Raw genomic sequence first — 57,671 nt, 5'->3', positions numbered from 1 at the left:
CACGCGCAAGCTGCACAAGTTGTCCGTCACGTGCGATGTTTGCGATTTTCAGGTCAAATGCCATACCCGACTGCTGCGTGCCTTCCAAATCGCCCGGCCCGCGGAGCTTCAAGTCTGCCTCGGCTATCTTGAAACCGTCGTTCGTCTCACACATTATGTCAAGCCTCATGCGTGTCTCCTTCGTAAGTTTGTTGCCGGAGACAAGGATGCAATACGACTGGTCGGCACCTCGTCCGACACGCCCGCGCAACTGATGAAGCTGCGACAGGCCGAAACGCTGGGCTTCCATGATGACCATCACGGAGGCATTGGGAACGTTTACGCCCACTTCTATGACGGTTGTCGCCACAAGTATCTGCGTCTCACCCTTGACAAAGCGTTGCATTTCCTCCTCTTTCTCGGCAGGTTTCAGCTTTCCATGAACCTTGCTTATACTCATATCGGGGAATATATGGCAAAGTTTCTCATAGCCTTGTTCAAGATCCTGCAAGTCCATCTTCTCACTTTCCTTAATCAGAGGATAAACGATGTACACCTGCCTGCCGAGCTGTATCTGTTGGCGGATGCTCTGATAGAGTGCCACAAGCTGGTTGTCGTACCTATGCACCGTATGCACAGGCTTGCGTCCAGGTGGCAGTTCGTCGATAACGGACACATCAAGGTCGCCATAAAGGGTCATTGCAAGCGTGCGAGGGATAGGCGTGGCGGTCATGACAAGTATGTGGGGGACAATTCCGACAGAAGCCTGCGCGCCTGCAGAAGCACCGGGAGCCTTCGCCCACAGCTTCGCACGCTGTGCCACACCGAAACGGTGCTGCTCGTCAATAACGGCAAGTCCCAGACGGCGGAACACCACAGTGTCCTCGATAACGGCATGTGTGCCCACGACAATGTCTACTTCTCCCGTGGCGATTCCTTCAAGCACCTCCTTGCGTCGCTTGCCTTTCACAATACCGGTAAGCAGTTCCACCCTGACGGACATGCCCGAAAGAAAGTGCCGTATGGTCTCCAGATGCTGCTCTGCAAGGATTTCCGTAGGTGCCATGATAACCGCCTGATAGCCGTTGCCGACAGCAATGAGCATCGTCAGCAATGCCACCAATGTCTTTCCGGAACCTACATCGCCCTGCAGAAGGCGGTTCATCTGCCGTCCGGAGCACATGTCGGCATGGATTTCCTTTACCACACGCTTCTGCGCACCTGTCAAATCGAATTTCAGGTTGTTGTCATAGAAATAGCGGAGCGGCTCGCCTGCCTTGGTGAAACGGCATCCGAGGTATCGCTTCCTGCGGTCACCGACATAGCGCATGATGTTGAGCTGCACATAGAACAGTTCCTCAAACTTCAGCCGTTCCTGAGCCTTGCGCATCTCGTTATTGTTATGGGGATAGTGAATCCACCGCAGCGCTTGGTCTCTCGAAATGAGATGATTGGGCTCAGTGATATATGTCGGGAGTGTCTCCCCTATCTCCGGCATTTTGGCAAGCAAGGCTTTCTGCAGGCGTTCCACACCACGCGAGGTAAGACCGGCATTCTTCATGCGCTCCGTTGTCACATAATGCGGCTGCAAACCCATTTCGCTAAGGACAAGAGTGTCAGCCTCATCGATGTCAGGATGAGAGAACTGGTATCGCCCTTGGTAGATTGTAGGTTTGCCGAAGACAATGTATTCCACGCCGAGACGGTAATTTTTGTGTGCATATTCGCCATTACGAAACCATACAAGGTCGACGAATCCCGTGCCGTCGGAGAAATGTGCGACATATCGTTTCTGTCGTCTGCCCGTGTCATAGACTTCCCAGGATCGTATAGTGCCCTTTATCTGCACGTAAGGCATCTCACCATCCATGTTCCTTATGGCATAGACATGGCTTCTGTCCACATATTTATATGGATAGTATTCAAGTAAGTCGCCGAAAGTCTCAATGCCGAGTTCCTTACTCAGTATGTCTTTCTTCTTCGGCCCTACTCCTGCAAGGTACTTTATGTCTTGTCCGAGAAAATCGATAGTCGCAATTGTTTTATGTGTGAAAAATGTCTGTTCAAATGTTTTCGCCAGATAATTTTGCAGCCACTTGCTGCAATTTTTCAACAAATTGAAGAACAGGCGGCTCTCAGTATGTTGCTCACTTGCCAAGCAAATTACGGAGATGCTTCACACGCACGCCGTAGTTGAAACTCTGTGTGCCATTCAGACCGGCATAATTGACTGCCACAAGCTCGCCCGCATGGTTGACAACAGGAGAACCACTGCTGCCGGGAAGAGCAGGAATGGAATACATAAGGCGGTCGCCTGTCCTTTGGCTTATCGTGCCGGTGTTGAACTGCGACCTCACCCCGTCCTTCGTTATGGCAAGCGCCGGGCCGAGATTGAAACTCGTCATGAACAGGCGGCTGTTCTTGTCATCACGGATTTCCTTTGCCGCCTTGTCCATAAGTGAATAAGTCAGAAGCGGGTCTTCCTCCGGCACTTCAAAGATATATTTGTCCTCGGGAGTGACCTTTGATTTCAGCTGGATGACCGCCAAATCATGCTCGGCGTCAGTCTTCCGGACAACACACGGCACAAAATCCTTCGGGCCTTTCACGTGAGTATTGTTGTAAGCAATGCTTATCCGGTTATGGTACTTTATCTCCGAATCGTTGGCGCGTATCCTGTCAATGGAATTGTAGTATTCCCCTACCTCGTCACGCTGCGCCTTTATGGCATCGCGGACAGCTTTCACACGGTAGAACTCCTCATAACTCACCGACCTGCTACGGTTGGCAAACAGATAATATTGCTCTGCCTGATTAAGTTTTCCGTCAAGCTCATAGTACTTGGCAGCCAACATCATCTTCAACGCTTTCAGCACTTTGTCAACCGACTTGTTGACATCCTTGTCCGCAACCATATTGGACACGACATGAGTGTTCGTCACAATCTCCCCTTCCTGAGAGACAAAGAAGCCTGTGCCGTAGGAGGTGGTCACATCCACAGAGTCCTTTTCGGTGGCAAGCCCTCTAAGCTCGCCGTTGTCATCAAAGCCGGAGAAATACAAGGACACGCCGTTTGACAGTTCCACTTCGTAGAAACTCTCATTCTGCACAAGCACAACGCCCGAAGCGGTCTCAGCCTCAATGTCGCCCTCCGCCTTGTTGACACAAGAGACGGACAGCAGCATTGTGCAGACGCATACTATCCACAGACATTTGTTTTTCATAACCCTTTTTATCCTCGTTTTTATGGTTACACGTTCAAAAAACCTCATTCTTGACCAGGCATCATGCCGCCATGGAAGCCAACAACGGCTGCAATGCTACGGACAAAGGTACAAATAAAATTCCGAAAACATGGCAATGTGCGGCATATATTTTCCTATCTTTATTGATATTTGTCCGTTTTTCAGAATTATTACGCAAGTATGTCAACATCCCCACCAGTCTTTTCTGCAGGCAACATTTTCTCCACAAAGCAGTTCTCACTATGGCATGGGCTTGTTAAAGGCTGTGAAAAATTTTGACAACGGAAACTCTTGAGTTTTCTAATCATTCCATCTCAAAAAGTGGGAAAACACGCTTTGGAATGTGAAATATATGTGTTTCCCACCCTGTTTCTTAGTGAAAATAATGCAAAAGATAAGGACAGACACCACAATTCAATAGCTTTGGCAATGCGATTCAATAGCTTTTGCACCGCAAACCGATACCTTTTATACTGTAAACTGATACTTGTTGCAGCAAAAAAGCATAACAGGCGAATCATCATGTCCATTATTCCACTGATTAACAACACATTACTAAAACCATAAAATTCAGACGATTTTTCTGTTTTCCTCTTGTAAATTTATTTTCATGCGAATATTTTCGTTAAAAACGATGTGGGTTTTCTAATTTTCTATGTTGGTCTGCCAAACATGTACAATACATTATAATTCATCTATTTCAGCTGTACCACGCCCATATCCTGCATGCAGCGAAACACTTCTTATGAAAATGTGATTTCACAACTATTTATGAAGCTTTACCGGATGACACCAACAATTTCCAAACGTCCCAAACTTGCCTTTATCATCACACTATTTGCGGCTGTCCTCCACACACGCCTGATAAAATCATTACGCAATTAACATCTTACAAGGAAACACACCTCACTAAGTTTTTTTTCCACCGCAAGCCTTGCAGACATGATGTTTTCAGGATAATTTTCAATATCTTTGCAATCGAATTTCAAAACGAGAAGAGCAATGAACGAAGAGAACGGAAGCAACTCACTGATAGACTTTGGATTGGCGGAGGACAAGTCCAAGAACATAATAAAGGTAATCGGTGTCGGCGGAGGCGGTTGCAACGCCGTCAACAACATGTACGACGAAGGAATCGTAGGTGTCACTTTTGCGGCATGCAACACGGACAGCAAGCAGCTTTCCCATGTCAGTGTGCCCGTGAAACTGCTTATGGGAGAGAGCGGACTGGGAGCCGGAGGCAACCCGGAGAAGGGAAAGGAGGAGGCGGAATACAGTCATGAAGCCATCCGCAAACTGCTCAGCGACGGGACGCAGATGGCGTTTGTCACCGCAGGCATGGGCGGTGGCACGGGCACGGGTGCCGCTCCGCTCGTGGCAAAGACAGCAAGGGACATGGGCATCCTTACGGTCGGCGTGGTGACTCTGCCGTTCTATTTCGAGAAAAAGCGGAAAATAAAGAAGGCGTTGCTCGGCGTCATGGAGATGAAAAGGAATGTCGATGCGCTGGATTCTCCACTGATGTACGGCAACGACATACATAAGGCGAAGAAGATTCTCTTCAACATCTATGCCAGTGACAAAGCACCTATCTTTGTCCGGGAGATGCAGGAGATTGACGAGTTCTTTGACCAACTTGACCCGAACATTGAGGTCATTTGGGGCATTGCGACCGACAACCCTCTCGAGGATGATGTGAAAGTGACGATTCTTGCCACGGGAATGGAGGACGCACTGAACGAACAAAGATACAATGGTGACAATGCCGGCAAGGGTGATGTCATAGACGATGAGTATCTGGAGTCGGTCATCTCATTGCTTTACAAGCCCATGAAGAAGGAAATCCCGAGCATTCCCGAAGACAACAAGAATGCTGCGGACGGTGAGGACGAAGAGCCTCAGTTGATCATAGAAGGGGGGCCTGACGAACCGGCTGTGGTTGAGGAAGAGGAGAAACAGCCTAAAGAGAATCCTTTGTTAAGGCGTATGAGGACATGGATTCTGAATTCACGGATTACAAAAACACTGTTAGCAGAAGAATAAGCGATGGACAACAACAATGAGCAACTTGACAAGATTGTCGGGGACATCCGTCGCATGGCGAGTTATCTGCATGGCATCGGGCGCAACGACTTGCTCCTGAACGCCATCGGTGTGCCTCTGCTCGAGGAATTGCGCATAGAGGCTGCCCGAGGCAACCTGAGCCGGCTGCACATCACTGCCGACTACCGTTTCCTGCTGACAGACTATGGCAACAGGGAGGTGGAGCTTTCGCCCATTCACAAGGCGGTTTACCTGCTTTTCCTCAATAATCCCGAGGGGATAGAGTTCAAGCGTCTGGCGGACTACCGTGACGAACTGACCGGCTACTACATGCGCACTGCCACCCGTCTGGACAAGGACAAGATTCTTGAGACAGTGGACCGCCTTGCAAATCCTGCCGACAACGCCATCAACGAGAAGTGTTCGCGCATAAAAAAATGTGTTCCTGGCATCGATGGATGAGTACAGCGCAAACTACTATATCCTAAACAGCCATACCAAACGCCACGTGGGTTGCTCCTCCGGAATATGGTATGAGCGGCTGAAAGTCATCACCCTGCCGCGCGAGCTGGTGGCTTTTGACAATGCGGAGCTGTACAGTCTCGCCACAGCCTGAAAGGAAAGCACAAAACTGTCTCCTATTAATAAAGGTCACGCAGATTCCGCAGATTTTCACAGAAGAGATAGTTGTTTCTGTGAAAATCTGCGGAATCTGCGTGACCTTTTGCTTTACCGTTTATGTGAAAATATTATCATTGTAGGCGATATACCCCCATTTGTACCCCTATAAAATTTGGAATCGCTTGCGAAATATTGTACCTTTGCAATCAGATAAGCTGCGCCTCGGCAATCAGAGCATGCTCTATTGCACTCGACTTGCATTATCTTTGCAAAAGAAAACGGATCTCAGCAATAAGGAGCGTCCATTTCTGCTGAAATCCGTGTTTCTTGTTCATTTTCCTTTTATAGGAATGCGTTCTTTGACATATTTACCATTATCTCGTCACTTTATTCAAAGCGCAGGATGACAGAACCGGTGTACTGTGACTGGTCTGCCCAGAACACTTGTGCGGAAGGACCGTTAAGGTCGGTGGTGTTGACCTTGTTGCGCACGGAAGGAATAACCTTCAGAAGGGCGATACCGGTCTCAGGGAGTGTGTAGAGGATGTGGTCGCGCCCATCGCGTGGAGTGTACACTCCGATGTAGTCAACAGCGCCAGGGCGTGCCTCGGTCTTTGCCTTTGCCGCAGGAGCGAAGCCTCCGAGAGGCTCGATAGTGACAGCGCCGTCGGCAGTGTGGAGGGTCATCCATGAGCAGTTTGCGAAGTATCCCTTGAACTCTGGGTACTCGAATGTCTCGCCCGGCACAGGGTCATTGTAGTCGTTCTGCCAATAACCGTACTGCGGACCGTGGAGGCGGTTCTGCCAAACACGGTAAGGACCGTCGCCAACCCATTCCTTTGACTTGACCTTGCTCTCAGGATATGCGAAGGAAATGCCCATTTCGTCCACTACTCCGCCAAAGGTATAGGCGTAGTCAAGCTTAACGGAACCGTCGGCAAGGAATGTCCATTCCGCAGACTCCAGTGAGCCGTGCTTGTAGGTAGCCTTTACAGTTGCCTTATCGGCATCAACGGTAAAGCCGGTGAAAGCACCCTGATCCATATAGGTAGTGTACTGTGTTTTCTTCTTTTCCGCCTCCTTGTCATCATGATTGTAGAAACCGTCCTGTGAGCGGTCGGAACGTTTCGCACAGATGAACGACGGGCCTGCAATAGTGAAGTTTGATGCTTTGACAAGGCTGCCGTCCTTCTTTGAGAAACGATACTCCTTGCCTGCCGCTGTAACGGTAAGACTGTAGTCATTCTCGCTTACGGAAATGGCAGCCGCTTTGAGTTCCTTGTGTGTGGCAGGAGTCTTGGCAGCATTGGATTTCATTGACCATGTGTAGAGTTCTTTGCCAAAGTTGTCTATCACAGTGACCTCCAGCACATCAACATTGTCACGGCGCGGGAGTGGCAGGATGCCTTGTGCGTGCGGTGCAACGTCAGGGCCTGTGAGAGTTCCGCTTGCCACTATGGTCGCTTTCTTTGTCTTGTCGCCCGGCTGTGGCATGTTCTTGTAAGCATACTTGAACTTACAATCCTTCAGGTTCAGGAAGTCATACTGGTTGTCAAGGTTAAGGACAGCATTGTCGAAAGCCGTCTCAAGGTTTGTTATCTGTACCGGACACCATATTTCCTTGATAGTGTAGTAAGAGCCTTCCTTCTCGAAATGAGGGCCCAGAATACCGTCCGCGCCATAGTTGCCGACATTGTCAATCATGCCGTCCATGTCAACACGCTTCACTCCTTGGTCAGCAAAGTCCCACAGATAGCCGCCGGCACAGCGCGGAGCTTTGCGCATCATCACCCAATAGTCATACAGTCCGGCACCGTGACCGCCGTCATAAAGTCCGTGGAGGAACTCTGTCGGCATGACAATCTCCGGCTCTCGGAGCAATGCCTGTGTCTCGCCCCATGAGCGATAGTGCTTGGTTTCAAGTCCGTGTTCGTTTGCCCAAGGATAGACAACGGTACGTTTCTGCAAGTCAAACTGATGAAAAACAGGGTCAAGTTCCATATTGAAACCGCCCTCATTGCCATTGCTCCAGAAGATTACCGAAGGGTGGTTGTGGTCACGCTTCACCATAGCCTCAACGAGTTTTGAGCCGTTGATGGTGTTGTGGTACCAGTGCCAGCCCGGCTGCTCGTCCATGACATAAAGTCCGAGGGAGTCGCAAGCCTCGTAGAACTCTGGATCGGCAGGAGCATGGGAGAGACGCACGGCGTTCATGTTCATGGACTTTATGAGCTCTGCATCCTCTATGTTCTTTGCCTTTGACAGGGTTCTGCCGCTCTCAGGGCGGAAGGAATTGCGGTTGACACCTTTCATCATGACTTTCTGACCGTTGATATATACGCCGTCATGTGCACGCACCTCCACAGTGCGGAAACCGAATTTCTGCTTTTCTGTGTGCAGAGGCTTGTTGTCACGTGAGAGTGTGAACACCGCCTCGTAACGGTTAGGAGTCTCGGCAGACCATGGCTTTATATCATTGACTTTGAAGTTGAATTCGGCAAAATCGGATGAGCGGGTAGTTTCAGTAGCGTTGGCGACAACCTTTTTTGTTGCCAAGTCGCGGATTTCCACGCTTACGAAAGTATTTTCAAGAGCATGGTTGAGATAAGCTTTGCAGATGAATTGTCCGTCATGTCGTGCGTCTATCGCCACGCGCTCGATGTTGTGCGCCGGCTTTGCTATAAGATAGACAGGGCGGATGATACCGCCGAAGTTCCAATAGTCGGCACGACGTTCAGCCATGTTGACAGCGTCCTCCTCCGATTCCTTATTGACAGTAACCTCGATGCGGTTCTTTTTCTTTCCGAAGAACACACGGTCGGAAACGTCATAGCGGAAAGGTGAGAAACCGCCCTTATGCTTTGAGCCTGCCTTTCTGCCGTTTATCTCGCAATAAGTGTCGGTCATGGATGCCTCGAAGCAGAGGAAAATCTGCTTTCCTTCCCAGCTTGCAGGCAGTTGAAACTCATACTTGTACTTGCCGGTCTCGCTTGCAATGCCTGCCGGACGTGGCTTTCCGTAGAATTTCATGCCATACTGGTATGTGCCGAAGCCTTGCAGTTCCCAGCAGGAAGGCACACCGATTTTTGTCCATTTCCCGCTGTTCCTGCCGTCAGTGCACATAAAGTCCCACTGCTTCATGTCGTCACAGCCGGTGCCTGAGATGTAGACACGCTGCGTCTCTATGTTCTGTGCGGAACATGGCGCGATACTGAAAGCGGAGAATAGGAATAACAATGATGTCAGTCGTCTCATATTTTCTTTTTAAGGTTGGTGATTGTTGGTTATGGGTTGTAGGTTTTGTCATGGCATGGTTGCCATGACAGCTCATGTTAAATCATGATGAATCATGGGGTATCATGATGCAACATGATATTATTTTTAAGCGATGTTATTTCTTCAGGTTTGTCATCATCATCTCCTTTGGCTCTATCGTAACTTTGGATTCATCCAGTTTTGAGCGATCGAGATTGAACACATCGATGAAGAATTCATAGTTTGCCTTGCGCTTGTTCGGGCCGTAATCGTGGCGTTCCTTTGGCAGATGGACATTACGGACGGCATCCTTCTTGCCATAGAATCCCCAGATGCGCTGCAGATAAGGATACTCCAATTCCGGTACAGAGGCAGTCCAATCGCCGTCATCGCTTACGACAAGCACCGGATTAGGTGCGAACATGGCAAGAAGTTCAGGGTTGCAAGTGCCGCCGGCAGACAGATGAATCGGCTTTCCACTCTCACATGGGCAGCCACCGTCGAAATGGGACGCGAGGTTAACCGTAGGTGCAGCCGCCGTGAAACGTGGGTCAAGGGCAGTCAAAAGCACAGTGTGAGTGCCACCACCCGAGCCTCCGTTGGCACCGATGCGTGTCATGTCAATCTGCTTTCCACGGTTTTCTATCATCCAATCAAGCAGGATAAGACCGTTCATTGCCTGGATTACATGGGCGCGGTCGGTCTGGTGGGTAGGATATTCCGCCTCGGATTCACCCCACGCATACAGGTCGAAGTCCACACAAATGGCACCCATACGCGCCAAAGTGCCCAAACGCTGCTGCTGGTCCTTGCGGTATCTGCCGTCGTAGAAATGACCGTTAGGGCAGATAATCAATGCGTGCTTGCCCTTTGATGTCGGTGTGTAGATGCTTCCGAAGATATGTTCTCCGGGCAAAGTCTCTATACAGATGTTCTGCACTGTATATCCGTCATACTTGCGTATCTTGGAGAGAATCGCCTTTTTGCCCTTCACGCAGGAGTCAAGGTACTCGTCTATCTGCAGACGCTGACGCATCTCACGGCGCAATGTGTCACGGCGTGCCTCCCATTCCTCCTTATTATTATATAAGGAAGACAACCATGTGAGCATCTTCTGACCGTCTTCTGTGTGACGGCGCATGTACTCATAAGGCTTGATTTTGTACGTATTGCCCGACTGCTTCCACCAGTTGAAGTCAAAATACTTACAGATGTTGTCCAGAGTTTCCTCAATGGAATAAGGGCGGATACGGAAATCGGCATGCGGAAGGCGCTTGCCCACTGTGTCGACATTGTACTTCAGGCGCACATTGAAACGCTTCTCGACATCCTTCATGACGTCACTCAACGCACGGTCTTGCTGCGCATAGCTTGCCGAACAAGAGAGGACTGCCAATGCTAAAGCGGATATTATTCTTTTATTCATCGGTTATATTGTTTCATTTTTAATTAGGGTCAACATACTTGCAGGTCATTCCTTCCGGCACGGAGTAGTTCGCAACAACCTTTCCGGAAGCATCACGATGCCACTCGATGGACACCTTTCCCCACGGAGTCTCCGTGCTTGCCTTCACCCACTGCATGTCCTTCACAGGCTGCGGACGGAAGACAACCTCCTTGCCATTGATGTTTATTCCTGCCAAGGATGTGAAATGGAAACCATCGATGTGTCCCATCATGAAGTGGTTCATGGAAGAACCGTGTGCAGGGTCCCACTGTTCAGCGAGGGTTGTCATACCCTGCTTCATCTGGAAACCGTAGCCCGGCACCTCAAAGTGGTTAAGCATCTTATAGAGAAGCTCCTGTTGGTTCTCCTCACAAAGCACCTCAAAGAGGTAACGGTTGCCTATATCGCCCGTTGTAAGGCGGTCATTGTGACGGTGGATGTCGGCAATGAGCGAGTCAAGGACTGCCGCTCTGTCCGCCTCAGGACAAAGATGCAGGTTGAGAGCTATAGCCAATGCCGTCTGCGACTTATGCAAAGGGTTCTTTCCATTCTCACCATTGTAGAACTCTTTCTGCCATGCAGCCTTAATCATCTCTGCACGTTTTGCGAGCATAGCCTCATCGGCTTTCTTGCCAAGCAATGCCGCAGTCTTGCGCATCATGTCAGTCCAACGGTAGTGATGAGCAGTAGAGACAAGCGGAACGGAGGTGTTGCGTGAGAAGCCCGAACGGAAATCGCCGTAGTCATACCAATCGCCGAGACCTTGTTTCAGTATGCCACAGGAGTCTATCGTGCTTAGATAGTTCACATAAGCGAGCATATCGTCATAGTATTCCCTGAGCAATGTGTCGTCATCGTAGTACTGCTTGTACATCCAAGGCATCATGATGAACGTACCACCCCACTCCGGAGACTCGGCGAAAGCATCCATTCCCGGACCACGGAAAAGGACATATTCCGGAGCGGTCGTAGGCACTGCACCGTTGGAGTGCTGCGCATCGGCAATGTTACGCATGGTCTGGCGCGCGAAACCGGTAAGGTCGTAGTTCATGAACAGTCCTATTCCGTTAAGCCAATCCTGCTCAAGCCATCCCAGTTTCTCACGGTGAGGGCAATCGGTGAAGACACTCTGCATGTTGGAGCGCACCGCACGGTCAATCAACTCATGTGTCTTGTTAACCAAAGGGTTACTGCACTCAAAGGTAGAGACCTTTCTTGCGGAGTTATAGACAAAGCATGAGTTGACAGACTTTATTACAGGAAGCCCCTGCGGGTTAGGCTCGCCGTCCATGACAGCACCTTCCACCTGAATGTACCTGAATCCGTAATAGGAGAAACGAGGACGGTAATGCTCCGCCTCCTTGTCACCTTTCAGCGTGTAGCTGTAATAATGCTGGCGTCCTGTCTGACGCTGGTTGCACGCACCTTCAGGGGTAAGCGTCTCGGAGACATAGAGTTTAAGTTCCTGACCGGCCTTTCCCTGCACGGAAATCTCAGGGGCTCCGGCAAGGTTCTGCCCCATATCAAGGACAAAAGTGCCTTTCGGAAGCTCATGCTTGGTGAGTTTCACGGCACTTGCACGTTCAGCGTCGGAAAGGTATTTCATGCTTTTCGGTGTGAAACGCTCCATGACTTTCACCGGCGGTGCCATCCTTTCACGCAGAACACCTTTAGGACCTTCCTGAATGACAACACTCTTCCACTGCTTTTTTATGCGTGCATCGTAGTCCTCACCGCCATAGATACTGTTGAAAACAATCTCCGAAGGCGACCACTGCCATGACTTGTCAGTAACGATATTCTCCTCCGTGCCGTCCGCATAGACAAGATGCAGACGGAGTTTCAATGTCGGAGGGCCGAAACTTATCCTCAGTTTGGTGTAGCGTCCGCCCTGCTCGTTGTAGAAACCGTTGCCGAGAAGCACCTCTATGCGTGTCTTTTTCTTGAAATCACGGTCGGAAAGGTCATACTTGTTGTAGAACACCGACTTGTCATAATCACTCCAAAGCGGTGTGAACTCATAATCGTCAATGCGCTCACCGTCGATACGCACCTCGCTGAATCCCAGTCCGCAAGCATACATTGTGGCTTTCTTCACCTTCTTTTTCACAGTGAATGTCTTCGCCACATATATGGAACGGCGCGACAATGGGTCAGCGGCATTCCAAAGAGGGAGGGCGTCCTTCAACGCCTTGCCCGTATAAATCCTGCCTTCAGGAGTATGAGCGTCAGCCTTTGTTATAGCCCCCACCCACTTTGCGCCTGAGAAAACATCCTGCGCACCGGCACACATCGGAGCAGCAAACAATGCCATAAAGACAAGCAACCGCACCACAGAAGGGAATAATGAGAGCACTTTTGAAAAACGATATGTCATAATAATCCTGTTCTTATTAATCCAACTTACAGGTTATCTTCTTTATTCCGTCAGCGGAAGCCTTCTTCTTACCGTCAACAAAGACCATGAGTCCCTTGCCCTGATGATAGCGGCTGCCGTCCTTGTCGTAAAGGATAGTGATGTCATGACCATGGTAACGCACATTGTCAAGACAGAAATATGTCCACTTTCCTTCAGGAACAAGAGGGTTGACAACGACAGTATTGTCCGCCTGTGGCTGGAGACCGCAGATGCCGGTGATAAGAAGGTCATTGAAAGTAGAGTGGTTGTAGTAGCGTGAACGCTCCTGATCGCCTTTCAGCCAATAACCTGTCACCTCGTCCTGATACTCGCCGATGTACGGTTTTCCGCGCATGTGCTGCGCCTGAACGTACTTCTCCATCTGCTCAAAGAACGCATCCTTCACACCTGCCAAAGGAGATGTCTGCTCTGTATTAAGGTAGTTAATCATACCTGTGAGTGTCTGTGCCGATGCAAAAGGCCAGATTGCACCGTCCCACTCACATTTTCCGACACCGTGAGTGCGGAATCCCGGGTGACGGCGCTCGGCTGTTGTCAGTCCGTAAGGTGCGTTGAAGCCCTGCTCATCCATAACCTGCTGCCATGCAACGCCGTACTTTCCATTGTCCAAAGGCATCTTTACGTACCACGGCATGTAGCCGATTGCCTCACGCACATTGGCGAGTGAATCGCCTGTATGTGTCTCAAAGAAACTGCTTTTCTCGTTCCAAAGGTTTGCAAGAATCAGCTTGCGGAGAGCCTCAGCACGGTTATTGTATTCGTCAGCGAGAGCCTTGTCGCCTGCAAGAGTGGCAACATTGGCAAGCGCGATGTCATTTCCGTACATGTAAGCATTGACAGAAGGGCGCATAAACTGCTGTGTGCGTGAGCCGGAGACTGTCTCCTCCATGGCGTCACGGACATCACTCTGCCAGAAAAGTCCGTCGATTCCCTTCTCGTTGCGCTTCCTTATCTTGCCGTAACCGGACTTCTTTGCAGGGAAAGGCATGTCCGGACGGAATTGGTTCCAATGATACCAATCGTCTATCTCCCACTTCATTGACGGAAGGACAGACACCGCCCAATCCTTTCTGCCGTCAACAAGATAGCGCTGCCAGATACTGTAAGGAATCCATGAGGAGTAAGCTGTGAGCTTCGCCATTGGCTTTCCCTCGTTGCCCTTGTACCAAGTGTTGATGATTTGGTCAAGATATTCCGGATTGCGGAGCCAACGTGACTCATGGATATGGTGACCCACGCCGGAGGAAATCAGCTTCCATTTGTCAGCATAGTTACGCTGTACAAGGAACTCAGTCATAGCCCAGCCGACCGGAGTCTTCTCGATATGCTTGCGGAGAGTCCACCAGCGATACCAGTAAATCTCCTCAAAATTCTTCTGTGAGCACTCAAACGCCGGGCAGTTGGCACGCATCCACTGCCATGCCTCACTGTTAGGAATGGCCTGAACGATGTTCTCGTCCTCCATGTTGTTGAAATAATCGACATAGCCCTTGTAGTTGTCGTAGTCCAGAACGGCAGGAGTGCCGTCAGTGGCAAGCTCTCCTCCGTCAACAATAGCCTCAGACTTGAAATTCGCAATGGCATAGACCGCGAGTTTGTCCTGCTCACCTGCGTCAGGAAGTATGCCGTCCCAGTCTGCCGGAGTGTCGACAGTAGGATAAGTGCGCTGCACACCTGTGCGGAACATCACACGTTCAATGCTCTCCACTGGAGCAAAGAGCATACGAGTTGCGGTCTTCTTTCCGTTGACAAAGACTGTATAATTGCGGTGCTCAACATTAAGTTCGACACGGATACGATACTCTTTTCCCGCCTCGTATGCCGCACATTTCGCATATCGTGCACCACCCTTGCTGCGGAGTTCCCCATCGTCTGTCAGTTCAAGGCGTCCGCAAGCGGTGCCCTGCTTGTCGAGGAACTCAACCTGAAGCCTGCCGTGATTGTTCTGCGAAGCCTTCAGGTCAAACTCCACGGCGAGTTTCTTTGATGCCGGAATCTTCCTCTCCACACGGCAGTAATCAAATTTGTCCTTGTCGGAAAGTGTCATCCATTTGCCGTCAAGACCCACGGGAGCCTCTATCGGAGAATAGATGTTCCACGCCGTAAGGTCGGCAAGCGACTTGCATTTCGTAAAGTCATCGTTGGCGTGAGCTGTCGCATCAATCTGCACGGGGACGGGGACGCGTGCCACCCACATGTCCTCCTTGTTCATGGAGTAGGTCAGCCACATGTCGCCGTCTGCCGGTTCGCCGTTGCCTTCCTGAATACCACGCACATACTGCGGGCCGAATGACTTGTAGTTTCCTCCGTAACGCATCGGCGGAATCTCACCTGTCACAAGGTTCAGGGTGGTGTACTCCAGACCGTCGGAAGACAGAGAGATAGCCAAAGGCCAACGGAACTCGGAAGGATTATAGACAGTCGCATAAGTGCCGTCGGACAGACGCTGTCCCCAAATCTTGGCATTGCTGTTCACAAAGCCTTTCGCACGCTCGATTGGCTGTGACCATGTGTTGCCGCCGTCGGAAGAGACACTTGTCAGGGCGTGCTTCCAAAGCGCCACAATCCTGCCGTCAGGCAACGTGTAGTCGTTATAAGCCTTGTAAGGTTTGTTCAGCGGAATGAGTTTCTCGTCTCTGTCCGCTTCCTCCACCCACTGCATGCGGATGCGCGGATTGGCATAGATTTCCGCCACCGCCTTGCGCAGATGCTTGTCGCCCTTGCGGTAGTTAGGGAAGTCGGTGTTCTTCTCGTTGAAGTCGTGGTTATAGTATATGAAATATATCTTGCCCATTGTGCCGTCCTCCTTTATCTCGCGGATGACACGTCCGATACCGTTTCCGTCGTTGTTATGGTCCTTCTTGGACATGCAGACGCCGTAAGAACCGATGGCGTAGAGGCGGTTTTCGGAAGAGACATACCAACCCATGCGCTGGTGCATCACCGCCTTCAGGTTCTTGGCAACGCCTTCCACGCCCTTCTTTGTGAATCCGTCAGGCACGTCGTACTCAGGGAAAAGCATCTCAGGCACCGACCATGAATAGCCGTCCTTGGAGCTTTGCACAAGGGTATGTGACGGAGGAACCTGCTCGTCCTTCGGGTCACAGAGGTAGTGGACATAGAATTTCCCTTTCCAATAAGCCATCATCGGCTGGTGGTTGTATGTCCATCCGAAACCGTTTTCTGCGGAAGGATGCTCACGGTTGGCACGCATAATCTGGATGTTATGCACGCCAACGACCGGTGACAACTGGCCGTCGTGGTGGTTAGGGTTGCTCAGTTGAGTGCCCGTATAGTAGACTTGTGCGGAAGCTCCCTGCACACAGAATACGGAACACATACACAACGCCGCCTTCATCAGGGAGGCGGTAATCGGTGATTTGATGTTGGTCATTTTATAATCTGTTAGTTTGATTCTTTATGCACATAAGGTTATGATGTTGGCAAAGTTACTAATTATTTTCCAAGTTTGCATACGTAAGAATGTAAAAGTATGTTAAGACTTGAAGATAAGACAATGTTTTGCACATTTCCGCCGTCATTCCACCATTCATTCCGAATCACTTGACAAAACGAAAGGTTAGCTTTTGCATTACAAAGCGTTACCTTTCGCTTGGCAAAAGATAACGTTTCACAAGCCAAAAGGTTAGCTTTCGAAAAACCACCTCTTATTTAACATACGTTTTGTTTTTGGTTTACAAAAACGCACAAACAGCCATACATTCATCAAGCCATAACGCAGTTTTGCTTACAAAACGAAAGTCCGAAAAATATTTCTTCACACCATCCAACTTCATTCTGCACATATTTAATCGCGCGAATGTCAAAATCTTTATAAAAATAGCAGGCAATCAAAAAAAAATTAGTAACTTTGTACTCGTCAAACCTGCAGCGCACGGACATGGTTTCCATATGACACAAGCCATTGTCCGCCGCTTTGGGGATTGCATCGACTATCAAACTATCGAAAACAAAACAAGTGAAGATTACTCTCATCACCTGCACATACAACGCGGAGAGCGTCTTGCAGAGGACTCTTGACAGTGTCCTCCGGCAGCCGTATGCCGACATCGAACACATCATAATCGACGGTGCGAGTTCCGATTCAACCGTCTCAATTGCCGAAAAATACAAGACACAGAGCGACACAATGCATAACGGGCACACCGTAACGATACAGAGCGAACCGGACAAAGGGCTGTATGACGCCATGAACAAGGGCATCGGCAGGGCTACGGGAGCCTATCTTTGTTTCCTTAACGCCGGGGATATGCTGACGGACGATGCCATTCGGGAGTTTCCTTCGGGGCACAGCGTTGTGTATGGAGAGACGGACATCGTGGACGACAACGGCAATTTCCTGCGCCACCGCAGGCTTCAGGCTCCGGAAAAGCTCACTTGGCGTTCGTTCCGCAATGGCATGCTGGTGTGTCATCAGGCGTTTTACGCCAACACGGAATTGGCGAAACAGACACCATACAACCTGAGATACAGGATTTCGGGTGATGTCGATTGGTGCATACGCATCATGAAAGAGGGTGAGAAGCGTGGCATGACGACATGGAACACGCACCGTGTCCTCTGCCGTTATCTTGCCGGAGGCATGAGCGTGAAGAACCACCGCGCATCACTTCTTGAGCGTTTCCACACGATGAGGGAGCACTATGGCATTGTCACTACCGTGGCGATGCACGCTTGGTTTGTAATCAGAGGCTTCATAAAGAAATGATTCCGGAGGAAAGAAAGATACAGAAGTTGTTCCGAAAGGGCTGCGCCGAGTATGGGTTGCTGGAGGATGGGGACAGGATTCTCATAGCCCTATCCGGCGGAAAGGACTCCCTCGAACTTGTCAGGCTGCTCGCCGGGCAGCAGAGAATCTACAAACCGCGCATCAGTGTGGAGGTGGCGCATGTGCTTATGGACAACATTCCATACGAGACTGACCGCAGTTATCTCAGCCGGTTCTGTGAGAACCTTGGCGTGAAACTGCACATTCTCCATGCGTCCTTTGAGGAACGGGAGGGCAGCAAGAAGCCTCGGTGCTTCCTTTGCTCATGGGCGAGGCGAAAAACTCTCTTCTCTTTTGCCAAGGAAAACGACTTCAACAAGATCGCTTTGGGACATCATCAGGACGACATCCTTGTCACTCTGCTGATGAACATGACCTTTGAAGGGTCAATACAGACCATGCTGCCACGGCTGACCATGGAACATTATCCTGTCACTGTCATCCGTCCGCTATGCCTTGTGCCGGAAAATCTCATCACCACCGTGGCTGAGACTGAGGGGTTTGAGAAGCTGAAAACCGCCTGTCCTTACGAACAGGTCACGAGAAGGCAGAGCATGACAGAGATGTTCCATAGGCTGGAGGAGATGAATCCGGAGGCGCGCTACAGTCTTTGGAACTCCATGCGCAACATACACAAGGACTTGCTGCCATGATTTTCCTGCCTTGCGGCACACGATACTAACAGAGAAAACAAACTAACAAACATTATGAAATACGACTTCGATGAGATTGTCCCGCGCGAAGGGACAGACAGCATGAAACTGAAATACGTCAAGGACATCTGCGGAAGGGACGATGTGCTGCCTATGTGGGTGGCAGACATGAACTTCCGCACGCCTCCTTTTGTCGTGAAAGCCATAGAGAAGCGCGCCAATCAGGGTGTTCTTGGCTACACATGCACACACGACAGGTACTATGACTCTATATGCCGCTGGTCAAAAGAGCATTACGGCATGGAGATAACCAATGAGAATGTCAACTACATCCCGGGCGTTGTCGCCGGCATTCTGCTTGCAGTGCAGGTGTTTACGGAGAAGAATGACAAGATTCTCATACAGCAGCCGGTGTATCATCCTTTCCGCATTGTCCCCGAAGCGACAGGCAGAAAGGTGGTGATGTCACCGCTCCGCAGGGTGGGAAGCAGCTTTGAGATGGACTTTGAGCAGCTCCGCAAGGACATAGAGGGCTGCAAAATGATGATTCTCTGCAACCCTCACAACCCTGCCGGAATATGCTGGTCGAAGGAAGATTTGCAGACTGTCGCGCAGATTTGTGCCGAAGAAGGTGTGCTTGTCATAAGCGATGAGATTCATTGCGACATGGTTCTTCACGGCAGGAAACACATCCCATTTGCCACAGTGAGTGAAGATGCGCGCATGAACAGTATCACTTTGCAGGCTCCGTCGAAGGTGTTCAACATGCCGGGAGTGGTCGCTGCGCAGGCGATTGTCTTTAATCCTGACATCAGAGAGAAGTATTTTGGCTACATTTGGGGCACTGACCAGGATGCAGGCAATGTGTTTGCTTACGACTGTGTGGCAGCTTGCTACAGTGAGGAGGGTGACGAATGGCGCAGGGAGATGCTTGCTTATGTGGAAGAAAACATCGACCTTCTCTGCGCAAGACTTGCCGAGGAATGTCCTCAAATAACACCGATAAAGCCGGAAGCGTCCTTCCTTGTGTTCCTCGATTGCCGCAAACTGATGGAGGAAAAGGGTATGAAAGAGCAGTCGGAACTCGTCCGTTTCTTTGCCGACAAGGCGCATCTCGCCTTCAACAGTGGAGACATGTTCGGCAGTCTCGGCAAAGGCTATATGCGCATGAACATCGCTTGTCCGCGCTCTGTGGTGAATGAGGCGATAAACCTGATGGTTGAAGCAGTAAAACAATAATAACATAATCATGAAGAAACATTTCTTGCTCGCTATCATAGCGACAGCCATTGCGGCAATGCCAACATCGAGCTGCATGGCACAACGAACCTATTCACCGTTCTGCTTCTGGTACTGGATGTACGGAGCGGTGTCAAAACCTGCCATACAGGCTGACCTCGTGGCAATGAAGGACGCAGGACTGCGCGGAACATATCTCATGCCTATCTACAGTTCGGAGCGAAGACCGGAGTACAACGGACAGGCTAACCAGCTGACACCGGCGTTCTGGGACATGGTGGGATATTCCATGCAACAGTGTGATTCGCTCGGTCTGGAACTGGGCATACATATCTGTGACGGCTTCGCCCTTGCCGGAGGACCGTGGTTTACACCGGAAGAATCCATGCAGAAGGTGGTATGGACAGAGGAAATCGTGGAGGTTGGCATGGACAAAAGCAACGCCAAGGCTTCTAAGAAATATGGGAAAAAAGCTAAAATGGCGGCTCCTTACAAGTTCAGACTTGACGCTTATAAAGGCGAGGGCTATAAGGACATCGCTGCTTTTGCTGTGCCTATCAAGCATAAGGTGGACGAGGTGAAAGCCACAAATATGGCTATGTCGGATGGTGTGACGTCGGATGAGAAGAACATCATACGTGCAAATGCGCCTTGTTCATTCTCTTTTGATTTCCCTAACGGCACTGTTGTGCGCACGGTGGAAATCACTCCGTCGGGCACAAATATTCAAAATCAGCGCCTGAAGGTGGAATACAGTCTTGACGGAAAGACTTTTAACTACATCACGACATTCACTCCGGCACGTCAGGGCTGGCAGAACACTGCCGCTGCTGCAACATTCACACTGCCGGAATACATAAAGAACAACGCAAACTCTCCTCTTACGCTGCGTTTCAGCTGGTCTCCGGACGGCACAGAACCGGGTTCTGAGGATCTCGATGCTGCAAAATGGAAGCCGACACTTAGACTGAAAGGCATCCGTTTCTTCCAGAATCCTAAGATTCACCAATGGGAGGGAAAGGCTGCTTATGCATGGCGCGTGGCGGAAGAGACTACCGACAAGCAGGTGCCTGCTGAGTTCTGTCCTACTCTCTATGACATAATTCCGTTGGAAATGAGTGAGGACGGCACTGTAAGCATACCGGCAAACTGTCCCGGAACTTACCATATCATCCGTATGGGACACTGCTCAACAGGGCAGATGAATGCCACTGCAGGCGGAGGAAAAGGTCTTGAGTGTGACAAATTCTCAAAGGCTGCCGTCAACAAACTTGTCGACAACTGGTTCTGCAAGTTCATGGAACTGCCGCACAGCAACACTGTCAAGTATCTGCATGTGGACTCTTGGGAGTGCGGATGCCAGAACTGGTCAACGAATTTCGCAGAGGAGTTCCGCGCACGCCGCGGCTATGACATCAAGCGTTGGCTGCCGTTGTTCGCCGGAATCCCTGTTGTCAGCGCAAGCGAGAGTGAGCGTGTGCTGCGCGATGTGCGACTTACCATCAACGAACTCATCCATGATGTGTTCTTCACAACTGTCAGAGAGCGTGCCCACAAGATGGGAATGCAGTTCTCTTCCGAGAGCATTGCGCCGACAATGGTGGCAGACGGACTCGACCACTATAAGTATGCCGACTTCCCAATGGGAGAATATTGGCTCAATTCGCCTACACATGACAAGCCAAATGATATGCTTGACGCCATCTCTGGTGCGCATATCTATGGCAAAAACATAGTGCAGGCGGAGGGATTCACGGAGGTTCGCGGCGTATGGGATGAGGATCCGGCGTCCATAAAGACACTCCTCGACCGCAATTTCGCCCTTGGTATGAACCGTCTCTTCTTCCATGTGAACACCCATAACCCATGGATGGACAAAAAACCGGGCATGACCCTTGACGGCATCGGTCTGTTCTTCCAGCGCGACCAGACATGGATGCCGGAGGCAAAACCTTTCGTTGACTACATCACACGCTGCTCCGCACTCCTCCAGCAGGGACGCCCCGTGCAGGACATCGCCGTATATACCGGTGACGAAATGCCTCGCCGCTCTGTCCTTCCTGAGCGTCTTGTGAGCATGCTGCCCGGCATTTTCGGTAAGGAGCGTGTCGCTTCCGAGGCGAAAAGACTTGCAAACGTCGGACAGCCGATGGAGGTCAGCCCTGTCGGTGTTAACCATTCTGCAGGCATTGTTGACCCGAAAGACTGGGCGAACTGCATGCGTGGCTATCAGTATGACTCTTTCAACCCTGATGTTCTGCTTAACCTTGCAACGGCAAAGGACGGTTGCATGGTGCTGCCGGGTGGTGCAAAGTACCGCATTGTGGTAGTTCCCGGCGTGCGTCCGATGAACCCTGACGGCATAATCGGCAAGGAAGCAAAGGCTAAGATTGAGGAACTCCGCAAGGCGGGTGTGGCAGTCATTGACAAGACCTTTACGGATGATGATTTCTCACGTTACGGTCTGAAGCGTGATGCAGTGCTTCCGAATGGCATAGCATATACACACCGTAGCGCAAATAATGGCGAAATATATTTCATCTCTAACCAAAAGAACGGGGATGTGACATTCACGGCGCAGTTCCGTGACACCGCCAACGGTACACCTTATATATATAATGCCGTTGACAACACTGTTTCTGCATGGTCATCGGAGACAATCTCTCTCCCTGCCAATGGCTCTTGCTTCGTTCTTTTCCCAAAGAACAGCATCGCAGAGATGCTCTCCTGCCTGCCTGAACAGCCTGCAGAGAAGACCGAAGTGACAGCAAAACCGGAAAGAGAACCTATCGCTCTCACCAATCCTTACACTCTTACACTGAAGGAAGCGGGAGCAACCATGACGCTCGACGCATTGAAGAGCTGGACAGAGATTGAGGAAGGAAACCTCCGTTACTTCTCCGGACACGGCAAATACTCCACAACCGTAAAACTGAAAAAGAAACCTTCAGGCAACGAGAAACTGCAACTCGGCAAGGTGATAAACATCGCCCACGTTTGGGTTAACGGCATCGACTGCGGCATTGTGTGGACAGCACCTTACGAAGCGAACATCGGCAAGGCTCTGAAAAAGGGCGTAAACACCATCGAAATAGAAGTCGTGAACACATGGGCAAACGCTCTCCGCGGCATGGACGAGGGCAAAGCACCGTATGATGGTATATGGACAAACGCCAAATACCGTATGGACAAGCCTCATCTTCTCCCTGCCGGACTCCTCGGACCTGTAACTATCAAATAAACATAACCAATGAAAAAACTTACAACATTACTTTTCCTGGCATTCTGCATGGCGACAATCGCCCATGCAAAGATATGGATGCCGACCATCTTTGACAGTCGAATGGTACTGCAACGTGAGTCAAACGTGAAACTGTGGGGCACCACCGATGCTGGCAAGACCGTCAAGGTGACTACCTCATGGAACAAAAAGACTTACCGCACCACTGCCAACAGCGACGGCAAATGGAACGTTTCGGTCTCCACTCCTGAGGCAGGAGGACCGTACAGCGTGACCGTCAGCGACGGCGAGACACTCACTTTCGACAACGTGCTCATAGGTGAGGTGTGGATATGTGCCGGACAGTCGAACATGGAAATGCCTATGAAGGGCTTCCCTTCACAGCCGATTGAGAACGGACCGACAGACATTCTCCACTCCACAGACCCTCTTCTGCACGTCTTCCAGTCAAAACGCATCAGCCGTGTGGAGCCTACCGACACAACAGTAGGTCAGTGGAAGACCTCTGAACCTGAGGTAATACGCGACTTTGCTGCCACAGCCTACTATTTCGGACGTGAGCTGCGCCGCACTCTCAATGTGCCTGTCGGACTTATCGTTACGGCATGGGGCGGCTCTTCTTGTGAGTCTTGGATTGCACGCGAGTATGTAAAACCTTTCGTGACAGAGAAGTCCCCTTACCAAATCCCCTACAAACCATCGGACATAAAGTCCAAAAACCGTCAGCCGACAGTGCTTTTCAACGGTATGCTTAACCCTGTCATCGGCTACGGAATAAAGGGTGCAATCTTCTATCAGGGTGAGGACAATGTGCCACGCTATCAGGATTACGCACAGCAGTTGCAGACTATGGTTGGCTGCTGGCGCGACAAATGGGGCATCGGCGAGTTCCCTTTCTACTATTGCCAGATAGCACCGTACGACTACAGCATCATCAACTGGACAGTGAACTCTGCACTTCTCCGTGAGCAGCAGTACATAGCCGAGACGCAAATCCCCAATGCAGGCATGGCTGTGCTCATGGATGCCGGCATAGAGAAAGGCATCCATCCACCGAAGAAGAGCGTTGCAGGCGAACGCCTTGCCATGCTTGCCCTCGTGAAGACTTACGGTTGGAAGGGCATCACGGCAGAATCGGCACGCTACAAGAGCATGACCGTCGAGAACGGAAAGGCAATCCTTGAGTTCGAGCGTGACAAAATGAACCTCTATGGTGCAAACAGTTCGTTCACAAGCCACCTCTTCGAGATTGCCGGCGAGGACCGTGTGTTCCACCCTGCGACAGTGGAACTGCACAAAAGAAAGTTCCTTGCCGTCTATTCCCCTGAGGTAAAGAACCCTGTGGCAGTACGCTATGCGTTCAAAGACTGGTGTGAGGGCGACCTCTTCTGTGACGGCCTGCCGCTCTCTTCGTTCCGCACAGACAACTGGCCAGTGGAGGAACGCAAGACAGAGACCACTGAAACAAAGGATTACGACAAGCAGAGATAAAGCATTTCCGGCTTTAATCAGAATTGACAATACTGTCAATATTGACATTAATGACAATACTGCAAAAACAAAAAACCTACAACCAACAACCGAAAATGAGAACAAGACTATCATTCATCCTTCTCCTTTTAGCCATGAACATCCTGCCGGGCTTCGCACAGCAGGTATGGAACTTCAACCTCGACTGGCGTTTCCACCGAGGAGAAGCAAAAGGCGCAGAAGCCGTAAACTACGATGACAGCCAATGGGAGGTGGTCTCCACGCCCCACACAGTGCAGCTTATGCCGGCAGAAGGCAGCGGAAACCGCAACTATCAGGGCGTCGCATGGTACAGGAAACGCTTCCGGATGCCTGCCACAAAATACACCAACGGCACTGTCTCCCTGCAGTTTGAGGCAATCATGGGCAAACAGAACATTTACGTGAACGGCAAACTTGTCAAGGAGCATCTTGGCGGTTACCTGCCTATAACCATTGACCTCACGGCTGCCGGTGTAAAGGCGGGCGACGAATGCCTCATCGCTGTGATGACAGACAACTCCGACGACAAGTCCTATCCTCCGGGAAAGAAGCAGATGACTCTCGATTTCTGCTACCATGGCGGTATCTATCGTGACGTATGGCTCATAGAGCAGCCTGCCGTACACATCACCGATGCCGTTGAGAAAGGCGAGGTGGCAGGTGGCGGAATCTTCGTCCATTATGCAAACATATCAGAGAAAAGCGCGGAGGTTTATGTCAACACTGATGTTGAGAACTCACTCAACAAGCCACAGACCGTTACCGTCACAAACACTCTCCTTGACGCTGCGGGAAAGAAGATAAAGACTTGGACAAGCAAAGTCACAATCCCTGCCAAGGGAAGCAAGACCATAAAACAGGGCGCAAAGATTCAAAAACCAAATCTTTGGTCACCTGAGAATCCTTATCTCTACACCATGCGCACACAGGTTCTTGCCAACAAGGAGACCGAAAAGCGCGACACAAAGATTGGCATCCGCAGCTTTGAGTTCAAGGGCAAGGACGGTTTCTGGCTCAACGGCAAGCGTTACCGCCAGTTTATGGGCGCAAACCGCCATCAGGACTTTGCCTATGTCGGCAACGCCCTGCCTAACTCTCAGCAGCGTCGTGACGTGCAGCGACTGAAGGATTGTGGCTTCAACCTCATCCGTGTGGCACACTATCCGCAGGATCCGGCGTTTATGGACGCTTGCGACGAACTCGGAATCTTCATCATTGTGGCAACTCCGGGCTGGCAGTATTGGAACAAAGACCCGAAATTTGCCGAGCTTGTACACCAGAATACTCGCGACATCATACGCCGCGACCGCAACCATCCGTGTGTCCTCATGTGGGAACCAATCCTCAACGAGACACGCTATCCGGAGAAGTTCGCACTCGAAGCCTTGCAGATTACCAAGGACGAGTACCCTTATCCTTACCGCCCTGTCGCTGCTGCCGACCTTCACAGTGCGGGCGTACTTGAGAACTATGATGTCGTTTACGCATGGCCGGGTGACGATGAGAAGACAGACGGTCTCGAACTCAAGGCGCAGCAGTTGAACAAAAACATGCTCACACGCGAATATGGCGAACTTGTCGATGACTGGTATGCTCACAACAACCTCAACCGCGCAAGCCGTTCATGGGGCGAGATACCACAGTTGAAGCAGGCTCTCTCACTCTCCAACACCACACGCGACCAGCATCGCACCACCGGACTGTTCCTCGGAGGATGCCAATGGCATCCGTTCGACCACCAGCGTGGCTATCATCCTGACCCATATTGGGGTGGAAACTTTGATGCGTTCCGTCAGCCAAAGACATCCTATTACATGTTCAACTCACAGATTCCTGTGACGGAAGGCGAGCCGATGGTCTACATCGCTCATGAGATGGGACAGTTCTCCGAGAACGATGTGGTGGTGTTCTCCAACTGCGACAGTGTCCGTCTGTCAATCTTTGACGGTGAGAAATCATGGACACTCCCTGTGGAAAAGTACGGCGAGGCTGACCGTCCGTACAACGCACCGGTGGTTTTCAAGGATGTTTGGGACTTCTGGCAGGCACGCGAGTACTCCTACAAGCAGCGCAACTGGCAGAAAGTGAACCTCGTGGCAGAGGGTATTATCAACGGAAAGGTTGTCGCAACAACGAAGAGAATGCCTTCACGCCGCAGCACAAAACTGCGCATGTACGCCGATGAGCGTGACAGAAAACTTGTCGCCGACGGCTCAGACTTCATCGTTGTGGTATGCGAAGTGACCGACGACAGCGGCAATGTGCGCCGTCTGGCTAAGGAACAGATTAAGTTCACGGTGGAAGGTCCTGCCGAAATCATCGGCGACGGCACCGATATAGGTGCCAATCCGCGTCAGGCAGAATGGGGAAGTGCACCGATACTCCTGCGCAGCACAACCACTCCGGGCAAGATAAAGATACATGCCGACGTGCTTTATCCGGGCACACACTCCCCTACTCCTTGCGACCTTGAGGTGGAATCCGTACCTGCCGACTGCCAATTCGTGCGCGGACTGGGCATCGATGCAAGCAGCAAGGCTAAAGTTTCGGGCAGCGCATCGTCCTCAAACTCAAGCTCTAAGCAAATCTCCGACGAGGAGAAGCAGCGCATGTTGCAGGAAGTTCAGGACCAGCAAGCCGACTTCGGTGTGACAAAATAAGTTTCCACAACATTGCATTACAATCCGGCAAGAATATTCTTGCCACCCCAAATAGGTGATACTTTGTTCGCAAAGTGTCACCTATTATTTTTCCGTATACCAACAACAAAAAGTCACAGCATGGCAAATGACAAAATGAAAGGTAACCTTTTGCACCGTAAAAGGTTACACTTGACTTCGCGAAGGATTACCTTTGGCAATGCAAAATGTTACCTTTCACTATATCAATGGTCTTTTAACATCCGTTAGATTTTCAGTTCACACAAAACAACTCTTTACCTGACACTTTGCACACTGCCAAGCATTTTTCCTTGACATATCGACAAATACATCAGTAAACTGTTATTCCGATTACATGGCACAATGCGTTTTCTCTGCAAACAACACATTAGGCAACACCCCCTAAAGTCGCTGAAATTACAGCAATATATATACAAAACGCAAGAAAAAGCACTTTCACAAATAAAAAAACAAGAAGACATGGAGAGTTTTTCCAAAATTATTCGTATTTTTGCAAGACAAAAGTCAGTATGCATAGTCCTGCACCAGAAATGCAAGAGAGTGTACGGATGACATTCATCCCCTATGAACTGCCATGGTGAGGATACGCCAAGTAATAACCAACAAAAAGAAAAAACAATGAGAGTCATTATCGAACCCAACTACGAGTCAATGTCAAAATGGGCTGCCAACTATGTCGCAAACCGCATAAAGGAAGCCACCCCGACACCGGAAAAGCCTTTCAAGCTCGGCTGCCCTACAGGTTCTTCACCACTCGGTCTCTACAAAGAACTGGTCAAGAAATACGAAGCGGGAGAAATATCTTTCCAAAACGTGATAACATTCAACATGGATGAATATGTGCATCTTCCCGAAGACCATCCGGAATCCTACCATTCGTTCATGTGGAACAACTTCTTCTCACACATCGACATAAAGAAAGAGAACGTCCACATCCTCAACGGCAACGCGGAAGACCTCATAAAAGAATGCGAGGAATACGAGGCTGCCATCGAGGCTGCCGGAGGAATCGACCTCTTCATGGGTGGCGTAGGACCGGACGGACACCTTGCGTTCAACGAACTGGGCTCATCCCTTGCGTCAAAGACACGCATCAAAACTCTCACAACAGACACCATCATTGCCAACTCACGCTTCTTTGGCGGCGACCTGAGCCTTGTGCCTACCCAGGCCCTCACTGTCGGTATCGGCACAGTCATGGCAGCCAAGGAGGTGCTTCTCGTATGCAACGGTCATCACAAGGCACGCGCATTGCGCCATATCATTGACGGTTCGATAAGCCACAAATGGACGGCTTCCGCACTGCAGATGCACCCTCACTCCATCGTTGTCTGCGACGAAGCAGCCTGCGACGAGCTGTCTTTGGCAACATACAAATACTATCTTGACAAAGAACGTGGAAACTTGTAAACACAATACCATGAACAAAGTTATAGAGACTATCATGTCACGGCGCAGCTGCCGGTGCTTTGACCCAGAGCGCATGCCGTCGGAAGAGACCATACAGCAGATTTGTGAGGCAGGCACATGGTCACCAACAAGCCGCGGACAGCAGAACCCGATCATCATTGCCGTCACCAACAAAGAGTTGCGTGATCGCATATCACGGATGAATTCGGCAATCATCACGGGAAAGAACCTTGTCACTTCCACCCCACCGGGTGCAGACCCGTTCTATGGTGCGCCATGTATGCTGATTGTACTCGTAAAGGAATCACCCAATGCAATGTACGACGGACCGATAGTCATGCAGACTCTCATGCTTGCAGCGGAATCACTCGGTGTCAATTCTATATGGATTCACCGCGCCAAAGAGGAGTTTGAGAGCGAGGAAGGAAAGCAGATTCTCCGTGACCTTGGCATAGAAGGCGACTACATCGGCATAGGACATGTTGCTCTCGGCTATGCCGCAAAACCGCTGCAGGAGCCTAAACCACGAAAGGAAGATTATATCTATTGGGCAAAATAACCGATGTTCATGAAAGATTGCAAGACCTCTATCAATATAATGGCTGTGACAAGGAAGTATCCATTCTCCATTGTCATAGCCATTGCCATTTGGGTTGTGTGCATGATTCCTATTCCGGAGACACCACTTAACAACATTTCCTTCATGGACAAATGGACGCATTTCGTGATGTATGGCACACTGACAGCGGTGATTTGGGTGGAATATGCCAAAGCGCATAAAGGCTCTTTTGCATGGAAAAGACTGCTTCTTTACGGCTTTCTGTGCCCTATCGCCATGGGATGCCTTGTGGAACTGGCACAGGCTTATCTGACAACCTGCCGTTCGGGTGATGTCTTTGACGCTATATGCAATGCCCTCGGTGTCTGTCTCGGTGCTGCCCTCGGGCACATCATTGCAAAGATGATGCCGCAAGGAAAGAAACAAAAGAACCCATAACCTACAACCAACAACCCATAACCAATGCTAAAAAGAATAAAGAACCCATGGCTGAAAGTGCCGGATTACTGCTGTCCGGGATGCAGCCCGACCAACGAGAAGGGGCTGAAACTCGAATTCATTGAGGACGGGGATGACATAGTAAGCTATTGGAATCCTGACCCTGCCTACCAAAGTTGGAGGAACACGCTGCACGGAGGCATACACTGCCTTATGCTTGACGAGATTGCCGGCTGGGTGGTGTTCCACAAACTCAGCACTATGGCTGTGACAAGCAAAATGGAAACAAAGTACCTGAAGCCCATAACCATTGACGGCGGACGGATAGAGATGCGTGCACGGCTATCACGGCAGATGAGGCAAGTGGCGTTCATCGATGCCGAACTGATTCAGGGCGGTGAGGTCTGCACCAAGGCGCAAGTGGTTTATTTCTGCTCTCCACGTGCCAAAGCCGTCGCGGAATATGGCTTCAGCGGATGCGAGACAGAGGAGATAAAAGAATAAAAAATAGCGAAAAGACTTGTTTCTACTCATTGTAAGAAAGTCTTTTCGCTTTTTGTTTATCCAAGAACAATCAGACTTGGATGATGTGTTAATAAGGATAACTCACACTAAATTGGACTTTGGTTGAATATCAAGAAGTTAGGCGTTTGCCTTTATAATATAGGTAACAATATGGAAACGAGCGGACTTCTGCTCGTTTCTGTATTTTGCAATATGCAAAGAACGCCTTAATTCGGGGACAAAGATACGATATTTTTCTAAATCTCGCATAGCTTACAAGGAGAAAACCTTGGAAATTAGAACTTTTTACGTTAAAATCCATATTTGACAAGCAGATTTTGAAGAAAATATTTGGAGTTTCCAATAAAAAAGAGTATTTTTGCAGCAACAAATCCCACCACGCCTCTCAACGATGCGTACCACGGTGGGACTTCGCTTTTTATAAAGGGTATATGGATTACGACAAACAACCGATAAACGTAGATGAACAGGTTGCCTTGCTCCAGAACAGAGGGCTGGTGATAGAAGATATTGCAACTGCCAAATTGCAGCTTCGCAATATCAGTTATTTTCGTATTGCCAGTTACCTACGATATATGGAGGAAGACAGACAGTTTCATCATTATAAACTGGGTAGTACATTTGAACAAGCCATCGACCTTTATCTCTTTGACAAAGAACTTCGTCAACTTATATTCAAGGCAATTCAAGATATAGAGATTTCTCTTCGGACCAAAATGATTCAGATATTTTCCATGGAGCATGGCGCATTTTGGTTTATGGATGCATCATTGTTCAAGAATGCAGACTTTTATGAAGGCTGCCTTGACAATATCAAGAAAGAGGTATCTCGTTCAAATGAAGATTTCATCAAGGAGCATTCCGAGAAATATACTTTCCCTTCTCTCCCTCCTGTGTGGAAAACATTAGAGGTCGTTTCGTTTGGTACGCTTTCCAAATTATTTTGTCTGTTCAAGGACAATCGTCTCAAAAAGCAAGTGGCAAGAGAGTTTGGACTACCTCAATACACTTACTTGGAAAGTTGGATAAGGTGTATAACCGTGCTTCGCAATTGTTGTGCTCACCATGCCCGTATATGGAATAGGCGTTTTGCCTTGAAGCCACAATTGCCAAATCGGCTTCCACTTTTTTGGATTGCTCCAACCCAAAAGCCTATCAAACTTTACCATCAGTTATGCACCTTATTATATATGGAGCAAACTATAACTCCTTGTATGGATTTAAAAAGCTCTCTGCTCAGATTGTTCGCAGATTATCCCAATATTGATTTACATGCCATGGGCTTTCCACAAGGATGGGAAAACGAACCTTTATGGAGATAGCAACAAGTGTTCGGATATAAGTCTATCCAAGCACTTGCTTGTTGAATTCGCGCTTTGGCTGCTTTAGAGCTTAATGTTAAGCCTCAGAAAACTTTGACTTGTAAAAGCCTGATTTCGTTAGAAGATTCTGCCGTTGATACGGAAGCTGAGACAAGGATAGACTGTAATCTTTGAGATTGTCTTGATAATCTTACCACCGTCACCACCGACTCCTTCATCCTGAAGCTGGACTTGTCCTTCAGGCTGGTCTATAAAAATCTTTGGAGTGCCCCAGAACTGTACGCCAAGATCCCAAGCGAAAGAGACTCTCTTGCGTGGAACTGCTCTGCCTGAACCTATACCGAGGTATGGCTTGAAACCACTTGTCTTCAGATAGGCACGTGCCTCACTGCCATTTGGCTCAAGAAGGTAGTCACCCAGCTCGACTCCTATCTTCTGAAGGTTGTTCTGTGGAGCAAAGTTGTTGTTATAGTAAGTGATTGCCTCCAGATTTTTCTGACAGTTTGTGGTGTAAGCTTCAATAATCTGTCTCTTGCCGGCATAGAAACCTGCTGTAAAGTGGAAAGAGGAATGCTTGCTTGGATAGAGGTCAAAGAGGAGCTTGAAATTAGTCATTGAAATCTTGCCGTCAATGAGAAGCTCTTCTGGCAACCCTACTCCTTTATACTCATGACCTACAGGTAGCTGAGCTTGGAACTCATCCCAAGACTCTTGCGCACCATTAAGGTCCACATCAATGTCCTTCACCTTAATGTTCGGAAGGAAGCTCATTCCGGCACGCATCTGCACATAATTACCTATCGGAGTAGCAAGGTTGAAACCGATACCGGTAGTACCAACTTCAACACCTACACCAAGGTGATTGAACAGATTCTTATCACAACATCCATTCTCTGCCTTTGCTGAGAAAGCAACAAAGGCAAGTAATACTGCTAAAATTGACTTTTTCATCTCTTTCTTTATTATTATTTAATCAAAAAGTTTATTCCCTCGTTAAAACTGTATGCAAAATTAATATTTTATTTTCAATTATGCAAATTTGTGCTAACCAAAGTTAACATTAATCAACAAAAAATTGCGTGCAATGGCAGTCTTTGCCAAAGCACGCAATTAAAATATACACATTCGGAGAAGATTAGATGATAATCATTACGCTTTATGCTACTTTATCCATACCAATGTGTTAGCCGGAACCTCGGAAGATTTCAGCGGTGACACTGTTCCTTCTTTCTGATTGACAACGAAGACGGAGCCTTTCACCTTTCCACCCATAAGCGAAGCGAGTGAAACAGCTGCATCTGTGTTGTTAAGAACCAACTTTCCGGACTTGCCCTCCATACGGAAAATGCCGTCATAAGGGAAAGATGAGTAAACCGGTTTCATCTCCGGCAACGCCTTTGCGAGACCATTGTCCTTGACTGTCAGCACTGGGCATGAACCTCCGGCAAAGACTATTGCCCACGGATTGCGGTCGTAAGCCTTCGCATAGTACAGCACCGGCTTGGAAGGATGTGCCTGACGCATCTCGCTGACAGTGCGGTAGACATCATTGAATGTCGGCTGTCCGGTTCTGATCAGGCGCAGATGCTGGCGCGGAGCAAGGTTCACACCGCCCTTAGGAGCATACAGTTTCGGATTCTCCGCATTTGCAGCGTCCGCTGATTTCGGCTCTTTGAGGGATGAATCGTAGAACCACTGCTCTATTTCTACCACATCCACGATGGCAGCATACTTTGCTTTCGCCATAACAGCGTCAGTGACATTCTTGTTGGCATTGAGGATTACGCGTGCATCCTTGCCAGTCTTTGTCTGCCACTCGCCCACACAGTCAAGCCAGAACTCAGTGAAATGCTGCGGACCGGTGAACTCTTCGGAAATGGAATGGTAGACATTCGGATTATCGGCAAACTTGTCAAGCACCTGCCAGATGTACTGCTTGTAGAGCCGTGCACGCTCCTTGTCAGTGACATCGTAGAACAAATCGGCAGTGAAGATGCGCTTGTCGCCCGTGAAAGGCACCGGTTCAAGGAAGTTTGTGCCACGTGAGCCTTTGCCGGTCATGACGCCTTCGCTCTGTATGTTGTTCGCAGAACGCCACGGACTGTCAACCCAGTGTGCGCCCGCCTCGATGATGTTGTGCTGGAAGAAGTGCTGATTGATGATAATCATCTCTGGAGCGGCTTCAGCAAGCTGACCGATACGTGAGACATACCACTTGTTCAGTTTCGTAAGGTCGTACTTTGACAGACCGTCCCAGGCAGTACCTTTGCCGGAACGTGCTATGGACTGCTCGAAGAAAGGTGCCCAAACGTCACCGTTCTGACGCTTGATGCGCTCATGGTCATCACGGCGGCGGTCATACCACAAGCCGTAATTCTGGTTCCAAACGGCAACGCCCTGCTTCTTGATGTTCACAATAATAGAATCTATACGGTCAGTTCCGCCACGGTGTTCCATACCCGGAACGAAGCGTGTCACGGCATAATCTGCCTTAGCCATGTAAGGATAGCGTGTCCTGCCGTTCCACCATGGAGTGCGGTGGAAGCGTCCTCCCATGAACATCGGACGGACATCCTTGCCGGAAGAGGCTGCAAGTGCGAATGTTCCGTTGGCTGTGATGACAGGGGAATATATGCTTGTCACCTCAGAAGCCTCGGCAACCTTCACGGCATCCACAGACTTCACGCCTTTAGGATCTATGGAGACTGTCAATAAAGCGGAATCAATCCATTGGTCAAGTGTCACGCGTGGGTTAAGAGCTTCCTTTGCCATCTTTGCAGCAAGCTCTATGCTCGGCGATGTTGCGCCGTCATGTCCGCGCTCAAGTATCCTGAAACGCTCGCCAACCTCTTTGCCGAGACGCTCGGAAACCTGTGCCTTATAGAGCGAATAAGGGTTGACAAAGTCGTTGGTTGCCCGCCATACGCCGTCACCCTGACAGTAAGCCCAGCAGCCAACGGCATAGGATTTGGTATCCTCGGCAGGAGAATAGCAGTCGATGTATGACGCGGAACACTGGTAAAGAGTACTGTTGGCTGTGTTCCAACCTGCACCCCACTTGTCCAGTCCGAGGTTTTTGAACGAGATACCGCCACCTTCGATGTTCACATTGTCAAACAGCAAGCCTGTCGCCCATGACGAAGAACCGCCGCTGAAGCCATGGCTTCCGACAGCATCACACTGTACAAAGGCATTCGGTCCCGGTGCGCAATAGCCTGCTGAGAAATCATTGATGCCTTCTTCCGAATAGCAACGCATGAAAAGGCATTTGCCTCCCATTGTCAGGAATGTACGGCGACGCAGACCACCGATTTCGGAAACAGGATTTCTTGATATACAGTCCTCGACTGTAACCTGCTGTGCTCCGCGATGAACGATGACAGCCGAACCTGCAAGACCTTGGAAATTGCACATGCGCACCCAGCAGTCTTCCGCATTCTCAATGTATATTCCGTCCCATACATGGTCTTCATCCATAGGCTGTGAAACGACAGTGAAGCGTGAAGATCCTGCAGATTCCTTGCGGACAGCATCACTTGCAATGGTCAGATTCTCCACACCGCAGTTTGTGATTCGCCCTTTCCATTCGTAGAGAACGGCAAAACTCTTGCCCCATTTGCTATCCAACGCCACTGTCAACGGTGCATCAAGAGTGACCTCATTACCATTGGCAACTGTGCAGGAACGTGCCCAACGGACATCCATTTCTCCGGCTTTCCAGCCCCAATAAGGGAGATTTCCGCCAAAGACATTGCACCCTATGGACTCTATCCATTCCTTTGTGGAAGGGCGCACGATAAGCATCTTTTGAGCGTTTCCTGCCTTTGAGGCTGCAGAAAGATGAATCGTCTTCGTTCCGGCAGCAACATAATCGTCGGTAATGTCAAGAGTATCAAGGGCACGGAAATCATCCTTTCCCTCTATGTACACCACCGCACCGCGGTCGACACCTGTCTTCTGCAGCACTGTCTCTGTCTTGGAAACACCACGAAGGACAACACCTGACGCGGAAATGCGCAACGGAGCGGACAGTTCGTAGACACCCTTATCAAGCAAAACGGCACCGCGCAAGCCTGTCACCTTGTCAGGTTTCAGCAAGGAAACATAGTCAATCGCCTTCTGCAAGCGTGCCGACTGGTCACCACCTTTATGGCTTACAAACACCTTCACTGCCACATCAGGCAACGGCTCTGCCGACATTCTGTAACCGCAATAGCTGTAATCCGGCAGCCCCTCCAAATGCTTATGCGCCTGCGCACTGCCGGAAAGGCAAGTGAGCAAGGCGCAGATAGTCATAACAATATGTTTCATTTCTTCTGGTTCTTCTTTCTCTCTTCAAGACGCTTGAACCACGCCTCGCGCTCCTTGTTAAGGTCATAACCGCGCTTGGAGAGATAATTGTTGACACGTCCCTTGTACTTGTTGAAGGCCTCATGCTTTCCTTTGCTGTCACCGGCGTCAAGGGCAAGCTCGCGCGCCTCTACCATCCAAGCGTAAATCTGTGCCTTCTCCTCTTCCTTTAGCGAAGGAATCTCGTCAAGATAAGCCTCGTAAGTGACCTTCACCTTATTATAAGTGATGTTGTCCTTGATGGCAATGACCTGCTCAGGTGTGAGGTATATGCCAAGCTGTGCCGGCATTGCGAAATGGGTGCGGTAGAGCTTTGAGTCGCGCTCCGCCTTGTTCTCGATCTTGTAGATGTCGTTAAGCTCGAAATAGCGGTTAGCGACAATGTTGCGTACAGCCTCGAATTTCTCACCTGTAAGGTTCAATGACTGTATGTTCTTCTCTGAACGTGCAATGATTGTCTTGACATACTCGGCGTCACGTCCCTCACTGTTCAAAACGACACTTTGTGCCATTGCCGAAGCAACGACACAAAGTGACATTATAATAAATGATATTCTCTTCATAAAAAGTTAATGGTTGGTTCTGTAAATGTCCAAACTGATAACGTGCGGCTCGGATTAATCCAACGAACCCTTGGCAGCAAGAGTGTCATAGTTGTTGGAAAGGTCACGCCAGTCAACCTTAACGCGAGGGTCGATACCGTTGATGTACTTCTCAATGTTTGTATAGCCGTCGCCGTTGCAGTCCTTCTGTGCGTCGGTAGGATCGTTAGGGTTCAGACCGTACTTAATCTCCCATGCATCAGGCATACCGTCACCGTCAGAGTCAACACGTGGAGTGCCGTGGTACTCAGGATAGCCGCCCATCTGGCGTGGGTCGGTGATTATACCGTCCTTATATGAGTCTTTCGGCAGACGACGGTACTTGAATGAGCCGTCAGGAGCCTTTGATTTCTCATGCAGACCGCTTGTGTCTCCGTAAGGATTGTCCTTCGGGAGCTTCTTCACATAGTAAGCCTTGCCTGTACGAACCTCCTCGATGATGCGCTGGTCGACGATGTCACGTGTAGGAATCATTGCACCTGCATTGTCAAGGACGAAGTCATAAGCCTTCTGTGCACCCATAATCTGTACGTGAGGCATAGCGAAAGGCTCGTTGGCCTTCATCTGCTCTGTGTAGCCCTTGGTGTCAGGCTGTGACTCAACCTGTATACCACCGTCCCAGTTGTCCTTTGTGACGCGCTCGTTGCCTTCCATGATGTTGCCGGTAGCATAGACACGACCATACTGCTTATAGTCCAGTTTTGAGCGTCCGGACTCAGGCTTCAGGAAGCGATGGCCTACAGGGCTGTCTTTCGGAGTGAGAGGTCCCGGCTTGTAGTAGTTGTTGATAAAGTTGTACATCGCCTGGTAGTCACCTCCGTCAGCAGCACGGTGAACCCAGTTGTAGACTACGTTGTTGACAAAGTTGAATATGCCGTTCCATCCTACGGAAGGGTTTCTGCCACTGTTGTCAGCCCAGAGGTTGCGCATGAAGCAACAGTTCTCGCCACCGAGAGTAGAGCCGAAAGCGTGGTTGTAGGTGTCAAGAGCTTTGGCGGAGATAGAGTTCTGGATGGTCACATTGACAGTTCCGCGCTTCTCGTGCTTATAGTCCGCACCCGGATTCCACATGTGACGGTAGAAAGAGATGTTCTCATCAAGTCCCCACTCTGCGGAGATATGGTCAAGCATGATGTTACCTACAGGGTTGCCACCGAAAGAGTCCTCACGGTGATGAGCGTAGGTCTCGCCGCGACGGAAGCGCATGTGACGGATGACAACATCATGAGTGTCTATACCGAAGGTCTGACCTGCCACACATACACCATCGCCCGGAGCTGTCTGACCTGCAATGGTGATATAAGGAGCCTGTACAATCAGCGGGCTCTCCAGGCGGATAATGCCTGACACGTTGAATACAACGATACGTGCACCGCCTGCCTCGCAGGCCTCACGCAGTGTGCCCGGACCGGAATCGGCAAGGGAGGTAACGACATAAACCTTGCCACCACGACCACCGAAGCTGTACATACCGCCGCCTTCCGCACCCGGGAATGCCGGAATCTTTGCCTGTGGAAGGTCGGTTGGACGTCCCGCCCATGGCACATAAGGACGACCCTCTGCATGCTCTTTCTTCACGATAGGCTCACATTTTGCCCATACTTCTGCTTCATGTTTCGCCCAAGCCTTCTGCATGGAGTCAATCTTTGCAGAAGCCTCCTTGTTGAGCTGAGGATACTGCGCTGCAGCAGGAGCGGCAGCCAGTGTGAAAGGTAAAAAGATTAATGCTTTCTTTAATAAGCTCATAATGATTTGTTTATTTAGTTAGAGTTGTTGTTTTTCACTCGGTCAATACTATAATGATGACAGTAATGTCAATATTGTCAGTTATGACAGTTTTGACACTTTTGTCAGAATTGTCAATGTTGTCATTATTGACAGTATTGTCGGAATCTTTCTTTACTTCGCCTCTATCACAAACTTTCCGACATCCTGAAGCGTCACCCTCGTGCACTCCGGCGAGGAGACATTCTTGAAAGTGACGTTCTCGACTGGTGATTCCGGCAGACCGATTGCTTTCACAAAGTCCGTGCAATGCTCCACGGTAAAGCCATCAAAATGGATGTTCCTGAAATAAGGTGTTAACTTCGGATTGTTGTCCTTGTTAAAACGCTCCGCAAGTTTGCCGACATAAGTGGCAGAACCAAGCATGTCCCAATAGACGGCACGCGTCTTCGGATGCACCATGCGGACATTCTCGAACCACAGATTCTCACCGCCTCCGCCACGCGGGCGACGTGTCTTGAAATAAATTCCGTACTTAGGGTTCTCGATTGTCACATCGTACATGTAGACATTCCTTATTCCGGCAGCCGTCTCCGAGCCCACGGTAAGACCGCCGGCTCCGCGCTTTGCAGTACAGTGGCGTATGACAACATTCTCCGTCGGGCGCGCCTTAAGCAGTCCGTCCATGCCTCTTCCAGCCTTCAGCGTGAAACAGTCGTCACCGCAATCGAGGGTGGTGTACTCGATGAGGGCGTTCCGTGAAGAGTCGATGTCTATGCCATCAGTGCGCGCAATGCCAGCACTGCTGACCGTGACGCCACGGATGATGATGTTCTCGCAATAAACCGGCACAATGTTCCAGAAGATACTGCCCTCCAAAGTCACTCCCTCAAGCAACACGTTGCGGGAATTCATCGGACCAAAGAACACCGGAAGACAGAGTGTACCGAGATGACGCTCACCGGCACTCGTCTGCATTGTCTTAGGCGTCCGTGTCTCAAAGCCATAACGATCCGTAGGAATCGTGCCATCGAAGACACGCTCCTTCAGCGGCATAGCCTGCACAGCCTCAGGTATTCCTGCCATGGTGAGTTTCAGAAGTTCACAATCACGTGAAGGGGCAACGAGCTTTCCCTTGCCTACAACGGCAATATTCTCCGCTCCGTCGGCATAAATCATGGCTCCCGGGCCATAGATGTCCACACCTTCATTGCGGCAAGGGACAACCGGAAGATAGTCCTTGACATCACCGGAGAAGCACAATTCCGCGCCCTCGTCCACCTGAAGACAGATGTTGCTCTTGAGAATAATCCTGCCTGTGTGCCATTTTCCTTTAGGAACGATGACTGTACCGCCACCCTTCTTAGCCAGTTTGTCAATGGCAGCCTGTATATTCTGCCCTTTCTTGATGACCACCTTGCGCGCCGGAAACACCGGACGCTGCAGCTGCGGCATGTCGAAAGGTGCCTTTATAGGTTCTATCTCTGCAGGACACTGTGCGGAGGCCAACGACGCAAAAAGCATGAGAATACTTGCAATTATGGTACGTAAGCCATAACTGCCATACGACAAGCCGGAGCCTGCGTGTGAAAGCCCAAGAGAATAAAAATACATTGTCAGTAGTTTGATGTTATGCCTGCAAAGTTACTAACTTTTTTCGACACTGGCAAATATTTCTTGTCCTAAAATAATTGTAACGGGGATTTCGTAACCATTTCGTAACAACTCCACCGCGTTTTGACACCGCCAAAAACATGGCTTGTGACTACTCGGAAAACGGTGTGTAACAAGTGACAAAGTGAAAGCTAACCTCCGGCATTGTAAAAGGTATCACTTTACACGACAAAAGGTAACACTTTATCATGCAAAGTGTTACCTTTTGCAGGACACTGAGCATTTTAACGTTTTCTATTATTTTAATTCATAAAAACACAACTGTTTCTTTGCATTTCGAAAGAAATTGACTTATCTTGCTTGCACATTGCTTTATCGCTCGAAGAAAGAAAAGAAACAAAAGAATATTCCTGCAAACACCATACTGGCAAAGATATTCTTTCAACTATACTGTCAAGAAATTGCACTTCTATCTTGGGTGTATAAATCCACATATAATTGAAAAACAACAATTTCCACATGAAATGCTTCGCATACAAATGTGGCGGAGCCACACTTTGCAATGAGAAATACAACACTGTACACAAAGACAGGGCTTGTCACAACTGAAACAGATGAATCACAATGTGTTGTATCTGTTTAGCGACATTAATAACAACAAATATTCGTACATAATGTATAAAACGGCAAACAATCTTGCAATGGCATACAAAAAAGAGGGCAAGCCTTTTACAGCCTGCCCTCTTGGACTTTATTCATAAGCACACCACATGATGTGCCACGCTTGCTGATAAGGATTACTTAACGCGCTGACCTGCGATGTTGAAATCGCCAATCATGACCTGACCGTTCTTCACTACCTTCTTAGGAGCAACCTTAGCAGCCTCTGCACCCTCAACATTCTCGATGCCTGTGCCATCGCCAGGAGTGAATGTGAATTCGCTGAAACCAATCTGTGTGTTCTTGCAGAATACATAGTATGTCTCACCCTTTACAGCCTTCCAAGAGAGTGTGCCCCAGAAATTCTGACCGCCACCAAGGACGAAAGCGTCAGTTCCTTCTGTTCCCTTTGTAGCGTTCTCTTCCATTACAGTCTTTGTGTTGTTGATATAACCATTAGCTGTGATTTCCTGACCGATACGGAGAGGCTTTGCATCGCTTGCCTTTACGACATAAACATCACGGTTACCTTTCAAGACATAGACTTTTGTTGTCAACACACCATCCACCTTTGAAGTGAATGTAAGGTATGTACCGTTTGTTGGAAGACCGTTTGAACCATCAAAGGCATAATACGCACTTGTCCAATCTGCGCGATAACCCTTTATAGGTGCATTCTCACCAGTACCGTCATAAATAGGGTCAATCCCAACCTTGCTTATGTCGACAGGATTGCCCTTGCCCTGAACATAGTAAAAATAAACATCTGTTCCGGTAGTTTCTGACTCCAAATCCAATTTGTTTTTCTTCAAGCCACTCCAACCATTATCATATTTTGGTTCAAGTTCATCAGGGCGTACATTTCCTTCAACATCATTATATCCTGCGATAGGACCGGATGTGTGAGTTCCTTCTACATTTGCAGTAGAGAACCTAACAACAGACATTGCAGACGGATCAGCATTTGCTACATAATCAGCCTTGAGGACAGTCTCGCCTTCAACAATTTCTGTGACAGCCCAAGATTCAGTCTGCGCATTAACACTCATTGCACAGAATGCAATGGAAACAAGAGTAAAAATTTTCTTCATAATTTTCATTTAGGTTTGGTTAGTAAATTAATTTCGCCACAAAGATAGTAATAATTACAATCATTCATATTGTCATACAAACATATTTACTTATTTTTAACTTATAACCAGCTATTTCACCGTCATTCAGGAAACATTGGCAACATCACTTAAAGAAATGGCATCGCTCAAAGAATCCGCAGGAATCTTCTTTATCCACATGACTAACCACTGTAATGGCGAAGCAAACATTCGGCTATATGACACTGACAAAAAAATCAGAGACGACCGGAATCTCTTCGACAAACACGTTGTCATGGAGAATTCCAGTCGTCTCAGCTTATTATTGTATTATGATATGGTATTTATTCTGCCAATGGGTCGAATGTACCGTTTGCACCACCATTGAGGTTGTCTTCCCAACCGATGGTCTGCTGAACATAATCAAAATCGGTCTTGTTGTTATTCTGAGCAGCAGAACCCAAGCCGAGGAAGTAGTAGTGAGGACGGAACTTCATTGAGTACTCATTGTGTGTTGCCTGGTCCCATCCGTCACCCTTGCGCAGTCTGCGTACAAGGTAGCTGTTATAGAAGTCAGCAAGCTTTGTGAGTTGATTCTCAAAATCAGTACCACTCTTACGCAGGTCAAGGACATAGTCGGCACGCTTGATGTCCTTTGACTTGAGATGCTTCAACAGTGGGTCAGGGTTGTTTGGATCGTCAAGAGGAGTTTTATCCGGATTTTTTGTCCAAGTCGATGTCACACCACCGAGACCATTGTTGATGTCATTCTTCACACGGAAGAAGAGGTTCTCACGACGCTGACCGTTCAGAGGAGTGAAGCCAAGCCATGTGCAAGTGTTGCCACCATATTCTCCTCCAAGAATCCATGTGTCAGGAGCACCCTGAACCTGAGAGAAGTTTGCACCGCCGTCCCAAAGGAGCCAACGACGAACATCATCAAAACGCTTGCCTTCGTAAGCGAGCTCTATCTGACGCTCATAGAGGATTGCAGCCATACACTTCGCCTTGTCGCTCTCAAGGTCTGTCGGCAGACCATAATTGTTTGTTGAGGTATAGCCGACACGACCGCGGATAAGCTCAAGCTGGTCGACAGCCTCACCCATTTCACCTATCATACATGCCGCCTCTGCAAGGTTGAGAAGAACCTCGGCATAACGGATTTCCATCCATGTGTTGGCAGACTGCTCGAAACCTGTCTCCTGAGAATACTTGTAGCGTGCGCCCTCCTTGCTCACGTCCTTGTCGTCCGAACGCTTACGGACATAGATGCCCTTTGCACCTGAACCAAGGTTGTCAGAACCGTAGGCACTGCCGTTCTCACCATAATCATCATCGCGAGCTTCTTCCTTCTCGTACCATACATAGTTCCAAAGAACATAGTCATCACCCTTGTAAGGATTGTTGAGAGTGGAAGTATTAGGGTCTCCCTCAAACGCCCAACGCACGCCCGGGAATGCGAAAGTGCGGTAGAAGCGTGGGTCACGGTTAAGGAACGGAGCATTCGGGTCATAAGTTTCCGCACTTGCATCCAACTTGCTGTACGCTGTGCAGGAAGCAGGACGCTTGCCATCCTTCATCGGGAAGAGGTCAACCATTGTCGCAGAAGCGTTGAGACCGGAACCGAGGGCGTTGCCCGGGCGGATAAGGTCTTCCCATGAGTTGTTGAAATGGTAGTCTGGAGTACTGCCTTTCAGAATGTCATTGTACAATGTAACGAGGATTCCTTCCTTGTTTGCCTTTCCTGTACGTGAGAAGATAGACGCCCAGTTTGATGCATTCACACCTGGGTCACCCTGATACTGGAGTTCGTTGCCGCAAGAATTGATGACAGGGATAGAAGCCTTGATGCAGTCATAAGCATCCTGCCAGCGCTGCTTGTCGCCCTTGCGGTTGAAGAGCGGACTTGCATACATCAGGAGGACACGTCCCTTGAGCGCAAGGGCTGCACCTGAAGTGACACGACCATAGTCCTCAGACTTCTGCCAGCCACCGTTTGTAGTGTATGGCGCAAGATACTCGTTAGCCTTGTCAAGCTCACTGCAGATGAACTCGATACAAGCCTTTGTTGATGAGCGCTGAGTGAATGATGCTGCCTCAGGAACCTGCTTTGTGGTAACGATAGGCACACCACCATACCATTTCACCAACATATAGTAGCACCATGCTCTCCAGAAATGAGCCTGTCCGAGAAGCTCACGCTTCTGACTTTCAGGAAGAGTGCTGTTCTCTATACCACCGATACAGTCGTTGACGTTACGGATACGGCCGTAAGCCATGGTACGTATGTTGTTGGTGTTCTTGAAACCGAAGTCTGGGACTTCGTTAGGAGTATGGGAAGTGTACTCTATCTGCTCGTTAACAAAGCCGCCAAGCCCGGTGAACTCCTCTGTACATTTTGTCAGGTCGTCAGCACGTCCGGTGCTTGGGAACTGCCAGTTTGCATCAGAGTTGACATCAGGCTGACAATATTTATAGATGTCATTGAGACGTCCTTGTGCTCCGGAATAATAGTTATAGCATTCCTCTGTGGTCTGGTCGTAGGATTTCATGTCTTTCAGGAAATCATCGCTACAGGAAGAGAATGCAAGGCAGGCGAAGAACGCCGCACCCATATATTTTATATTTGCTTTCATTGGTAGTCGTTATTTAGAATGATACATTGACACCGATAGTCCACTTGCGGAGAGTCGGATAAGAGTTCCAGCCACCCATCATCGGGTCTATGAAGTTGTCAGGGTAAGGGTTGTAGAAGCTCAGGAGGTTCTGACCTGTCACGTTAAGACGGACGCTGCTGATGCCGATAGGCTTAAGCCACTCAGAAGGGAGCTTGTAAGCCAGAGTCAGACGGTTGAGTGCAACGCGTGTGCCACTGATACGCCAGAAGGAAGAACGCTTGCTGTTGATGCTGTGTGCGATGTTAGGGAACTTCGCGTCACGGTTCTCTGCAACAACGAGGTTGCCACTTGCGTCGTAAACATCCTGATAAGAGTACATGTCATCCGGATTCCAGAATGAAGGCACGTTGGAATGCTGGTAGATAGAGTTGAATTGCAGCATTGAAGAGTCAATGAAGCTGTATCCGCCCCAAGATGCTGAAAGCTGGGCAGTCAGAGAGAATGCCTTGTACTCACAGCCAAGGTTTGTTGTGAAGCCATAAGGGTTGGAACGGTTGTTCAGGCGAACGAGGTCGAATGTCTCATCGACGCTGCCGTCAGGACCGGTATAGTTGCCGTTGGCATCCTTACCGCCACGAACGTCCTTATAGATGAGCATACCAGGATAAACCTCATTCTTTGGCTTGCCGAAATAGCGGCACTGGTCAACAGGTGTGCCGGAATCCTCACTCAGCTTTGCGAAGTACTCCTCGATGTCCTGGAAGCTGCGGAACATACCGATGCACTGCAGCCCCCAAGCACCCATATCGGAACGATGACCCTCGTAAACAGACATGTACTGCTGGTCACCTGTGTTCCACTCCTGAAGCACAATCTTGTCATCAGAGTAACCTGTATTCACACCGATACGGTACTTGAAGTCCTTACCGATCTTGTCCTTCCAAGTAGCAGAAAGCTCTACACCCCAACGGTTGCTCTTGCCCCAGTTGACATCAGCAGACTGAGTACCAACTGTTACAGGAACGCTCTGTGAGAATGCCATCAGCTTCTCCCTATCCCACTGATAGTAGTATTCCAAACCGATAGAGAGACGGTTGTTAAGGAAATTGGCGTCAACACCAAAGTTGAACTTGTAAGACTTATCCCAGTGAACATTAGGGTTCACTGCCGAGTTGTTCTTGTTCAGGCCAATGTGTGAACCAGCATTGATTGAGTTGCCCTCACCGAAGATGGCACCCTTATCCTTGTCAGTACCGTAAGTCTGGAGCCACTGCCAGAAAGTTGTGTTGTCACGACCTGTAAGACCGAAAGAAACACGTGCCTTAAGATAATCCACCCAAGTAACATTCTTCTGGAACCAGTCTTCCTGAGAGATTACCCAACCGGCACTTGCTGAAGGGAAATAACCCCAGTAGTTGTCCGGATGGAACTTGGTGGAAGAATCAGAACGGAAGAGGAACTCGAACAGGTATTTGTCAGCATAAGCATAGTTCACTCGTCCGATGTAAGACAAAGAACCAGCCTCACTGCGATAAGAGTTTGTTGTAGGAATACTTCCCTCGCCTACAGAGTTGAACTCACCTGTACCGAACTCATAAGGCTTGGTAACCATACCGTCAACATACTCAGACTCTGCCTCTGACTTCTCTATTGAGAAGAGCGCACCTACATGGTGCTTGCCAAAGTCACGTGCATAGTTGATGCTGAAGCCCAACTGATAGTTGTCTGTGCGGTTCATGGAACGACGGAGGAAACCGCCTTCCTGACCGTTGCTGATAGGCTGGCCGTTGTTAGCGAGAAGGAAGTTGTTTTCTGCCATAAGAGCATTCCATTCTGCCTCCTGTCCTGCGATAGGAGTGTAGAGGTGCTCGCCTGAACCTGAGCGTACAACCATCTTGTAGAGGTCATAAGCAGAGCCACGCTCGTTGCCTTTGCTCTGGTTGATGCTCTTAGAGTAGCTCAAACGTGCTGTCAAGCCCTTCAAAGGCTTGTAGATTTCTGCGAAATCAACATTAAGGTTCGCACCAATGTTAATATTGTTGCTGTTGCTATTGCTGTAGTCAGGACCATTCTGGAGAACATCGTAGTTGTAGTGCTCATTCTGGTTCTTCGCACTGTTAGAAAGACCATAAGCAGCAATCGGTCTGCCGTTAATGTCCTCAGGAATATAGCGTGGACGGAAGAGAAGCGCCTGATAGTCACGCTCAGCACCTGAGCCACCGACTTTCACCAAAGGCTTGTTCTTCTTGCCATAGTCACCGGAAACAGAGAGACCGGCCTTCAGCCACTTTGTCACCTTAGCGTCAACACCGGCACGGAAATTCCAGCGGTCATAGTCAAGCTTGCCGAGGTTACCATCCTGCTTGAAATAAGAAACAGATGCATAGTAGTTAGCACGGTCTGTGGCACCGCTCATGTTGAGGGCGTGCTTCTGTGTGAACGCAGCCTTCCAGTACTTGTCAAGGAGGTCATAGTCGAGGGACTTCATTGCCTCAAGCTCGTCAGCCTGGAAGATATCACGCATATTGTCGATGGTATTAAGTGGGTTAGCTGTCACGGCAGCATTCACAAGGCGACCATAGTTGTATGAGTCAAGCATCTTCGGCATAGCGACTGCGTCAGTCACACCAAATGTTCCGCTATAAGAGATTGAAGGTGCACCAATCTTACCTTTCTTTGTTGTTACGAGGATTACACCGTTAGCGGCACGTGCACCGTAAACGGCAGCGGCAGCGTCCTTAAGGATGGAGATTGACTCAATCACAGAAGGGTCGAGGTTGTTGAAGGCTGTAGCACCAAGATTCTCTGATGATGTGCCAACCTTCACATCGTTTGGATAAACATATCCGTCGATAACATAGAGAGGCTCGCCTCCATTACCACGGATAGAGATAGTAGCATTCTCTCCCGGACGGCTTTCACCACCACTTACAGAGACACCGTTAACGAGACCTGAGAGTGTGGAGGCAAGGTTGCCTGATGAAAGGTCTGTGATTTCCTCCACAGGGATTGTTGCCACAGCACCGGTCAAGTGGGCACGCTTACGAGAGCCGTAACCCACGACAACGACCTCATTGAGGTTTGTGTCGGCAGGCTTAAGTTTCACAGTACCGCCCGGCTTTACCTCAAGAGTCTCATAGCCAATGTATGAGATCTTGACTTTTGTATTGGCAGGCGCATTAAGGACATACTTGCCCTCAAGGTCTGTGATTGTTCCTGTGCCTTTCTGGTTTGCTATAACCACAGAGGCACCAATGACAGGTTCGCCGTTTTCATCAAGAACCGTACCTGTCACTTGATTCTGCGCCAACGCCGGTACAGAGACAAACAGCGCTATCATAAGCCACAGAATGCTGACTAATTTATTAGGTTTCATAAATTATATTGTTTTGCTTTTATACTTTATATCTGTTGTGTTCACTTTCCTGTTTTCTATATCATGCAATGATTTACACTATCATCATTAAAGAATGGTACAGGAGCTAAGTCTTACAACCAACGTGGGTCACCAATACCGGCAGCAGCAGCTGGACCAGAGATATGGAAATCACCTTCTGTCGGGTTTGTAAACTGAGGGTCACCAAGAACCTGTGATTCTGTTGGATAGTTTTCCTCTATAATGTCCATATCATAATTAAACAATGTATTGTTTGAGAATTTAGCATTTTCAGGTTTTGGCTTACCATTTCCAGAGAATCTCTGAATAATCTGTTTTCCACCAGTATTCATAAGTATGCTATTGGTCAAGGTAAAATATGAACATTCCTGACCTTTGAACCCATCATAATTACCAAATTTCTCAGTCTTTGCCATATTATAGAAAGTACAATTTGACACTGTTATAGAGTTGCTAATATACCCTGCACGTGTACTACGTCCTGCATTTTGATACTGAACAATATAATCCTGAGAAACTTCTCCAGCATTCCATATAGTTGAGTTTCGAATCGTAAGATCATTGACAAAACCAGATTCCATTCTTATGAACTGAATTTTCTCTGTAGGAGTATGTTCTATAATACAATCATCAATTATAACAGTCTTAAAACAATATTTCACATTGCCATCATGGATAAAACGTTTCTGAAGACCATTAATTTTGACATTCTTTATATAGATAGGGTTTTCTACTCTATAATAACCACCCTCTACATTAACTTCTGCAGGTGTTTTATTACCAACTATCATGTGGCTTGCTGACCCTGACGCATCTATGTTAAGATTCTTCATTGTGAACCCCTCATCAATGATGAAAGAAGCATCACCTACAATCTTAATGCTAGCTGGCTGTGTAGGAGTTGTAGAACGTAATGTCACACGATGCGTACCGAAATCAAGAGAACTTGTCATTGTGTAGTTAGCACCTGGCACGAGGTCAATGCATACTTCGTCAGTTATGTCTGCCGGGATAGGGTTATGTGCAAGCCATGTTGAGATATCAGTTTCGGCTGGTATTTCCTTCCATGTTGGCAAGAAAGATGTGAATGATTTCTTTGTAGCTTCCTCTGCATCGGTATTTCCCACACTTTTATTACCCAAGGTACGGATATCAAGAACATAGTTGCTATCATCCTCACGAGGGAAGGTAAGTGTACAGCCGTCAATAATACTGTCGGTGAAGAGAATGACGGGATTGACAGGGTCGGTGACGTTAGTCACTGTACACTGGAAGCTGCTGGCACCTTTCACAAGTGGCCAACTGACAATCCACTGAGAGCCATCCGCGGATGATGCAGTCTTCACATCCTCGGCATTTGGTGAAGTCATTTGAGTGTTCGTGACGGAAGACTCGAATGATTCTTCATCAAACCCGTCCTGAGCACACGATACGAAGAGAAGACTTGCTGATAGGACCGATAGCCCTAAGAGTTTCATTTTCTGTTTCATAGGTTTTTGTTTGTTAGATTATGAATTTGTTGTTGTTTTTGTTGATTACTCTGTTTTTCTGGACAGTTCTCCCCGTCCCCCTTCACGCTCCTTGCGCGTCTTCTCCAGAACCTCTTTTATGTAAGCCACATTGTCTCCGTAGTTGGCGCGCACGTTGCGTACATCCTTAGCATTGCGCGAGCGCTCCACCGTGAGCCACCCTCGGTACCCGGTTTTGTCCAGCACGTTGAGGATTTCCGGCAGGTTGACTTCCGGATCATGGCGAAGGGTCACGCTGTCTGTGTTGGAGATGTGAATCTGTGCAATGCGGTCTTTTCCGAGCTGCCTAAGCTCCTTCGCAATGTCCCAGCCGTTGTCGCAGGCGTCCTGCACATTGTAGTAGATCTTCACTCCCTTGCTGTTGACCTTCTTGAGCATCCTGACGCCGAACTTTGCAGGCATTGCCGTGCGCACGCCGATGACAAGCCCCCGCTTGGCAGCCATCTCGCCCACCTCATGTAGGCGCTTGCAGAGAGTCTCGTAAGCCTCGCCCTTTCCTGCCTGCCATTCCCTTCCCGAGCCTCCGAGCGGCAGGAATGCCGTCTTCGCGCCGAAGAGCTCCATTGTGTTCAGGCAGTCCTCGACGAGAGCCTTGTAGTTCTCCCTTCTGAGGAAGCTCTGGGCGAAGAACCCGGACATTGCAATGGATGAGATTCTGATGCCAAGGGAGTCGGCCGTGTGCCTGAACTTCGTGACGTCCGCAGGGCTTGTGCGGAACTTGTTCTCGAACAGCACGCGCTTCCCGAGCGGCCCCATGTCCATCTCAAGGCCGTCGGCATGAATGTCCCTTGACAGTCTTATAGCCCCCAGCTTCTGGCGCTTGAGCATCATCCAGTCACAGCAGCTCACCCCCTCAATCTGTGCGGATGAGGGAAGGAAGCAGAGCGACACGAGCCAAAGGGCGAATATACGTAGTTTGAGTTTCATCAGTCTGTATGGTTTTTCTGAGTTTTTATTTCTGAAAGGTCTTCACGCGGATTACGCGGATGAACGCAGATTTATTGGCAAGCGGGCATATATCAGCGGCAATCTGCGGAATCTGCGTGACCACATGCACTACCCCGCATGAGTAAAGTGCCTGTATTATCGCAGAGCCTCACCCGCATTTAACACTTACTTCTTGAAGTAATCGAGGTCGTTGATGTAAAGTTCGATGTTCATGTATCCGCTCTCCGCCAGCTTTGTGGCGTCGGAAGCGTCGTCAGGGTTGAGCCCGTGCGCCTTCTCCCAATCGTCCGGCATTCCGTCGCGGTCAGAGTCCACGCGAGGAGAACCCTTGTACTCCGGGAGCCCGCCCATCTGGTCAGGGTGGGTTATGATTCCCATCTTGTATGAGTCTGCAGGGAGACGGCGCTTGACGTAAGTGCTAGTGAACGGCTTCGCCTTCTTTGTGTAGTCAAACTTTCCTGTCTTCACGCTTCGTATGATCTTCTCGTCCACGGCGTCGCGCTTAGGCAGTGTCGCCCCCACATTGGCGAGGACATAGTCGTAAGCCTCCTGTGCAGTCATGACTGTCTTAGGCTCATTATATTTAAAAGGAGTGTCCGCCTTAAGGAGCTTGCGCACAGCGTCGTTGGTGTCCAGCCCCTTTGGCTGCTCCTGGCCTTTCTTGACATCATCAATGCCGGCCGGCTGCACCCCGCCGTTCCAGTTGTCGGCAGAGACCTCCGGGTATCCCTCCACGAAATTTCCGTTGACATACGCCTTTCCCCATGAGTTCTGCTTGTCCTTCGCCCTTCCATGCTCCGGTTTGAGTATTCGATAGCATATGGCCTTGTTGATGTTGTACCCTGTGACCGGCCCCGGCTTGTAGTAGTTGTTTATGATGTTGTAGAGCGACTTGTCGTCTCCGCCGTCAACGGAGCGGTTCCACCAGTTGAATAGCACGTTGTTGACGAAATTGAAGTCTCCGTTCATCGCAATCGACGGGTTGCGCGATATGTTGTTCGCGAATAGGTTTCGTGTGAATAGTGAGTTGTACCCTCCTATAGAGGCTCCGAAGGCATGGTTGTAGAGGTCTAGCCCGTGAGCGAAGATGCAGTCCTGTATTGTGATGTTTACCGTTGCGAGCTTGTCCTGCTTCCCGTTGTGCTTCGCATACACGTGACGGTACATGGACATTACCTCGTCCAGTCCCCATGAAGCCGAGCAATGGTCGTAGATGATGTTTCCTATACCGTTTCCTCCGCAGGCGTCATCTCGGTGCACCACGTCCAGCGCACCTCTGCGGAAGCGCATAAAGCGGATGATAACGTCGTGGGTGTCAACCAGCACAGTCTCACCGGTAACGACCACACCGTCACCCGGCGCAGTCTGTCCTGCGATAGTGATATATGGCGCAACAATGTTTATCGGACGCTTCAGCTTTATCTCGCCTGAGACATTGAACACAACGACACGTGGTCCACCTGCCTCACAAGCCTCACGCAAAGTGCCTGAACCGGAGTCGGCAAGCGATGTGACGACATAAACCTTGCTTTCCACAGGGACACCGAGATAGTTCACACCACGACCGCCGAAAGAGTACATGCCGCCGCCTTCCGCACCGGGGAATGCCGGGATTGCCGCCTGCTTAAGGTCAGCCGGAGCATTAGCTTGTGGCACGAAAGGTTTTCCTTGAAATATACCTTCCATGACCTTTGGCGCGGCTTTCGCCCATGCCGCCTCATTAAGGGCATCCCACTGCGCCTCTTCTTGTGCTCCGCGTGCTTTCACGGAGTCCGGGATTGTTGGATACTGTGCATTAGCAATGCCAAAAGTAAAGACGGAAACGTTCATCAGAACCGCCGCCCTCAACATTTCTTTTCCTTTAAGAATAATGTTCATTACGTTTTGTTTTACCATAAAGGGGCGTGGACTTAACCACGCCCAGCAATGTGACAAATGATTTTCAGGTTAGTTTGATATTTCTTTTGCAAAGATACAACATTTAACTAATATCTGCAAATTTTATGTGGATTTTTTATAAAAGTCACTGTAAATATGTAAAAAAAACACTAAACATTAACTGCATTGCAGGCAATCAAGCTTCCACCGTGCCTACGGCAATTCAGTTGGTCTTCGATTTGCTAAAATTGCATATCTGTTGCCCAAATCCTACTATGGGAAAACAGTTTTTATATGGTCATTAAATGTGTTTTTCAAGCTTAAGCACATCATCACAATAATCGCACACCGCCATTCTGTGGGTTATGAAAATCAGGGTCTTATCACTCATTAAGCGGATATTTTCCAGCAAGCGGCACTCTGTATCAGGGTCGAGGGCGGAAGTTGCCTCGTCGAAAAGCATAATCGGACGGTCGCGGAGCAATGCCCGTGCAATGGCAATACGCTGCGCCTGACCTTCGGACAGTCCTCCGCCGTGTTCGGAGCAAAGGGTCCCCATGCCGTCCGCCATTTCAAAGACAAACTCGCAGCAGCTTTTCCGCAGAGCCTCACGGAGTTCCTCGTCGGTGGCATCGGGCTTTCCGAGAAGAAGATTCTCGCGGACTGTACCACTCATGAGTGTGTTGCCCTGAGGGACATAGACGAAATTGCATCTATGGAGGTTTGTCAGTTCCTGCCTTGTCTCTCCTATCGCCACCCTGCCCTCTGTCGGACGGAGAAGTGCAAGCATAAGGCGCACGAGGGTTGTCTTTCCGGCTCCTGTCTCGCCAATCACCGCCGTGGAAGTTCCGGGGCGGAACGTATGGGAGAAATTCTTGAACACATCGCGTCCGCCGGGCTCATATCGGAATGTCACTCCCTCAAACTCCACACCGCAAGGAGCGTGAAGCACTTCAGGTTTTCCTGCTGTCTCTTCCGGCACTGCCTCCAGTTCCATCAGGCGTTCCGCTGCTGTCAGCACACCGACGGTCTGTGGAATGAGGCGCGCAAGATTGCGGGCAGGCGACTGAATCTTGTTGACAAGCTGAAGAAAGGCTGTCATACCGCCAAATGTCAGTGTGCCGGTTGAAAGGCGCAGCGCGCTCCAACCGAACGCGACAAGATAGCTCACCGCAAAGCCGAGGTTCACAGTGAGATTGGACAAGACGGAGAACCATGTCCTCCGCACCACATTGCGGCGTAATCCAGCATGCGCCTCCGACAGCCGCCCAAGCATGAGCCCACTGCTCTCCAATGTCTTTATAACCAGCATGTTCTGCACAATCTCCTGCATAACCGACTGTATTCCGGAATCTGAATCACGCACATCACGGTTCAGACGGCGCATCTTCCTGACATACACCCTGCTAAGGATAACGCAGACGGGCACAATAATGACCGTGACAAGCGCCAGCTTGCTGTCCATGGAGAAAAGGTAGCAGAAAGCACCTGCAAAAAGAAGCAGTGTCGCCAGTGCGCCGGGAATCGTCTCCGTAAGAAACACCACCACCGCCGTTACATCACCTTCAAGGCGGTTGAGCACATCGCCGCTATGGTGCGCACCCTTCCCCTGCCATTCGGAGCGCAGGACACGCTCCAGCATCTGCCTCTGCATCCTGTTCTGGGCACGCACGCCAAGGATGTTCCTCACCCACGTCCCGGCTATCCCGAGCGCGAAATCCGCAAGGACAATGCCGCCCATCAGCAGCACGGCAGCGTAAAGGCTGCCCTCCCTCGCATGCGATGCAATGTCTATCGCACGCTTCACGGCATAGACAGAGAGCAGGGACATGGCAACCTGTGCCACGCCCAAAAGCGCATTTACCGATGTCTGGAGGCGGTTGCCCTGCGCCCTGCCCCACAGCCATTTCACGATGTCCCAAACGGGACGCTCTGTCTTCATATAGCCTTTTAATTCCTTTCCTTGCTTTTTCAACATATTCCTACATTTACAGCTAAATATCCTACATCTGAATAATCTTTGGATTCCAAAGATGAAACAAATTTTCCACACTACCTCATACTTCCAAATTGTAATCTAACAGTCAGTTGGGCTATCTAATTTCGCCTCTATCTCTTTGATAGACGGCATTGTACCTTCAACCTTTTCCGGATATAGTTTTTCAAGCTCGTATTCTGATATTCCGAGTGGCTGGCTACTTGACTCAAGCGCATATTGAGCCAAAGTGTTGTTCTTTTGCTTGCAGATAAGCAGCCCTATCGTCGGATTATCGCGTCCATCCTTACGAAGAAGGTGGTTACAAGCTACAACATAACCGCCCAACTGACCAGCATCGGCAAAATCAAATTCTCCGATTTTCACTTCTATCACAACATAGCAAGATAATTTCAGGTTGTAGAACAACAAATCAATAAACTTTTCTTTTTCAGCTATTTGCAGACGATACTCTTTGCCCACATAAGCGAACCCTGTACCAAGCGCCAATAAGAAGTTTGTAATGTTTGTCAACAATGTGTCTTTCAGTTTGCGCTCATTGTACTTTCCACGCAAACCTGTGAAAGAGAAATCATAGGGATCGCGCGTCAGTTCCTGTGCCAAGTCACTGTCCGCATCAGGGAGTGTGTTCCTGAAATTTGTCAAAGCCTTTCCGCTGCGTTCATAGAGATTCGTACCCAACATGTTGAGCAGCATGTCCCTGCTCCAGCCATGTTCCAATGTCTGACGAACATAGAACAAGGCCTTGTCGGAATCACGCGAGCATTTGTCTATGATATAGCGGTGATGTCCCCAAGGTATTGAGAACAAGTCGGAGTACAATCTTTCCACAAGTTGTGGAAGGTCTGCCTTTTCTGATTCTTCCACAACTTGTGGAAGAATTGCAATCTGCTGCTTGTAAAGGGCATAGAAACGTTTCGCATAGCGAATGGATGTCTCTGAAAGTCCTTCGACATCAGGCATTTCATGGCGCAAATCACGGCTCAGTGTGGTGTAGAACTTACTGCCATACTTATTTTCCACTTGCTTTTCCTCAATATCCTTGCCAAGTTCCCAATAATAGCCAAGCAGTTCCCTGTTCACCTTTATTGCCGCCTTGATTTGGCTGCCACGATAACGCTTCACAAGGTCATTTATCCATAAAGCGTAATCCTTGTCCAATATGCCAATTGATTTATCCATAATCATCCTACTCCGAATTTCCATAACAGCTGCACATCAAAAACTTTCTCACGAGCGGACATCGGCGCCCCACATCATCTTCGTGCGCAGAGTATCAACATAATTGCTTGACTTGCGCTTCACTATCGCCACATCATACGCTGCACGGCGGACAGTGATGCGCGTCGTCTCTGGAAGTTTCTCCGACCTGCCGTCGACAGCAATAAGGAACTTATGCGAACGGCTCTCGACCTCCAGTTCTATTTCCGCCGACAAAGGTACGACAATCGGGCGGATGTTCAGGCTGTGCGGCGCAACGGGCGTAAGGCACATGACATCCGTTTGCGGCATGATTATCGGACCGCCGTTCGACAAGGAGTAAGCCGTCGAACCTGTCGGCGTCGAGACAATCAGCCCGTCAGCCATATACGTCACCAGCGGTTCGCCGCCAATCCTCGCATTAATTGTTATCATTGAGGCATTGTCCTGCTTCAGCACAGCGATGTCGTTCAGCGCATGCTCCACGGCAACTCTGTGGCACCCACCGCGCTCCACGGACAGTTCCGCCTCGATGACAGCGTGGCTTTCCGTGACAAAATCCCCGGAATAAAGCATTTCAAGCGCTTGTTCCGCGTCAGAAGCAGGAATATCAGCAAGATAGCCCAAGCGCCCCGTGTTTATGCCCACAATAGGCACTCTACGCCTGCCCACCATGTTGGCAGCCTTAAGGAATGTGCCGTCGCCACCCATCGAAACGACAAAATCAACATCAAAGTCCAGCTCAGTGAACGTTCCCGCCACACCGGACAGCAAGCCTTGCTCTGCAACAAGGAAATCATGGAAAAGACGTTCCATGTAGACTTCCGCACCGCGCTCTGCAAGAAGCGAGAGCACACAACGGACTGCCGAAGACTTCTTCGTCTGGTATTCATTGCCGAAAATGGCGAAACTGAGCTTTTTCTTCATTAATTCTCACTGAAATCTTGTAAATTAACAAATTGTTTTGTATATTTGCAACTGCAAAATTAAACATTTTAATCAAGAAAAAAGAAAAACCATGGCAAAAGTTTATGAATTCATTTCCAATGGAACAGAGGAAGTCGAGGCTCTGATTCCTGTCGATGTGCTCCGAAGAGCAGGTGCCGATGTCTGCATAGTGTCAACAACGGGCGACATTGAGGTGACCACTGCCCATAACGTCCGCATCATTGCCGATGCGCTCATTGAGGACTTTGACGGCTTTGACGATGCCGACCTCCTCATGATTCCGGGCGGTCTGCCGGGTGCGGAGAACCTCTGCAACCACCCATTGGTGCGTGAGGCTATACTGAAGCAGTACAATGCCGGCAAACTTGTCTCTGCCATTTGTGCCGGTCCGATGATTTTCGGCTCGTTGGGCATCAGCAAGGGCAAGCGCTGCACCTGCTATCCGGGCTTTGAGGATTACCTCAATGGTGCGACATATACCGCCGAACTTGTCACCGTCGACGGCAACGTGGTAACAGGTGAAGGCCCTGCGGCGACATTCCCTTATGCCTACACTCTCTGCGAACTGTTGTGTGGCAAGACTGTCTCAAAGTCCTTGCAGGACGGCATGATGTACACACATCTTATTGAGGAGGCGAGAAAATAAGCGAAGTAAAAAAATGGTCTAAGAAATAAAAGAAACAGCTTTTACCAAATGAAAACTCTTTCTTTTATTTCTTAGACCATTTTTTTTGAACTGCTACTTTTTTGGAAGATTGTTTGTACCGCAACTTTCAAAGGACAAAAGTCACCGTTTCATGATGTTGTGGTTTGGATAAATTTCTACAGAATAGTTACTTTGCATGCTTGAAAACAGCAGTTGCGAAACATCTTTGCTTCATTTATCAGTTGGCATTCCAAGAAATAGCAGATGACAAGAGCCTCATATACTCCTCATCCGTCGTTTCCCAAGTCGTCTGTGCAATGGCTTTCCCCTGCCTGTTAATGATGCAGAATGCCGACGCACCCATTTTCTTGGTATTCACGCCGAAACGTTGCTTCATGAAATCAAAGACCTTGCCCATATAATTGGAGAGACCTATCATTCTCGGTTTCTTCGGATTAATGGAGTAATACTTGCAATCAAATTTGTTCTTTTTGGCAAAGCCCTCCACAAAAACCTTGGGATGTCCGCAAATGACAAACAGTTCAGCATTCTTTTTATCCTTCAACAAATCCAACACATTAGGCAGCGTTTCCATTATGCATGGACATGCATCATGGAATACATACAACACGCGATAGTCTGCATCGGATGACATTATCTTGTTATACAAACTGTCCGTGCTGATGTCCACAATCTGCGCGTGCAGCGTCATGGACAAAAAGAACAGGGTCAGCAAATGAAAGTATCTCATAGCACTCTATTATATTTATTTTCCTAATCAAAATATTACGCGAGTTCGGGATAAGAAAGTCCCCGAAAAAGTTGGTAATCTCGCAAATATTTTGTATATTTGTAAGTGAAAATCAATAACATACTAAAAACATAAGCGATGATTACCACTTGCAAAGTTACTGAAATTTTCTGTATTATCGACGAGTTTTCCAAGAAATTGCACGCAGAACTTGAAAAAAACATGTATTTGCGCCTTTCTGACATGGACGGGCGCAAGCGCAGGAAGCGTGAATGCATGATGTCTGAGAGCGAGATAATGACAATCCTTGTATGCTGCCATTTCGGAACATTCGCCAATT

The 57,671-nt window shown here is 49.2% G+C and carries 36 protein-coding genes and 1 pseudogene (1 of these 37 running past the window's edge); 16 read left to right on the top strand and 21 right to left on the bottom strand.

Annotated features, from left to right (window positions below):
- On the bottom strand, window positions 1-2,059 hold the 5' portion of the coding sequence (recG, locus tag E5358_RS11810; protein WP_135940399.1) for an ATP-dependent DNA helicase RecG. Its footprint begins 119 nt before the window's first position; the window shows 2,059 of its 2,178 coding nt (coding positions 1-2,059); it begins with the start codon at window positions 2,057-2,059; its stop codon lies off the left edge, out of view.
- 67 nt (window positions 2,060-2,126) lie between these two features.
- Window positions 2,127-3,203, bottom strand: a complete 1,077-nt coding sequence (locus E5358_RS11805) for a trypsin-like serine peptidase (RefSeq protein ID WP_168354658.1) — start codon at window positions 3,201-3,203, stop codon at window positions 2,127-2,129.
- Between the two features lie 1,023 nt (window positions 3,204-4,226).
- Between E5358_RS11805 and E5358_RS11800 the strand changes: the two genes are divergently transcribed.
- The 3 genes from E5358_RS11800 to E5358_RS15505 are packed head-to-tail and all read left to right on the top strand — an operon-like array spanning window position 4,227 to window position 5,883.
- Window positions 4,227-5,267, top strand: coding sequence for a cell division protein FtsZ (locus E5358_RS11800; RefSeq protein WP_135940378.1), 1,041 nt, complete (start codon window positions 4,227-4,229; stop codon window positions 5,265-5,267).
- A gap of 3 nt (window positions 5,268-5,270) precedes the next feature.
- On the top strand, window positions 5,271-5,729 hold the full coding sequence (locus E5358_RS11795) for a hypothetical protein (protein WP_338400501.1): 459 nt from the start codon (window positions 5,271-5,273) through the stop codon (window positions 5,727-5,729).
- The gene (locus E5358_RS15505; RefSeq protein WP_338400500.1) at window positions 5,722-5,883 is read left to right on the top strand and encodes a hypothetical protein; all 162 of its coding nucleotides are present in this window, start codon (window positions 5,722-5,724) and stop codon (window positions 5,881-5,883) included. The genes E5358_RS11795 and E5358_RS15505 overlap by 8 nt, the downstream gene beginning before the upstream one ends.
- A 392-nt stretch (window positions 5,884-6,275) precedes the next feature.
- Here the strand turns inward: E5358_RS15505 and E5358_RS11790 are convergent, their stop codons facing one another.
- The 4 genes from E5358_RS11790 to E5358_RS11775 all read right to left on the bottom strand — a co-directional run bounded on the left by E5358_RS11790 (window position 6,276) and on the right by E5358_RS11775 (window position 16,367).
- Window positions 6,276-9,143 carry a glycoside hydrolase family 2 protein gene (locus E5358_RS11790; RefSeq protein ID WP_135940377.1) on the bottom strand — a complete coding sequence of 956 codons (2,868 nt, stop codon included), beginning with the start codon at window positions 9,141-9,143 and terminating at the stop codon, window positions 6,276-6,278.
- Window positions 9,144-9,279: 136 nt separating this feature from the next.
- Complete coding sequence (locus E5358_RS11785) at window positions 9,280-10,569, bottom strand: DUF4974 domain-containing protein (RefSeq protein WP_277821281.1); 1,290 nt, start codon at window positions 10,567-10,569, stop codon at window positions 9,280-9,282.
- A gap of 19 nt (window positions 10,570-10,588) precedes the next feature.
- Window positions 10,589-12,967 (bottom strand): alpha-L-rhamnosidase, encoded by a 2,379-nt coding sequence (locus E5358_RS11780; RefSeq protein ID WP_135940376.1) that lies wholly within the window; start codon window positions 12,965-12,967, stop codon window positions 10,589-10,591.
- Between the two features lie 16 nt (window positions 12,968-12,983).
- Window positions 12,984-16,367, bottom strand: a complete 3,384-nt coding sequence (locus E5358_RS11775) for an MGH1-like glycoside hydrolase domain-containing protein (RefSeq protein ID WP_135940397.1) — start codon at window positions 16,365-16,367, stop codon at window positions 12,984-12,986.
- A gap of 621 nt (window positions 16,368-16,988) precedes the next feature.
- On the opposite strand from E5358_RS11775, the gene E5358_RS11770 reads away from it, so the two are divergent.
- The 11 genes from E5358_RS11770 to E5358_RS11720 all read left to right on the top strand — a co-directional run bounded on the left by E5358_RS11770 (window position 16,989) and on the right by E5358_RS11720 (window position 31,378).
- Window positions 16,989-17,738 (top strand): glycosyltransferase family 2 protein, encoded by a 750-nt coding sequence (locus tag E5358_RS11770; protein WP_135940375.1) that lies wholly within the window; start codon window positions 16,989-16,991, stop codon window positions 17,736-17,738.
- The gene (locus E5358_RS11765; protein WP_135940374.1) at window positions 17,735-18,451 is read left to right on the top strand and encodes a tRNA 2-thiocytidine biosynthesis TtcA family protein; all 717 of its coding nucleotides are present in this window, start codon (window positions 17,735-17,737) and stop codon (window positions 18,449-18,451) included. The genes E5358_RS11770 and E5358_RS11765 overlap by 4 nt, the downstream gene beginning before the upstream one ends.
- Before the next feature lie 54 nt (window positions 18,452-18,505).
- On the top strand, window positions 18,506-19,690 hold the full coding sequence (locus E5358_RS11760) for a MalY/PatB family protein (protein ID WP_135940373.1): 1,185 nt from the start codon (window positions 18,506-18,508) through the stop codon (window positions 19,688-19,690).
- A 10-nt stretch (window positions 19,691-19,700) separates the two neighbouring features.
- Window positions 19,701-22,931 carry a glycosyl hydrolase gene (locus tag E5358_RS11755; RefSeq protein ID WP_135940372.1) on the top strand — a complete coding sequence of 1,077 codons (3,231 nt, stop codon included), beginning with the start codon at window positions 19,701-19,703 and terminating at the stop codon, window positions 22,929-22,931.
- A gap of 9 nt (window positions 22,932-22,940) precedes the next feature.
- A complete protein-coding gene (locus tag E5358_RS11750) occupies window positions 22,941-24,422 on the top strand; it encodes a sialate O-acetylesterase (protein WP_135940371.1) in 1,482 nt (493 codons plus the stop codon).
- 95 nt (window positions 24,423-24,517) lie between these two features.
- Window positions 24,518-27,103, top strand: a complete 2,586-nt coding sequence (locus E5358_RS11745) for a glycoside hydrolase family 2 protein (RefSeq protein WP_168354657.1) — start codon at window positions 24,518-24,520, stop codon at window positions 27,101-27,103.
- 639 nt (window positions 27,104-27,742) lie between these two features.
- Window positions 27,743-28,534: a glucosamine-6-phosphate deaminase gene (gene nagB / locus E5358_RS11740; protein ID WP_135940369.1), complete on the top strand. Its 792-nt coding sequence runs from the start codon at window positions 27,743-27,745 to the stop codon at window positions 28,532-28,534.
- A 10-nt stretch (window positions 28,535-28,544) separates the two neighbouring features.
- Window positions 28,545-29,093, top strand: coding sequence for a nitroreductase (locus E5358_RS11735; protein ID WP_135940368.1), 549 nt, complete (start codon window positions 28,545-28,547; stop codon window positions 29,091-29,093).
- Window positions 29,094-29,102: 9 nt separating this feature from the next.
- Window positions 29,103-29,531: a VanZ family protein gene (locus E5358_RS11730; RefSeq protein ID WP_168354656.1), complete on the top strand. Its 429-nt coding sequence runs from the start codon at window positions 29,103-29,105 to the stop codon at window positions 29,529-29,531.
- Between the two features lie 24 nt (window positions 29,532-29,555).
- The gene (locus E5358_RS11725; protein WP_135940366.1) at window positions 29,556-30,035 is read left to right on the top strand and encodes a PaaI family thioesterase; all 480 of its coding nucleotides are present in this window, start codon (window positions 29,556-29,558) and stop codon (window positions 30,033-30,035) included.
- Window positions 30,036-30,487: 452 nt separating this feature from the next.
- On the top strand, window positions 30,488-31,378 hold the full coding sequence (locus E5358_RS11720; RefSeq protein WP_135940365.1) for an Abi family protein: 891 nt from the start codon (window positions 30,488-30,490) through the stop codon (window positions 31,376-31,378).
- A 117-nt stretch (window positions 31,379-31,495) separates the two neighbouring features.
- Here the strand turns inward: E5358_RS11720 and E5358_RS11715 are convergent, their stop codons facing one another.
- The 14 genes from E5358_RS11715 to E5358_RS11650 all read right to left on the bottom strand — a co-directional run bounded on the left by E5358_RS11715 (window position 31,496) and on the right by E5358_RS11650 (window position 55,913).
- Complete coding sequence (locus E5358_RS11715; protein ID WP_135940364.1) at window positions 31,496-32,329, bottom strand: hypothetical protein; 834 nt, start codon at window positions 32,327-32,329, stop codon at window positions 31,496-31,498.
- 210 nt (window positions 32,330-32,539) lie between these two features.
- Window positions 32,540-35,689 (bottom strand): DUF6298 domain-containing protein, encoded by a 3,150-nt coding sequence (locus E5358_RS11710; protein WP_135940363.1) that lies wholly within the window; start codon window positions 35,687-35,689, stop codon window positions 32,540-32,542.
- Window positions 35,686-36,291: a DUF3826 domain-containing protein gene (locus tag E5358_RS11705; protein ID WP_135940362.1), complete on the bottom strand. Its 606-nt coding sequence runs from the start codon at window positions 36,289-36,291 to the stop codon at window positions 35,686-35,688. Before E5358_RS11705 ends, E5358_RS11710 begins: the two co-directional genes overlap by 4 nt.
- Window positions 36,292-36,345: 54 nt before the next feature.
- Window positions 36,346-38,076, bottom strand: coding sequence for a thrombospondin type 3 repeat-containing protein (locus E5358_RS11700; protein WP_135940361.1), 1,731 nt, complete (start codon window positions 38,074-38,076; stop codon window positions 36,346-36,348).
- Between the two features lie 153 nt (window positions 38,077-38,229).
- A complete protein-coding gene (locus tag E5358_RS11695; RefSeq protein WP_277821280.1) occupies window positions 38,230-39,669 on the bottom strand; it encodes a glycoside hydrolase family 28 protein in 1,440 nt (479 codons plus the stop codon).
- Window positions 39,670-40,466: 797 nt separating this feature from the next.
- Entirely contained in the window at window positions 40,467-41,420 is a 954-nt protein-coding gene (locus E5358_RS11690; protein WP_135940360.1) for a hypothetical protein, read from the bottom strand.
- A gap of 344 nt (window positions 41,421-41,764) precedes the next feature.
- Window positions 41,765-44,056 (bottom strand): RagB/SusD family nutrient uptake outer membrane protein, encoded by a 2,292-nt coding sequence (locus tag E5358_RS11685; protein ID WP_135940359.1) that lies wholly within the window; start codon window positions 44,054-44,056, stop codon window positions 41,765-41,767.
- A 13-nt stretch (window positions 44,057-44,069) separates the two neighbouring features.
- Window positions 44,070-47,414 carry a SusC/RagA family TonB-linked outer membrane protein gene (locus tag E5358_RS11680; RefSeq protein ID WP_135940358.1) on the bottom strand — a complete coding sequence of 1,115 codons (3,345 nt, stop codon included), beginning with the start codon at window positions 47,412-47,414 and terminating at the stop codon, window positions 44,070-44,072.
- A 113-nt stretch (window positions 47,415-47,527) separates the two neighbouring features.
- Window positions 47,528-48,925 (bottom strand): DUF4992 family lipoprotein, encoded by a 1,398-nt coding sequence (locus E5358_RS11675; protein ID WP_135940357.1) that lies wholly within the window; start codon window positions 48,923-48,925, stop codon window positions 47,528-47,530.
- A gap of 45 nt (window positions 48,926-48,970) precedes the next feature.
- Window positions 48,971-49,891, bottom strand: coding sequence for a sugar phosphate isomerase/epimerase family protein (locus E5358_RS11670; RefSeq protein WP_135940356.1), 921 nt, complete (start codon window positions 49,889-49,891; stop codon window positions 48,971-48,973).
- Between the two features lie 186 nt (window positions 49,892-50,077).
- Window positions 50,078-51,763, bottom strand: a complete 1,686-nt coding sequence (locus E5358_RS11665) for a pectate lyase family protein (protein WP_135940395.1) — start codon at window positions 51,761-51,763, stop codon at window positions 50,078-50,080.
- Window positions 51,764-52,091: 328 nt separating this feature from the next.
- Entirely contained in the window at window positions 52,092-53,732 is a 1,641-nt protein-coding gene (locus E5358_RS11660; RefSeq protein ID WP_135940394.1) for an ABC transporter ATP-binding protein, read from the bottom strand.
- 135 nt (window positions 53,733-53,867) lie between these two features.
- Window positions 53,868-54,968 (bottom strand): PDDEXK nuclease domain-containing protein, encoded by a 1,101-nt coding sequence (locus E5358_RS11655; protein WP_135940355.1) that lies wholly within the window; start codon window positions 54,966-54,968, stop codon window positions 53,868-53,870.
- A gap of 48 nt (window positions 54,969-55,016) precedes the next feature.
- Window positions 55,017-55,913 (bottom strand): NAD kinase, encoded by an 897-nt coding sequence (locus tag E5358_RS11650; protein WP_135940354.1) that lies wholly within the window; start codon window positions 55,911-55,913, stop codon window positions 55,017-55,019.
- Between the two features lie 91 nt (window positions 55,914-56,004).
- Here E5358_RS11650 and E5358_RS11645 point away from each other — a divergent pair, with 91 nt between their 5' ends.
- Window positions 56,005-56,580 (top strand): DJ-1 family glyoxalase III, encoded by a 576-nt coding sequence (locus E5358_RS11645; RefSeq protein WP_135940353.1) that lies wholly within the window; start codon window positions 56,005-56,007, stop codon window positions 56,578-56,580.
- Window positions 56,581-56,818: 238 nt separating this feature from the next.
- On the opposite strand, the gene E5358_RS11640 is transcribed toward E5358_RS11645, so the two are convergent.
- Entirely contained in the window at window positions 56,819-57,331 is a 513-nt protein-coding gene (locus E5358_RS11640; RefSeq protein ID WP_135940352.1) for a hypothetical protein, read from the bottom strand.
- A gap of 138 nt (window positions 57,332-57,469) precedes the next feature.
- Here E5358_RS11640 and E5358_RS15595 point away from each other — a divergent pair.
- Window positions 57,470-57,671 (top strand): annotated as a pseudogene (locus E5358_RS15595) (IS982 family transposase); the annotation flags it as partial.

It is taken from the genome of Palleniella muris, assembly GCF_004792655.1.
GTDB classification, from domain to species: domain Bacteria; phylum Bacteroidota; class Bacteroidia; order Bacteroidales; family Bacteroidaceae; genus Prevotella; species Prevotella muris_A.
This window is presented reverse-complemented; position numbering and strand designations above follow the sequence as displayed.

Bases quoted from the DNA above. Each gene is read 5' to 3' on its own strand.
- E5358_RS11805 (WP_168354658.1), bottom strand. From the start codon at position 3,203: ATGAAAAACAAATGTCTGTGGATAGTATGCGTCTGCACAATGCTGCTG.
- E5358_RS11800 (WP_135940378.1), top strand. From the start codon at position 4,227: ATGAACGAAGAGAACGGAAGCAACTCACTGATAGACTTTGGATTGGCG.
- E5358_RS11795 (WP_338400501.1), top strand. From the start codon at position 5,271: ATGGACAACAACAATGAGCAACTTGACAAGATTGTCGGGGACATCCGT.
- E5358_RS15505 (WP_338400500.1), top strand. From the start codon at position 5,722: ATGGATGAGTACAGCGCAAACTACTATATCCTAAACAGCCATACCAAA.
- E5358_RS11790 (WP_135940377.1), bottom strand. From the start codon at position 9,143: ATGAGACGACTGACATCATTGTTATTCCTATTCTCCGCTTTCAGTATC.
- E5358_RS11785 (WP_277821281.1), bottom strand. From the start codon at position 10,569: ATGAATAAAAGAATAATATCCGCTTTAGCATTGGCAGTCCTCTCTTGT.
- E5358_RS11780 (WP_135940376.1), bottom strand. From the start codon at position 12,967: ATGACATATCGTTTTTCAAAAGTGCTCTCATTATTCCCTTCTGTGGTG.
- E5358_RS11775 (WP_135940397.1), bottom strand. From the start codon at position 16,367: ATGAAGGCGGCGTTGTGTATGTGTTCCGTATTCTGTGTGCAGGGAGCT.
- E5358_RS11765 (WP_135940374.1), top strand. From the start codon at position 17,735: ATGATTCCGGAGGAAAGAAAGATACAGAAGTTGTTCCGAAAGGGCTGC.
- E5358_RS11760 (WP_135940373.1), top strand. From the start codon at position 18,506: ATGAAATACGACTTCGATGAGATTGTCCCGCGCGAAGGGACAGACAGC.
- E5358_RS11755 (WP_135940372.1), top strand. From the start codon at position 19,701: ATGAAGAAACATTTCTTGCTCGCTATCATAGCGACAGCCATTGCGGCA.
- E5358_RS11750 (WP_135940371.1), top strand. From the start codon at position 22,941: ATGAAAAAACTTACAACATTACTTTTCCTGGCATTCTGCATGGCGACA.
- E5358_RS11745 (WP_168354657.1), top strand. From the start codon at position 24,518: ATGAGAACAAGACTATCATTCATCCTTCTCCTTTTAGCCATGAACATC.
- nagB (WP_135940369.1), top strand. From the start codon at position 27,743: ATGAGAGTCATTATCGAACCCAACTACGAGTCAATGTCAAAATGGGCT.
- E5358_RS11735 (WP_135940368.1), top strand. From the start codon at position 28,545: ATGAACAAAGTTATAGAGACTATCATGTCACGGCGCAGCTGCCGGTGC.
- E5358_RS11730 (WP_168354656.1), top strand. From the start codon at position 29,103: ATGAAAGATTGCAAGACCTCTATCAATATAATGGCTGTGACAAGGAAG.
- E5358_RS11725 (WP_135940366.1), top strand. From the start codon at position 29,556: ATGCTAAAAAGAATAAAGAACCCATGGCTGAAAGTGCCGGATTACTGC.
- E5358_RS11720 (WP_135940365.1), top strand. From the start codon at position 30,488: ATGGATTACGACAAACAACCGATAAACGTAGATGAACAGGTTGCCTTG.
- E5358_RS11715 (WP_135940364.1), bottom strand. From the start codon at position 32,329: ATGAAAAAGTCAATTTTAGCAGTATTACTTGCCTTTGTTGCTTTCTCA.
- E5358_RS11710 (WP_135940363.1), bottom strand. From the start codon at position 35,689: ATGAAACATATTGTTATGACTATCTGCGCCTTGCTCACTTGCCTTTCC.
- E5358_RS11705 (WP_135940362.1), bottom strand. From the start codon at position 36,291: ATGAAGAGAATATCATTTATTATAATGTCACTTTGTGTCGTTGCTTCG.
- E5358_RS11700 (WP_135940361.1), bottom strand. From the start codon at position 38,076: ATGAGCTTATTAAAGAAAGCATTAATCTTTTTACCTTTCACACTGGCT.
- E5358_RS11695 (WP_277821280.1), bottom strand. From the start codon at position 39,669: ATGTATTTTTATTCTCTTGGGCTTTCACACGCAGGCTCCGGCTTGTCG.
- E5358_RS11690 (WP_135940360.1), bottom strand. From the start codon at position 41,420: ATGAAGAAAATTTTTACTCTTGTTTCCATTGCATTCTGTGCAATGAGT.
- E5358_RS11685 (WP_135940359.1), bottom strand. From the start codon at position 44,056: ATGAAAGCAAATATAAAATATATGGGTGCGGCGTTCTTCGCCTGCCTT.
- E5358_RS11680 (WP_135940358.1), bottom strand. From the start codon at position 47,414: ATGAAACCTAATAAATTAGTCAGCATTCTGTGGCTTATGATAGCGCTG.
- E5358_RS11675 (WP_135940357.1), bottom strand. From the start codon at position 48,925: ATGAAACAGAAAATGAAACTCTTAGGGCTATCGGTCCTATCAGCAAGT.
- E5358_RS11670 (WP_135940356.1), bottom strand. From the start codon at position 49,891: ATGAAACTCAAACTACGTATATTCGCCCTTTGGCTCGTGTCGCTCTGC.
- E5358_RS11665 (WP_135940395.1), bottom strand. From the start codon at position 51,763: ATGTTGAGGGCGGCGGTTCTGATGAACGTTTCCGTCTTTACTTTTGGC.
- E5358_RS11660 (WP_135940394.1), bottom strand. From the start codon at position 53,732: ATGAAGACAGAGCGTCCCGTTTGGGACATCGTGAAATGGCTGTGGGGC.
- E5358_RS11655 (WP_135940355.1), bottom strand. From the start codon at position 54,968: ATGGATAAATCAATTGGCATATTGGACAAGGATTACGCTTTATGGATA.
- E5358_RS11650 (WP_135940354.1), bottom strand. From the start codon at position 55,913: ATGAAGAAAAAGCTCAGTTTCGCCATTTTCGGCAATGAATACCAGACG.
- E5358_RS11645 (WP_135940353.1), top strand. From the start codon at position 56,005: ATGGCAAAAGTTTATGAATTCATTTCCAATGGAACAGAGGAAGTCGAG.
- E5358_RS11640 (WP_135940352.1), bottom strand. From the start codon at position 57,331: ATGAGATACTTTCATTTGCTGACCCTGTTCTTTTTGTCCATGACGCTG.